Origin of the sequence: Burkholderia singularis, assembly GCF_001718875.1 — a bacterium.
Lineage (GTDB): Bacteria > Pseudomonadota > Gammaproteobacteria > Burkholderiales > Burkholderiaceae > Burkholderia > Burkholderia singularis.
The window spans coordinates 980,416-1,038,086 of sequence record NZ_CP013449.1 but is presented as its reverse complement, the minus strand read 5'-3'; the positions used below and the strand labels follow the sequence as shown (position 1 = coordinate 1,038,086).

The 57,671-nt window shown below is 62.8% G+C and carries 38 protein-coding genes and 3 pseudogenes (2 of these 41 only partly in view); 19 read left to right on the top strand and 22 right to left on the bottom strand.

Going from position 1 to position 57,671, the window contains the following annotated elements:
- The 3 genes in view from AQ611_RS20225 to AQ611_RS20215 are tightly spaced (at most 35 nt apart) and all read left to right on the top strand, a layout consistent with a single transcriptional unit that may run on beyond the window.
- Positions 1-807, top strand: the 3' portion of a protein-coding gene (locus AQ611_RS20225; RefSeq protein ID WP_083237477.1) for a branched-chain amino acid ABC transporter substrate-binding protein. It extends 375 nt beyond the left edge of the window; 807 of the gene's 1,182 nt are visible here — the last part of the coding sequence; its start codon lies off the left edge, out of view; the stop codon is at positions 805-807.
- Between the two features lie 35 nt (positions 808-842).
- Positions 843-1,403 carry an L-2-amino-thiazoline-4-carboxylic acid hydrolase gene (locus AQ611_RS20220; RefSeq protein WP_069236424.1) on the top strand — a complete coding sequence of 187 codons (561 nt, stop codon included), beginning with the start codon at positions 843-845 and terminating at the stop codon, positions 1,401-1,403.
- Positions 1,396-2,670, top strand: coding sequence for a M20 family metallo-hydrolase (locus AQ611_RS20215; protein ID WP_069235828.1), 1,275 nt, complete (start codon positions 1,396-1,398; stop codon positions 2,668-2,670). Before AQ611_RS20220 ends, AQ611_RS20215 begins: the two co-directional genes overlap by 8 nt.
- 122 nt (positions 2,671-2,792) lie before the next feature.
- On the opposite strand, the gene AQ611_RS20210 is transcribed toward AQ611_RS20215, so the two are convergent.
- From AQ611_RS20210 to AQ611_RS20200, 3 genes are all read right to left on the bottom strand, one after another.
- Positions 2,793-3,617 (bottom strand): methyltransferase domain-containing protein, encoded by an 825-nt coding sequence (locus AQ611_RS20210; RefSeq protein ID WP_059519703.1) that lies wholly within the window; start codon positions 3,615-3,617, stop codon positions 2,793-2,795.
- Between the two features lie 25 nt (positions 3,618-3,642).
- The gene (locus tag AQ611_RS20205) at positions 3,643-5,004 is read right to left on the bottom strand and encodes a salicylate synthase (RefSeq protein ID WP_069235827.1); all 1,362 of its coding nucleotides are present in this window, start codon (positions 5,002-5,004) and stop codon (positions 3,643-3,645) included.
- Between the two features lie 285 nt (positions 5,005-5,289).
- Positions 5,290-6,324, bottom strand: a complete 1,035-nt coding sequence (locus tag AQ611_RS20200) for a DNA-binding protein (RefSeq protein WP_069236423.1) — start codon at positions 6,322-6,324, stop codon at positions 5,290-5,292.
- A 156-nt stretch (positions 6,325-6,480) separates the two neighbouring features.
- Between AQ611_RS20200 and AQ611_RS20195 the strand changes: the two genes are divergently transcribed.
- The gene (locus AQ611_RS20195) at positions 6,481-7,653 is read left to right on the top strand and encodes a tyrosine-type recombinase/integrase (protein ID WP_059519701.1); all 1,173 of its coding nucleotides are present in this window, start codon (positions 6,481-6,483) and stop codon (positions 7,651-7,653) included.
- A 494-nt stretch (positions 7,654-8,147) separates the two neighbouring features.
- A complete protein-coding gene (locus AQ611_RS20190; protein ID WP_069236422.1) occupies positions 8,148-9,341 on the top strand; it encodes an MFS transporter in 1,194 nt (397 codons plus the stop codon).
- Between the two features lie 298 nt (positions 9,342-9,639).
- Here the strand turns inward: AQ611_RS20190 and AQ611_RS20185 are convergent, their stop codons facing one another.
- The gene (locus AQ611_RS20185; RefSeq protein ID WP_069235826.1) at positions 9,640-11,745 is read right to left on the bottom strand and encodes a TonB-dependent siderophore receptor; all 2,106 of its coding nucleotides are present in this window, start codon (positions 11,743-11,745) and stop codon (positions 9,640-9,642) included.
- A gap of 242 nt (positions 11,746-11,987) precedes the next feature.
- On the opposite strand from AQ611_RS20185, the pseudogene AQ611_RS26475 reads away from it, so the two are divergent.
- Positions 11,988-12,121 (top strand): annotated as a pseudogene (locus AQ611_RS26475) (IS3 family transposase); the annotation flags it as partial.
- 326 nt (positions 12,122-12,447) lie between these two features.
- Positions 12,448-12,627: pseudogene (locus AQ611_RS26800) on the top strand (ISNCY family transposase); the annotation flags it as partial.
- Here the strand turns inward: AQ611_RS26800 and AQ611_RS20175 are convergent.
- From AQ611_RS20175 to AQ611_RS20160, 4 genes are all read right to left on the bottom strand, one after another.
- Complete coding sequence (locus AQ611_RS20175) at positions 12,625-13,452, bottom strand: SDR family NAD(P)-dependent oxidoreductase (RefSeq protein ID WP_059519697.1); 828 nt, start codon at positions 13,450-13,452, stop codon at positions 12,625-12,627. The pseudogene AQ611_RS26800 and the gene AQ611_RS20175 sit on opposite strands and share 3 nt — an antisense overlap.
- Positions 13,449-15,146: a GNAT family N-acetyltransferase gene (locus AQ611_RS20170; protein WP_146011713.1), complete on the bottom strand. Its 1,698-nt coding sequence runs from the start codon at positions 15,144-15,146 to the stop codon at positions 13,449-13,451. Before AQ611_RS20170 ends, AQ611_RS20175 begins: the two co-directional genes overlap by 4 nt.
- A gap of 198 nt (positions 15,147-15,344) precedes the next feature.
- Complete coding sequence (locus tag AQ611_RS20165; RefSeq protein ID WP_069235823.1) at positions 15,345-16,889, bottom strand: B12-binding domain-containing radical SAM protein; 1,545 nt, start codon at positions 16,887-16,889, stop codon at positions 15,345-15,347.
- A 97-nt stretch (positions 16,890-16,986) separates the two neighbouring features.
- Entirely contained in the window at positions 16,987-17,910 is a 924-nt protein-coding gene (locus AQ611_RS20160) for a DMT family transporter (RefSeq protein WP_231936076.1), read from the bottom strand.
- Between the two features lie 642 nt (positions 17,911-18,552).
- Between AQ611_RS20160 and AQ611_RS20155 the strand changes: the two genes are divergently transcribed.
- The 5 genes and pseudogenes from AQ611_RS20155 (at position 18,553) to AQ611_RS26795 (ending at position 23,795) form a co-directional block, all read left to right on the top strand.
- Positions 18,553-19,107, top strand: coding sequence for a cupin domain-containing protein (locus AQ611_RS20155; protein ID WP_059519693.1), 555 nt, complete (start codon positions 18,553-18,555; stop codon positions 19,105-19,107).
- Between the two features lie 549 nt (positions 19,108-19,656).
- Positions 19,657-21,243: a hypothetical protein gene (locus AQ611_RS20150; RefSeq protein ID WP_146011714.1), complete on the top strand. Its 1,587-nt coding sequence runs from the start codon at positions 19,657-19,659 to the stop codon at positions 21,241-21,243.
- 290 nt (positions 21,244-21,533) lie between these two features.
- Positions 21,534-21,695, top strand: a pseudogene (locus tag AQ611_RS26470) (IS110 family transposase); the annotation flags it as partial.
- A 468-nt stretch (positions 21,696-22,163) separates the two neighbouring features.
- Entirely contained in the window at positions 22,164-23,369 is a 1,206-nt protein-coding gene (locus AQ611_RS20145; protein ID WP_069235820.1) for an IS110 family RNA-guided transposase, read from the top strand.
- A gap of 129 nt (positions 23,370-23,498) precedes the next feature.
- Positions 23,499-23,795, top strand: coding sequence for an Ivy family c-type lysozyme inhibitor (locus tag AQ611_RS26795; protein WP_180978110.1), 297 nt, complete (start codon positions 23,499-23,501; stop codon positions 23,793-23,795).
- 14 nt (positions 23,796-23,809) lie between these two features.
- Here the strand turns inward: AQ611_RS26795 and AQ611_RS20135 are convergent, their stop codons facing one another.
- Positions 23,810-28,627 (bottom strand): RHS repeat domain-containing protein, encoded by a 4,818-nt coding sequence (locus tag AQ611_RS20135; protein ID WP_083237476.1) that lies wholly within the window; start codon positions 28,625-28,627, stop codon positions 23,810-23,812.
- A 484-nt stretch (positions 28,628-29,111) separates the two neighbouring features.
- On the opposite strand from AQ611_RS20135, the gene AQ611_RS25115 reads away from it, so the two are divergent.
- The 3 genes from AQ611_RS25115 (at position 29,112) to AQ611_RS20125 (ending at position 32,058) form a co-directional block, all read left to right on the top strand.
- Complete coding sequence (locus tag AQ611_RS25115) at positions 29,112-29,630, top strand: hypothetical protein (protein WP_197517155.1); 519 nt, start codon at positions 29,112-29,114, stop codon at positions 29,628-29,630.
- 69 nt (positions 29,631-29,699) lie between these two features.
- Positions 29,700-31,022, top strand: a complete 1,323-nt coding sequence (locus AQ611_RS20130) for a carbon-nitrogen hydrolase family protein (RefSeq protein ID WP_069235818.1) — start codon at positions 29,700-29,702, stop codon at positions 31,020-31,022.
- A 43-nt stretch (positions 31,023-31,065) separates the two neighbouring features.
- Positions 31,066-32,058 carry a hypothetical protein gene (locus AQ611_RS20125; RefSeq protein WP_069235817.1) on the top strand — a complete coding sequence of 331 codons (993 nt, stop codon included), beginning with the start codon at positions 31,066-31,068 and terminating at the stop codon, positions 32,056-32,058.
- Between the two features lie 243 nt (positions 32,059-32,301).
- Here AQ611_RS20125 and aroE read toward each other — a convergent pair whose 3' ends face one another.
- The 5 genes from aroE to AQ611_RS20100 are packed head-to-tail and all read right to left on the bottom strand — an operon-like array spanning position 32,302 to position 36,155.
- Positions 32,302-33,135: a shikimate dehydrogenase gene (aroE, locus tag AQ611_RS20120; RefSeq protein WP_069235816.1), complete on the bottom strand. Its 834-nt coding sequence runs from the start codon at positions 33,133-33,135 to the stop codon at positions 32,302-32,304.
- Positions 33,132-34,358, bottom strand: a complete 1,227-nt coding sequence (locus tag AQ611_RS20115; RefSeq protein WP_069235815.1) for a CaiB/BaiF CoA transferase family protein — start codon at positions 34,356-34,358, stop codon at positions 33,132-33,134. The genes aroE and AQ611_RS20115 overlap by 4 nt, the downstream gene beginning before the upstream one ends.
- A complete protein-coding gene (locus AQ611_RS20110; RefSeq protein WP_069235814.1) occupies positions 34,355-34,813 on the bottom strand; it encodes a MaoC family dehydratase in 459 nt (152 codons plus the stop codon). Before AQ611_RS20110 ends, AQ611_RS20115 begins: the two co-directional genes overlap by 4 nt.
- A gap of 2 nt (positions 34,814-34,815) precedes the next feature.
- On the bottom strand, positions 34,816-35,208 hold the full coding sequence (locus AQ611_RS20105) for a VOC family protein (protein WP_059514234.1): 393 nt from the start codon (positions 35,206-35,208) through the stop codon (positions 34,816-34,818).
- Positions 35,205-36,155: a ketopantoate reductase family protein gene (locus tag AQ611_RS20100; protein ID WP_069235813.1), complete on the bottom strand. Its 951-nt coding sequence runs from the start codon at positions 36,153-36,155 to the stop codon at positions 35,205-35,207. The genes AQ611_RS20105 and AQ611_RS20100 overlap by 4 nt, the downstream gene beginning before the upstream one ends.
- 98 nt (positions 36,156-36,253) lie before the next feature.
- Here AQ611_RS20100 and AQ611_RS20095 point away from each other — a divergent pair, with 98 nt between their 5' ends.
- Positions 36,254-37,156, top strand: coding sequence for a LysR family transcriptional regulator (locus AQ611_RS20095; protein ID WP_069235812.1), 903 nt, complete (start codon positions 36,254-36,256; stop codon positions 37,154-37,156).
- Positions 37,157-37,319: 163 nt separating this feature from the next.
- Here the strand turns inward: AQ611_RS20095 and AQ611_RS20090 are convergent, their stop codons facing one another.
- Entirely contained in the window at positions 37,320-37,754 is a 435-nt protein-coding gene (locus tag AQ611_RS20090) for an Hsp20/alpha crystallin family protein (RefSeq protein WP_069235811.1), read from the bottom strand.
- 154 nt (positions 37,755-37,908) lie between these two features.
- Here AQ611_RS20090 and AQ611_RS26460 point away from each other — a divergent pair, with 154 nt between their 5' ends.
- Positions 37,909-38,124 (top strand): hypothetical protein, encoded by a 216-nt coding sequence (locus tag AQ611_RS26460; RefSeq protein ID WP_231936075.1) that lies wholly within the window; start codon positions 37,909-37,911, stop codon positions 38,122-38,124.
- Between the two features lie 12 nt (positions 38,125-38,136).
- Here the strand turns inward: AQ611_RS26460 and AQ611_RS20085 are convergent, their stop codons facing one another.
- Positions 38,137-39,063, bottom strand: coding sequence for a LysR family transcriptional regulator (locus AQ611_RS20085; RefSeq protein WP_082711756.1), 927 nt, complete (start codon positions 39,061-39,063; stop codon positions 38,137-38,139).
- A 298-nt stretch (positions 39,064-39,361) separates the two neighbouring features.
- On the opposite strand from AQ611_RS20085, the gene AQ611_RS25790 reads away from it, so the two are divergent.
- On the top strand, positions 39,362-39,532 hold the full coding sequence (locus AQ611_RS25790) for a hypothetical protein (RefSeq protein WP_156789234.1): 171 nt from the start codon (positions 39,362-39,364) through the stop codon (positions 39,530-39,532).
- 202 nt (positions 39,533-39,734) lie between these two features.
- On the opposite strand, the gene AQ611_RS20080 is transcribed toward AQ611_RS25790, so the two are convergent.
- Positions 39,735-40,388 carry a response regulator gene (locus tag AQ611_RS20080; protein WP_069235809.1) on the bottom strand — a complete coding sequence of 218 codons (654 nt, stop codon included), beginning with the start codon at positions 40,386-40,388 and terminating at the stop codon, positions 39,735-39,737.
- Positions 40,389-40,545: 157 nt separating this feature from the next.
- On the opposite strand from AQ611_RS20080, the gene AQ611_RS20075 reads away from it, so the two are divergent.
- Positions 40,546-43,461, top strand: a complete 2,916-nt coding sequence (locus AQ611_RS20075) for a hybrid sensor histidine kinase/response regulator (protein ID WP_180978103.1) — start codon at positions 40,546-40,548, stop codon at positions 43,459-43,461.
- Between the two features lie 29 nt (positions 43,462-43,490).
- Here AQ611_RS20075 and AQ611_RS20070 read toward each other — a convergent pair whose 3' ends face one another.
- The 5 genes from AQ611_RS20070 to AQ611_RS26570 form a co-directional block, all read right to left on the bottom strand.
- Complete coding sequence (locus AQ611_RS20070) at positions 43,491-44,486, bottom strand: acyltransferase domain-containing protein (RefSeq protein WP_083237474.1); 996 nt, start codon at positions 44,484-44,486, stop codon at positions 43,491-43,493.
- Positions 44,487-44,579: 93 nt separating this feature from the next.
- Entirely contained in the window at positions 44,580-46,277 is a 1,698-nt protein-coding gene (gene panP, locus AQ611_RS20065) for a pyridoxal-dependent aspartate 1-decarboxylase PanP (RefSeq protein WP_083237473.1), read from the bottom strand.
- Complete coding sequence (fabD, locus tag AQ611_RS20060) at positions 46,274-47,110, bottom strand: ACP S-malonyltransferase (protein ID WP_069235806.1); 837 nt, start codon at positions 47,108-47,110, stop codon at positions 46,274-46,276. The genes panP and fabD overlap by 4 nt, the downstream gene beginning before the upstream one ends.
- A 35-nt stretch (positions 47,111-47,145) precedes the next feature.
- The gene (locus AQ611_RS20055; RefSeq protein WP_069235805.1) at positions 47,146-52,104 is read right to left on the bottom strand and encodes an SDR family NAD(P)-dependent oxidoreductase; all 4,959 of its coding nucleotides are present in this window, start codon (positions 52,102-52,104) and stop codon (positions 47,146-47,148) included.
- Positions 52,105-52,122: 18 nt separating this feature from the next.
- Positions 52,123-57,671, bottom strand: partial view of an SDR family NAD(P)-dependent oxidoreductase gene (locus tag AQ611_RS26570; RefSeq protein ID WP_102720063.1) — the 3' portion only. The gene runs 4,540 nt beyond the window's last position; 5,549 of the gene's 10,089 nt are visible here — the last part of the coding sequence; its start codon lies off the right edge, out of view; it ends in the stop codon at positions 52,123-52,125.

Genomic DNA, 57,671 nt, shown 5'->3' with positions numbered 1-57,671 from the left:
CAGATCGCGCCGGCCTCGACAGGTCATCAATACACGCAGCAGGGCTTCGACACCACGTTTCGCATCATGGGCCACGACGACGACGGCGGCGCATACACCGGCGCGTATGCGGTGAAAACGCTGAAGGTGCAGCGCATTGCCGTGATCGACGATCAGAGCGCGTTCGGCGCGGGACTCGCGAACCAGTTCATCAAGGGCGTGCAGGCCAACGGCGGCACGGTGATCGATCGCCAGTACATAACCGACAAGACACTCGATTTCAGCGGCGTGCTAACGGCCATCAAGGCGAAGCGTGCCGACTTGATCTTCTTCGGCGGCCTCGATGCCCAGGCCGCGCCGCTCGTGCGCCGCATGCGTCAATTGCATATTCAGGCGCCGCTGCTTGGCGCGGGCGGCTTCGTGAGCCAGACTTTTCTCACGCTGTCCGGGCCCTCGGGCGAAGGCGTGACGGCGCTGGAACCGGGCCGTCCGCTCGATCGCATGCCGGGCGGCGCGGCGTTCGACGCGCAGTACCGCGCGCGCTGGCACGCGCCGATCGAGCTGCACGCGCCGTTTGCCTATGACGCCGCGGCGACGCTGATCGCCGCGACCCAGCAGGCCAATTCGGTTGTGCCGAAAAAGATAGTCGCTGCACTGCGCACGATTCGCCGCAACGGCGTGACTGGCGCGATCGGCTTCGATGTGCAAGGCAACCTGCTGGACCCCGCCTATACGATTTATCAGGTGAAGGACGGCAAATGGGCCGTGGTGGACGTGCTCGGCGGCGGCGTGGCCACGAAGACCCTTGTGAAGACCGCCGCGCGCTGAACCCGATGATGCAACGACGTAACGAGGAGACGAAGATGACAGAGCAACAGCGCGAAGGCGTCGCGGACAGGATTGGCGTGAACGGCGAGACGCTCGGCATTCTCGCGCGCCGGCGCATCGAAGCGGAAATCATCAAGCCGATCTACGAGATCCTCAAGCGCGATTGCGGCATCGAGCGCGCGCAAGCGGTGATCGCCGAGGCCGTGCGCGGCGCGGCAATCGATGCGGGCCGCCGGTTCGCGGCGCGCGAGCCGAACGGCACGAGCGTCGCGTCGTTCGCCGCGCTTCAGGTGCTCTGGGAAAAGGACGACGCGCTCGACGTGCAAACGCTGCGCATCGACGACGAAGCCTACGATTACGACGTGCATCGCTGCGCTTATGCCGAGATGTATCACGCCATGGGCCTCGGGGAAATCGGCCATCTGCTGAGCTGCGCGCGCGATGCCGAATTCATTTCGGGCTATGACCCGCGCATCGCCCTCACGCGCACGAGCACCATCATGCAGGGCGGCAAGCGCTGCGATTTCCGTTACCGCATGCGCGACGCGAAGCCGGCCGAAGCAGGGGAATCGGTGCAGGAGCGCGCCGATGACTGAGCGCTCGCGACATCGCGCATGGGCTCCGAGCGCGTTGCGCGTGAACGGTGCGCGGCTGTGGGATTCGCTCGAACGCATCGCGCGAATCGGCGCGACGCAGAAGGGCGGCGTGTGCCGCCTCGCGCTCACCGAACTCGACCGCGAAGGGCGCGACCTGTTCGTGCAATGGGCGCGCGACGCCGGCTGTACGATTCGCGTCGACAAGATGGGCAACATCTTCGCGCGCCGCGCGGGGCGCAATCCCGGTGCCGCGCCGGTGCTGACGGGCTCGCACGCCGACACCCAGCCTACCGGCGGCCGCTACGACGGCATTTATGGCGTGCTGGGCGCGCTCGAAGTGATCCGCGCACTCAACGACGCAGGCGTGCAGACCGAGCATCCCGTGGAGGCCGTGATCTGGACTAACGAGGAAGGTTCGCGCTTCGCACCGGCGATGATCGCGTCGGGCGTTTATGCGGGCGTGTACACGCTCGAATACGGGCTCTCGCGCACCGATGCGTCGGGCACGACGATAGGCCAGGCGCTTGCGCGGATCGGCTACGCCGGTGATGAGCCGGTGGGCGGCACACCGGTGCACGCCGCTTACGAACTGCACATCGAGCAGGGCGCGATTCTCGAGCGCAGCGGCAAGACTATCGGCGTAGTCACGGCGGGGCAGGGGCAGCGCTGGTACGAGATCGAATTCGTCGGCGTGGACGCGCACGCGGGCACCACGCCGATGGACCTGCGCCGCGATGCGCTGGCCGGCGCGGCGCGCATGATCACGTTCGTCGAGGCGCTGGGGCGCCGGTACGCGCCGCACGGGCGCGCCACGGTCGGCATGATCGAGGTGAAGCCCAATTCGCGCAACACCGTGCCGGGGCACTGTTTTTTCACGGTGGAGTTTCGCCATCCGGATTCGGCCGCGTTGGCCGAACTCGATGCGCAATTGCGCGCCGAACTTGCGCGCGTGGCCCAGGACGCGCAGCTTGGCCACAAGATCACGCAGATCTTCGACTACGCGCCCGTGCCGTTCGCGCCTGAGTGCATCGACGCCGTGCGGCGCGCGGCCGTGACGCTGGATTTGCCGTATGCCGACATCGTGTCGGGCGCGGGCCACGACGCCTGTTATCTCGCACGCATCGCGCCCACGGGCATGATCTTCGTGCCGTGCATCGACGGCCTCAGCCATAACGAAGCCGAGGCAATCACGCCCGAGTGGGCCGAGGCTGGCGCCAACGTGCTGCTGCAGGTGGTGGTGGAGAGTGCGTTGGGACTTGCGAAGTAATTCGCTCCGAAGGCACGGTCAAGAACAAGGCGGTTTATCTGGCTGTCGCTGATGGCTGATAGCAGCCTGATTGCCGCTGCGGTGTTGACGCCAGTCAGTGGTCGTCAGCCAGTTTGACGCATTCATGCTTGAGCGGGCTTCTGTCCCCAGACCTGGAAGAACAGGTGTGAGACCACGAGTGTAGTCGGATTGGCGATATGCGCGCGCAAATCCAATTTAAGCGAGTCATATTCGTCCTTTGAGATCATCGATTCGGCAACGAGCCGATCGCTTAGGTTCTCTGCGAACTCGTAGGCCAGATAGCGACGTTCGTGATCAGGTGGATAAACGTGGATCAATGGGTTGACGTTGACGTTCCGAATACCCGTGATCTCGCGCAGCAAGCGGGGGAGTTTTCTCCCGATGAACGGGTCAATCCCATTTTTCTCAGAGTAAGCAGAAAAAAGCTGTATATACCTTTCCCAGGCGGCCGACGGTGGATCGCAGATGAAACTTAGGTAGTCGGCTTCATGCAACGCGATCCATCCGCCGGGCCGCACCAGCGACATCGCTTCCCGCAGTATTTCCTCGGGTTGAGGCACGTTCACGAGAACGAGGCGCAGCGTAACCAGATCAAAAGTGTTCCTCGGGAGTCCCGTGTTGCGAGCATCTTGACGGATGACCTCGACATTCTCGAGGCCTCTTTCGCGTGCCATTGTTCTCGCCAATGCGACGCTGTCATCGCTGCGCTCGATACCGACCACCCGCCCGCCAACACCGACACGTTCTGCCAGCATGTCGAGGCAACCGTGCGGGCCGCATCCAATCTCCACGACCTGGCTGCCACGCTCGAGTGGAATCTGATCGAAAAGCCACTTCGAGTCATTTGCTAGCTGATACGCTTGCCTCTGAAGGCGCACCTGTTCTTCACTGCGATATCCGAGCACATATTGATCGCTCTGTTGCATATGCAACTCCGCTGGCGATTTGTGTTTATGCGGACGATCGGCTGATGGACGTCCCGACTGCTTCCGCTCGGGTTCTTGCGACGAGGTAAGGCGCGATACTGGCCAGTTTTTCGTTGGTTTCGGCTAGTTCCCGTTCCGGCCTCGATTGAGCGATGATGCCGGCGCCGGCCTGGAGCCACCTCCTGGATTTATCCTGGAACACCGACCGAAGCACCAGGGTCGCCTCGAACATGCCGTGTCCCTCGAGAAGCAGAACGGCGCCCGCGTACAACTCGCGCGGAGTGTCCTCCAGGCGCTCAATGGCGTGCAGCGCAAGCTTCTTCGGGATGCCCGATGCCGTAATCGAAGGGAACAGGGTATCGAACGCATCCCAGGCATCTTTTCCGCAGGCCAGCCTTCCAGAGACACGTGATCCTAAGTGCTGCACGCTACCTCGCTGGCGTATCGACATGAAATCGTTCACTGAAACAGTCCCCGCGACACATATTTCGTCAAGCTCCTCGATAGCAGCTCGTACGGAGAGCACATGCTCGACAATTTCCTTTGGATCGTTGAGCAACTCGTTGCGCCGTGCAGCAATTTCTTCGTCGGTGCCTAAGGCAGAACGAGTTCCTGCAAGCGGCTCGGTCGTCACAACACCGTTTTCAACAAGGGTGACGAGTTCCGGGCTGAATCCGACTGCTTCAAATTGTCCGTGCTTGAGCAGGAACGAGCGCGCGGGCGAATTGGATGCCCGGCCATGCCGTAGCGTCGCCGGCATATCGATTTCGCTTTCGAGTTCGATCGAACGGGCAATGATGACTTTCGCGTAGGCTCCGTTGCCAATTTCTATCAACGCGCGGCTCACCCGGTCTTCATAGTCGGCGGCGTTGGCGGATGCGTCTACCGATAGCCCGCCTGAAGGCATCTCCTTTGCGCGCGCAGTCATAAGCGCTTGAATTTCCTGGGCAGTAGCCTGGTCGACGGTATAAATCGTTGCGGAATTCCCGTCGAAAACCACTTCCTTATGGGGAAGCATGAGCGCAAGAAGCGGCCATCTGCCCGGCCGGTACGGATGTCCGTTTACATGTGCCGCGTAATTGAAGCCGGCCTGGCCAAAAATCCTGGCAGCCGGCGGCCCGTGGCGCGAAAGGAATGTCCTCGCTGTTTCGGCAAGCGTTCCATTGACAGCGACGGATTGAGTTTCCCCATTGGCGAAGATGGTTGCCTGCCTGCCATCGGAGTCGATCATCAGCGAAGCCTTCGCACCAATTCCGACATACCAACAAGGGCCTCGCTCGTAGACATACTGGTCCTCGTTTGCATAGTGATTCAACAGAGCTTCAATCACCGGTAACACGCGGGACTTGGGTAGCGGAGATTTTTCGACGAGGATGCCGTTTGTCATGTTTACTCCCTCGAAGCCGCGAGAAGGGGCAGTGGTATCGTCACATCGATCGGGACGTGATGACCCCCGCTTGATGGTAGATAGCGAATTCCTTATCGATGTTAGTCAATGTTATTCAGACCGCAATATTTAATTTCGCAATGTTGAATATCGACGTGTCGCCCCTGGTTTTTTGGTCACCGAACTCCCGATATCGACGTCGGCTATGTTCGTCGTGCCGGAAACAACGCTAAGGATTCGGGCGGTGCAATCGGCCTGGAGAACGCCGAGATATTGCGGGTTTCGTCATATGGCTTTCTTCCGCACGTGGGCCCTGCCTGCGGAACGGGCGAGCCGCCGGGCGGCGCCTGCCATCGCTTCACCCTTGCGACGGCCATTGCGGCCGGCCATGCCGTCCTGCAAGGCAGCCAAACCTTGCTGACGCAGCGCCTTCAGTTCCTCCAGATATCCGGCGGTCGCGCGACGGGCGGCGTCCAGGCTGCCTTCGAGCATGCCGATTCTCTGGCGGGCGTCACCCAGATGCATCTGAAGCGCCCGCGCGTCGGCTTGTTGCCGTGCTTCGGCATCTTCAGCGCGTCGCGCCGCAGCGTCGCGCTCTTTCAGGAGCCTCGCACTGGTCGCCCGCTCCCGTTCAATCTCCATCAGCGCGTGTTTTTCGGCCGCGCGCAAGCGCTCTGCGGCGCGCTGCGCATCCTCGCGCACTTTTTCGAGTTCCCGGGCAAAGTCTGCCCGGGCCTGCGCCTGCGCGGCGTCCTTCTCGCGGTTTTCCTGCTGGAGACGCACGATTTCGCCCTCCAGCGAGCGGCGTGTCGCATCGCCCACTGCCTGCGCCTGCTCCAGCGCCTGAATCCGAGCGTTCGCCGAGAGTAGAGCGGCACGGCTCTCCTTAAGCGCGGCCTCGGCTCGTGCCGCCGCTTCATGAGCGGCGGTAACCGCCGCCTGCCCGGCCTCCCGCTCGGACTCCAGTTCGACGCGCAGTGCCTGCACGGCCGCATGCGCGGCGGCCGTTGACCGATCCCACAACGCGGCTACGAGGTCGCCGGCGGCCGCCTGTATTTCCGGCGGCAGGTCGGGACGGTCAATCCGCACGCGGCTTTTCTCGCGCAACTGTGCCCAGAACTCGGCCAGCACCTCGGTAGGCGTGCTCATGCTGCCGCGGCGCACCAGCTGATATAGGCGATTTGCCGTCGGCGTGACGCCGAAGCGGAAGAACAACAACGCGCAGACTTCGCGGTACAGGTCGCGGGTTTTCGGAACCGCTGCCTTCAGGCGCTCGATTTCGGCGGCCAGCGCCGCATCGGTGGATGGGACGTCACTCATGAGGATTTTCATCGTGGAATTTTCCTATATATTACTACGTAAACCGCATGATTTATTACGAACACTCTCATAAATTTTGACATTAACCCTATAATGTTGAAATTTAGCGGCAAAGGTGCGACAATCATCGCGTGACACGCTGAGGATCCTAATTCCATGAAAACCACCCTGGTTGCGCCGCGTCCGCTCGACGTACTCGAGCTGCCCGATGATCTGGCCGGCCGCACTGGCGTGAACCGTGCCGCCGGCCGCCGCCAGATCGCAGCCGATGACGATCTCGCGGCCGTGCGCGCGTGGCTGGCGCGCGTCGCCGACAAGCAAACCACCTTCGAGAACTATCGCAAGGAAGCCGAACGGCTGTTGCTGTGGTCGATCGTCCAGCTCGGCAAGCCGTTGTCGTCGCTAACGCATGAGGATCTGCTCGTGTACCGGCGCTTCCTCGCCGATCCGCAGCCGCGCGCCCGATGGGTCGCCACCGGGCGCAAGTTTCCGCGCGACGACCCGCGCTGGCGTCCGTTCCACGGGCCGCTTGCCGCCTCCAGCCAGCGCCAGGCCATGGTGATCCTCAACGCCCTTTTCTCATGGCTCGTTGGCGCGGGCTACCTCGCCGGCAACCCGCTGTCGCTTTCACGCCAGCGCGCGCGACGTGCATCGCCACGAGTGACGCGCTTTCTCGAGCGCGACCTGTGGCAGGAGGTCAAAATCTACATCGACAGCCTGCCACGCGACACCGACCGGGAGCGCGAACGCTACTGGCGCGCGCGGTGGCTGTTCACCCTACTCTATCTTGGCGGCCTGCGTATCTCCGAGGTCAGCGGCAACACGATGGGCCGGTTCTTCTGCCGGCGCGACGCCGACGGGCACGAGCGCTGGTGGCTCGAAGTCACCGGCAAGGGCGACAAAGAGCGCCTCGTGCCGGCTTCCGCCGAGATGATGGCCGAGCTTGGCCGCTACCGGCGCGAGCGCGGACTGCCCGTTCTGCCCGGCTCGCACGAGGACACGCCGCTCGTGCTGCCGCTCGGCAAATCCATGAAGCCGCTCACGCGCGCGGCGCTGCACACGATCGTCAAGGGTATCTTCGCCGGCGCCGCCGAAAAGCTGCGCCTGCGCGGTGACGAGTACGCCGCCCGCGCGGCCCAACTCGAGCGCGCCTCGGCCCACTGGCTGCGACATAGCGCGGGCTCCCACATGGCCGACGGCGACGTCGACTTGCGAGTCATCCGCGACAACCTCGGCCACGCGTCGCTCACGACGACGAGCCTGTATCTGCACGCCGACGACGATCACCGGCACGACGAAACCGGGCAGAAGCATCGTATCGACTGGTAAGGCAGCGGGCGTCATGGTTGGCTCGTGACGCTGACTGGCTTCAACGTTGCTCGAGCTTGAGCATGTCGTCCGGCATTGCGCGATGCGCGTTGGCGCCCCTACCTCGGGCGCCGCATCACGCAACGATCTTTGCGGGGCGTCGTCTTCAGTCACCATCGCTGCGAGTTCGCGTTGCGGCGCGGCTACGCTCGGGTGCCGCGTTTGATGCTCGACTATTCGCGGGTAATATTGGAGTCACGCCGCCCGGAACTCGTGTTCACTCCCGATGAGGTCATCTCGCGCGGCCGCGGCGTCGCCCGTATCTGCCGAAGACAACCAGTCATCTGCTGCGCGGTGGCATCGAGTACCGTTGCGACCTTGCGCTAGCCGAACTGCGGCACGCCACCTAGACGATCACCGCGCCCGATGACAGACCATCCGCACCGGAGACAGGCTTGAACACGGTCACTCGATCCGATCTCGAACGCGACGCGGTGAGCGGCCGCAACACCGTCGTGCTCGTCGCATTCACCGCGCTGACGAATCTCGCGGACGGCGTGACCAAGGTTGCGCTGCCGCTGATGGCAACCGCCCTGACTCAGTCGCCGGTCCAAGTATCGGGGGTATCTCTCACCCTCACGCTGCCGTGGCTGCTGGTCGCGCTGCACGTCGGCGTGCTGGTCGATCGCGCCGATCGCCGCCTGCTCCTTTGGCTCGCCAACGGTATGCGCCTCGGCGCAATCGCGACACTCGTGCTGCTTTCGCTATCGCAGCGCATCACACTGTCTGCGCTGTACACGGGTGGCTTTACGCTCGGCATCGCTGAGGTGATCGCGTTGACCTCCGCTGCCGCACTCATCCCCGATGCGGTCGCACCCGCCGGCCGCGAGCGCGCGAACGCGTGGGTCGCAGGCGCGGAGACGGTCTGCAACGAATTCTGTGGCCCGCTGGCTGGTGGCTTGCTCGTCGCGGCCGGCACCGTCCTCGCGCTTGGCGCGGTGTCGAGCGCCTATCTGATCGGCATCGTGGTGCTGTTCTTGTTGAGCGGTCGGTTTCGCGTCGCGCGAGCGCCGGACGCCCGGCGCGAGCCCGTGCACCGGGAGATCACTGAGGGAATGCACCATTTGTGGCGCGAACCGGTGTTGCGCCTGATGGCTGCCACACTCACGGTACTGTGCGCGTGCTGGGGCGCCTGGCTCGCGCTGATGCCGCTGTTCGCGACCCAGGCGATGGGCCTTGACGCGCGTGGCTATGGCGTGGCGCTGAGCGCGCTTGGTGTCGGCGGGTTCGTCGGCGCGCTTGGCGTCACCACTTTGAACCGTTGTTTCGGACGCCGCACAGTGATGTTCGTCGATCTGCTAGGCACTCTCGCGATGATGGCGGTGCCCGCAGCGACCCTCGATCTGTGGGCGGTGGCGGCCAGCGCGTTTGCGGGCGGCCTGGGTGGCACGCTATGGACCGTCAACGCACGCACTATCAGCCAGGCGCTTGTACCCGCCGCGCTGCTCGGCCGCTACAACGCAGCCGCGCGCCTGTTCAGCTGGGGCGCGATGCCGATCGGCGCGGGACTGGGCGGGCTGATTTCAGAATACTTCGGCATGCGCGCGGCGTTCATCGGATTCGGCGTTGCCACGCTTCTGTTGATCGTGCCCTTCCTGCGCATCGCGACGCCGGAGGCGCTTGAGACCAGGATGGCTGAACCGCGTTGATTCACAAGGTCATAGTCGCGCCAGTGCTTGTACAGCTCATTCAGAGCGGGCTCATTTAGCAACCAATTCTTCTCGTCTGAATTTTCATTCGGAGATAACTCCAAACCATCAAAGCAGACTTGCATTGTCCACTGATAAAGCGGTTGCTGCATGATTCCAAAGAATCGCTGGCGCTCATACAGAATCTTGATCTCCTGGCCTGCAACTTCAACGGACATCAACGAGTCGTGCTGGACGTTGGCGTGTCGTATCGCGCCCGGCGCCTGACGCGCGATGTCCGTCAGGAAAGCGGTTCGGCCTAGAACGAGTAGGCGAGCGACGCAAACAGGCTGCGCGGTGCGCCCGGCGTCACCCACAGGCTGTTGTAGGAGCTGACGTAGGTGGTGCGATTGAACAGATTGTTCAGCACGACCGACGCACGCAGGTGCTTGTTGACCTGCACGTAGCCGTTGAGTTGCACGGTCGCATAGGCGGGCAGCTCGAAGCCGTCCTGCGTGTTCGCCGTGTTGCCGGCGCGGCGCCCGACATAGATCACGCCGGCGCCGGCGCCTGCCCTGACCGCGAACGGTAGCGCGGTTTCGTACATGAGCAGCGCGCTGCCGCTCAACCGCGGAATGTCGACCAGGCGTGCGCCAGGCGTCAGCACGGCATCGCGCGTGACCTCGGCATCGACGTACGCAAGGTTGACGAGACCCCGGACGCCATGGCCCAGGTCTGCGTTCCATTCGAATTCGACGCCGCGGCTGCGCACCTCGCCGGCCGCGCGCGAGAAGCCGGCATTCGCCGGATCGGCGCTCAGCACGTTGCGCTTGTTGACGTAGAACGCCGCGACCGTCGCGAGCCAGCGCGCGCCGGCCCATTTCGCGCCGGCTTCATAGCCGTGCCCCTTCTCCGGGTCGAACGCGCGGCCATCGGCATCGGCGCCGTTGTTCGGCCGGAACGAATACGCGGTGTTCGCATAAAGCGACAGCGCGGGGCTCATTTCGTACACGACGCCGATGCGTGGACTCAACGCGGTTTGCAACTGGCTGCTCGTCACGCCTTTCAGGCGATTCTCGACCGACTGGTGGAAGCGATCCCAGCGCAGCCCGGCCAGGACTTTCCAGTGAGGTCCGAACGCCAGCGTGTCCTGCGCGTAGATGCCTTGCCCGTCGTCGCGTTCGAGCAGGTTGGTCGCGGTACGCAGCGCGGGCGCCGGCTGGCCGTAGACCGGCTCGAAGACGTCGATCGCATACGGTGCGGCGGCGCTCGGCGTCGAGCGCGAGACGAACTGGTCGTAGTTGAAGCGATACGCATCGACGCCCATCGCGAGCGTGTGGCCGATGCCGCCGGTGCGGAACTTGCCGGTCGTTTCGATGCGGCCTTGCAAGTCGTTCGAGTGAAACGCGACTTGCCGATAGCGTCGCCATAGCGTGCGCCCGTCCGGCTGCAGCGCGAATGCTTCGGAAGAGCGTCCGGACAGGTCGGTGTCGCGCTGCGCGAAGCCGGCGTTGATCGACCAGTTCGCATCGACGCGATGTTCGAGCGTGAGCTGATGGCCCGTGTTGCGCACGTCGTAGTCGCCGTCGCGCGGCTCGCCGAGGAAGCGCGATGCGGGAATCGCGCCGAGCTGCCCATTGATCGCCACCACGCCGCGATCGAGCGGCGCGCGCTGGCGCACGCTCTCGAATTCGTAATGGAGTGTCGTGTTTACGCCGAGATCCCAGGTGAACGACGGCGCGAACAGGTAGCGTTTGCTCGACACCGTATCGCGGAAACTGCCGTTGTTCTCGTTCATCGCGACGAAACGGTACGCGAGCGACTTCGTGACGGGGCCAGTCGAATCGAGCGTCTCGCGCAACGCGCCGTAGCTGCCGGCCGATATGCCGATAGTGTTCGAGCGCACGAACTGCGGCTGCTTCGTCGTATAGCTGATGAGTCCGCCCGGATCGCCGCGGCCATACAGCGCCGACGCGGGCCCCTTGAGCACTTCCATGCGCTCGAGGTTGGCGGTGTCGCGCGGAACGCTCATCCCGCGATTCCACGAAAAGCCGTTCACGAGGTAGTCGGTGCCGGACGTGTTGCCGTCACCGGCAAAGCCGCGCACCGCGTAGTTGTCCCACAGGCCACCGAAGTTGTTCTGCCGCGCGACGCCCGCAACCCAGTCGTACAGGTCGTCGCCGCGCGTCGCGGCGACGGTCCGGATCAGTTTCTGATCGACGCTGCTGACCGCGAACGGAATCTCCATGATGTTCGCCTCGCTGCGCGTCGCGCTCGTCGATTCGGTCGCGCGAAACGGCGCCGCCGTGCGCTGCCCCGAAATCTCGATGGCGGGCAGCGATATCTCCTGCGCATCGGCGGTGGCGAGGCCGGCCGTGCCGACGACGATGGCCATCGGTGCGGCCGCCCAGTTCTTCCTGCTCATACCCTATCCTTTGGTGTGATCTGCGTTCGGGCACCGCGGACGGCATCGCGCCGACATTTGTGTTCCAAACAGTACATTTGCGCGGAAATTTAATGCAAATGCGAGTCATTTGCAATCGTAATTCGTGCTTTGTATGTGGGACGATGCGAAGCGGTCGGCAATGGGGCCGCGGCGGCTTTGACTGGCACAACGAATTGCAGACGCCGATTGGCAGACAGACAAAGCAGACGATTGGCGCGGGGCTGCGCAGCCGAGTTCACGAGCTGTTCGTCGAAAGCCGAAGCTCAGCCGGCAGCCGCAGCATCATGGGCATGATGCGTGAGCAAGGCACGACGTTGGCCGCTTCAAGGTCAGTCGCTTGATGGAAGAGCTGGGGTTCCGGATCCAGCACCGTCAGCATTTCGGAGATCGCGCGAACGCAGCGATCCTCATATTCCTCCGGCGTGATGTCGATATCGGCAACGACATGGACCAATATGGGAAAGGCCCACCTTCGACACCGCGTGAGCTGGACCCCATGAAATCAACCTTTTAACCCTTGAAACCCGACATTTCTAAATAGCTGGTGCTACGACATCTCAGAATGGTGACGATCGGCATGAACGAGCTACGACGCGTCAAGATCATCGAATCGGTCGTTGAAGGACGTCTGAGCGGCATGCACGGCCGGACTGAGCGAGCGTCAGGTGTCGCGTCTGAGGCGCGCTCTACAGCGACAAGGCCAGCGTCTTTTCCGCGAAGGGGCGCTCGGAGACCACGGACAAAGGTGTCGCGCAGTTCGGCCGCGCGCGGTACGAACTCAACGTCGAGACGTTCTGTGCGAACTTGAGTCAGGCCAAGGGTCGTATGGGGCGGGCCAACCTGACGTTGCAGGGCGGCTTATACGTCAATGAGCCGATGAAACAGGCGTTCCGGCAAGATGCGCTTCAGCGTCAGCATCAATCTGGCGAACCCCGGCGTCACGTATCGAACCTTTGAATCCGTGCCTTGCACAGCCTGAACGATGGTGCGCGCGACCTCGTCAGCATCGGCGGCAAATCGCCGCCATCGCTCGTCGCGTCTGACGTGAACCTGGAGCAGCGTCTGGTATTCGGGGTATTTCCCGTAATATTCCGAGGATATTGTCTTCGCGATGTCCGTGAACTCGGTCTGAACGAAGCCGGGCTCGATGACGAGGACACGAATCCCGAATTGCTTCAACTCCCCGCGCAACCCGTCGGAAATTGCTTCCAGCGCGTGCTTGGTGGCGTCGTAAATCGACGACAACGGCCTCGCGATCTTTCCCGCCACCGAACTCATGTTGACGATGCAGCCGGATCGCTGTTGCTTCATGATCGGGATGACCAGCTGCGCCAACGCGATTGGCGAAAATACGTTGGTCTCGAAGTTCGAGCGTATGGCGGACAGCGGTGTCGCCTCTATCGGGCTTCGGTAACCGAAGCCGGCGTTGTTGACGAGAATGTCGATCCGGCCGAAATTGCGCATGGCCTGCGAGATGATCGCTTGACGGCTTTCCTCTTGGGTTATGTCGGCGGCGATCGCGACAACCTTGACGTCGAGATGGGCAAGCTGGCGAGTCAGTGCGACCAACCGGTCGTGACGTCGGGCCACCAGCACCAAGTGAGCACCATGCTCCGCAAACGAGCGCGCGACCGCCAGCCCGATGCCCGACGATGAGCCTGTGACGATCGCGACCTTTCCTATCATGTGCTTGGCCAATTTTCCATTTCGGGCAACGTGCACGGGGCCTCGGTTACCATCCGTCGGCTTGCGCCGAGGAGAAACAAGTGTTGCAGATCGCGATCCGCGCAAGACGTGGTATGCAGCGGAGCGCCAAATCCACCGATGACATTGGCTAATGCGGCGGGCGGTTCAAACTGCTGGTTCCGCCGCCACGTGACATGCAGCAGCGACGGCGAATCCGGAGCGACGCCATCATGTCGGCGTACCGTCATCTGGGATTCCGGGTCTCCAGATGTCCGCGTATCGCTGGGGCGTTCCGGCGCGAGACGAACACTCGGGTCGCCAATCAGGATAAGCGGTGCTGCCAATTCGTCGCCATAGGCGAGATTCGCGAATCGCACCGTGGCGCCGACGGAAAACCCGATGGACAGCAACGTATTGATGAACATTTCGATCCTGGCTTTAGGCGCGCCGAACGAAACGATGCAATGCGTCCTGCCGATGATCCCGATAACGGTTGCTTCGACGGTGACGGCGGCATCGGCGAAGGTTAACAAGTTGCCGCCGAGGGCGGCGTTGTAGGTGGAATACGACGATGCGCGTACTGAGTCGATCCACTGCACGGGCTCATACAGCGCATCGGCCGGATAGAGAAAATCGAGGAACGTGCTGAGCAATGCGACAGAGGCCGACGCTGTGCTTGTCGCCAGCACAAAGCCAACCGGAAAGCCGTTGATCGAGTCGAGACGGCGAACGATTTCCGGAATGTCCGCCGGCGAATCGGCGAGCCAAAGCACACTCTTCACCTGATCACGATCGATACTCACGACGTCGAATGGGTGGTCGATGCAAACAAGATATTTTCCGGTACAGGTGCTATACGTTCTTGCCACATTCAGCGCGGCCGAGCACCGATTGACGACGACGACATGATCGCGCGACAACGTTTCATTCAAACGATCGAAAAGTGCGGGCAGATCGGCTTTGTGCGTCCCGGTTGAAGCGTCGGCCACCGGATCGAAGAGGGTCGCGTGCGTGACGACCGCATTCGAACGGATCGTCAAGCTGCTCGACCCCACATGCGGGATGATCTCGGCGGAGCCGTTCGATTCGATGAATCGAACGAGCGCCTCATCGTAGGAAGGCTGATCCTCGCAGCACCGAAGGATAGGAGCGAATCGCCAGCGGAGACGTTCATCGCCGCCGAGCAACAGCGCAGCGTGTTCCACAATTTTCCTTTCCCTGTCTCCGTTGGTGCCGACAACGTACCGCAGTGGCGTCCAATCGCAGTTGAATCCATATTTCTTGAATTTTGGTCCGAGCACCTCGCATCCTGCGGACAAATACATGGAAAGATTCAGATCGGCGGAGTCTGCCCTGACCGAGCGGATGCCGTTGACTTGCAGGACATGAATCGCCGCGCCGAAAAGCAGGCGGAGATACGACAATTTCCGGTGCGATTTGGATATGACCAAGTAGCTGATATAGAACTCCTGCTGATCGCGGCTGAAGGCCACGCGAACGGCGCCAACGATTTTCCGGTCGCGTCGGAGCAAGATATTCTTGGAATACCAGTCGTTGAAGACGTCACGGTACGTGATGTCCTGAATCCCCAGCTCGTCGACAAACACCTCCTTACGCAAGCGCCTGAGCGCCGGAAAATCGTGTGGATGGCCAATGTCCAATTGAATTTGCGACAATGCGTCCAAGTCAGACATGGTGGGTTACCCTCAGCAAAATCGTCGAGCCTGACGACGCGGACAAGGTGAATCTACGCCACCGAGGCTTTGACCATTGCGAAAATGTTGCTGGCCGCGCGCATGCCGTGGGGGCGCCCGTCGAGACCAACGCACTCTCAGTTGTTTCGCCGAAATGTCGTGATTTCGGGATCTTTGTTTGTTCAGCCAGGACCTGGATCAGACGGACACGGTGACGACCTTGAGCGGAAGCTCGATCCGGCCTTTTTTCGATTCGAACGCGCTATCTAGCGCCCTTGCGCCACATGGATTGTCGAACTTGGCTTCGTTCCATGGCAGCGTCGGCAGGGAATCGAACCGCTCGCTGCTGTCCTGGTAATGCCGGTAAGAGTTGTGGACACTGAGAAAGTAACGCCAGAACGATGGAACGCGCATCATGAAGTTGCGAAGCCCAATACGCTGTATCTGCTCGACCGGAGGTCTTTGAACCTTGAGCAAAAGCCGGCCGTAGAGCTGACAGAACTGCTTGATATTGAGGCGCGTACTCAAGACGGCATGCTGGAAGTCGAAATATTCGAAGTTCTTCCGGATCATGCTGGTCTCTTTTGCCCGGAATTCCTCCGTTCCGGGCATGGGAGTCGCCACGGTGATGTTGGGTACTTCGATCTTCCGGCTCACGATGTAGTTGCCCAGCGCGTCGAATTCCTTCTCGGTATAGTCGAGCCCGACCATGAAGAGTCCTTCCGTGAGCACATCATTGCGCTTCAAGATGGCGATCGCCTTGTCGTTGTTCTCGATGGAATTCTGCTTGTCCATATCGTGAAGTTCGGAATCGGAATAGCTTTCCAGACCCATGCGGACGCGCTTCAATCCCGCGCGCGCCCAAAGCTCGACCAATTCCGGATCCCTGGCGATTGCGTCGGAACGACTGTACAGGCAGTACTGCTTCTTGAGTCCCGACTTCAAGATCAACTCGCCGATACGGTGTGCTCTTTTTGCGTCGCCAAAGAAATGGTCGTCGACGAACAGCACATACGGCTCGTCGAGCGTCTTCAGATACTCGACCACGTACTCCGGGCTCCAGGTCAGGTACTTGCCTCGGTTGGGCCGCCACAGGTTGCAAAACGAGCAGCGTGACGGACATCCCATCGAGGTGCGAAGCGCCGCGATCGGCTTCCACCACAGATGGTAGTAGCGGTTTTTGTACTTGCCGAGTATCTCCCGGTCGGGAAACGGCAGGTTGTCGAGCTCAAACTCGCGACTGATAACCGATTTTCCATTTGAATGGAATTCGCCGTTTTCCTGCCAAGCTACGCCCGGGAGATCGGAAACGCTCTTCCCGCCGGTTTGACAGCGCTCGATCAGTTTGGAAAAGGAAAGATAGGCCTCTCCCATCATCACGTAGTCAATATTGGCGTCGGAGAAATCGGAGGGAGCGATGCCCGCATGATGCCCCCCGACGGCCGTGATGATCGAAGGATTGAACGCTTTCACCATGGCCATCTGGCGGCGTACCAGTCCGACGTGCATGGTCCAGCTGGTGAACCCGACGAAATCCGGCCGATGCTGGCGCAACGCTTTCAATAGCGATGATTCGCTGCGTTCCAGGCGTTGATCCAGAATCGCGACCTCGTAGTGATTCTTGTCAAGCAGCGAAGCCAGCACTTCATATTGAATGGGCTCGACAACATAGATTTTTTCATCCGCCAGGTGGAACGGGTGATAGGGAGGCGTGACGAACAATATTTTGAATTTACGCTCCATTTGTTTCTCCGTGTAAAGGATCTAGTGAAACGAATTCAAACTACCGCAGCCTCCCCAATCGGATCGTTATCCGTTCGGCGGAGTTGATCAAGTCAACCTATTTTCTTTGGGATGCCCGATAGCGCCGTCGCGCATGTCCCGGCAGAAAATCCGGGGTAATGCCGAGCACGAGCGCGCAACCGCCCGCGACAATGACAGCGCCCGTCAGTTGGATTGCCGAAAGGCTTTCCCCGAGCATGAGCGCACCCACGCATACGGCCACCACGGTGACCACGAATTCGACGCTGATCGCGCGCGTCGCGCCGATCGACGATACCAGTCTGAAATACGTCACGTATGCGAACCCGCTCATGAGACTGCCAAGCACCGCCAGATAGGCGAAGTCGGAAACGGTTGGTGCGCTGGCGACGGGAACGAAAGCGAGCAGCGGCAGAGTAATCAGGCCGCCGAATACGAACGCGCTGGCCGTCACCTCCAGGGCGCCGACGTTTCGCAGTCGACGCAGGGTGTAGTTGCTTCCGAGTGCCGCACAAAACGAACCGAACAAGGAGCTTGCGCATCCAAGGACGAAAGAACGCGTCACCGGCACCACCGGAAAACCCACTAGCAATACGATCCCGGCCGCACCCAGCATCAGGCCTGCAAACCGCTGTGGTGTGACTCGCTCAAGTCCCCACACTTGCCCGATGATCATCGAGAACAGAGGGATGGTCGCCACGAGTATGGCCGCCATGGCCGTGCCGATCCGAGGCGTGGCAAACGACAAGCCAATCAGTTGGCCAGCGACGGTGGTCGCCCCAACCACCACGAAAGATCGCCATTGAGTTCGGACATCGATTTTGCGCCGCTTCACGGCCGCGACGACAAGCAAGGTTGTCCCCGCGACAAGCGCGCGAAAACTGACGGCCCCTACCCAGCCAAACCCGTTCACTACCTTCAGGACCACCAAGAAAGACAGGCCCCATATAATCGACAGGAACAGGTATGAGACGACACTTTCGGTTTTCATCGCTTTTGCCATTGAATCTCTAACTCGGTGTCGCCGCATGGATGGGGCGATGTTCCAGTAATTGGAATCCAGACGACGCAAACAAGCCCGGGCGGGCCGGTGTCGCCACGCGGCAACGTGAGTGACACCGATAAGTGGCTTGGGAGCAGGCCTGAACAACGGAGCGGCGCATGACGCTGCGCCGGCAGGTCAATCAGCTCCAGCTTGTGCTGGTTTTGGGCAACGCCTTGTCAGCTGGACGTGTGGAACGCCAGTCTCGATGCGTGCGACAACGGAAATTCGGCGTCGATGCAGACAAGAGAAGCGGAGGCAGCCACGCCGGTGCAGGTCGCGCCCGGACGCTTTCGTCAACGCACTTTCGTCGATCCATATCGACCCGCTCCTTCGGGCGCCCCGTTCCCGGGCGTATTGCAGTCGGTTCCTGGTCGGCCGACTTCGCTTGGCAGCGCTTGCCCGGGCGCATTCATTTCCCGTCCAAAAAGGCGAGAATCTATGTAGTCCGGTGGACAATGGCGGGCGCCGCCGCCCGGACGCTCGCGCGCCGACATGAACCTGCCGCAGCGCGGTCGGATCGTCCCAGCAATATCCGGCCACTCGGCAGGTGGAAATTATAGTTTCACGTTGGAGCCTATAGTTTACAATTGAGGAAGTCAAGTGTCTGATGAAATCGACATTCCAGCCCGTCTTCGGGCGCTGAGAAAGACGTGGGGGCTGACGCAGAGGGATTTGGCCCGGCGCACCGGACTGAGCCATACGACGATTGCGAAGATCGAGCGGCACGAGATCAGCCCGACGATCGCATCACTTCAGAAGATCGCCTCGAGCTTTCGGATTTCCGTTACCGCGTTGATCGACGGCAACGTCGATGAATCAGAAAGGATATTTTTTAAATCCGAAGATTTGACCGTGGTAGCGCTCGGCAAGCACACCATACGGCAGATTGGCCGGAACTTGAGCCGGCGGGCCCTGCAGATGATGGAAGACACGTACGCACCCGGTGCCGACACGGGCGATTCGATGTTGAGCCACGCCGGAGAGGAAGCAGGGTTCGTCATCCGCGGAAGGCTGGAAGTGACCGTCGGAGATCAGGTAGCGGTACTCGGTCCCGGGGAGGCTTATTTCTTCGAGAGCCGCGTTCCACATCGATTCAGAAACACGGGTAACGAGGTCTGTGTCGTGGTTGCCGCTGCAACGCCGCCTACTCTGTAGACGATCGATCGGAGGCATCCGGACGCCTTGACGTGACAGGACGAGCGGCAACATACATTCGTGCGTCCGGCCGACGACACGGGGCCGCCCTGCGGATGACTGTCGTGCTTGGCATCAATGGCGTCGATTGACGCTCGCCGGCATGACATCAAATGGAGGTGGTCTCAGAAAACGGGAAATAAAGCACGTCAGTTCCGTTATCGTTTCATGCCCTCGGCACACTAAAAATCTAACAGGCTCGCTGAAGCCGCATTAACTTAAACCAACCAGCCTCAACGATTCCCGGGGCGGTTCATTCATCCCATTAGATTCAACGATAGCTCCGTCGCATCCGATTTTTCCCTGTTTCCAATGAATCGATACTTATATACACAATCGTCGAGATGCGCGGCTTAGCGGTGAAATGTCCGCATGACGGGGTACCCATGGAGGTTGTTTAATGGGATGGATTTCTTACCATCGTTCACGCGCACGAGGCGCGAATACCGTATTGGCCATAACCTGCAGATCTCCATAGCATGTGTATATCTCTGTATCTCGGACTGAACTATGAAATCCCTATATAAAGCTCTCAGTTTACGTCTGGCGCGCGCGAAGCGCGTTTCGCGAATCGCCATGCTGGTTGTCGCGATCGGGCCCGCCACGGCTTGCGCCCAAGCCAACGCTCAACCCGATCCGTGCCTGTACGGCTTTGAATGGCTGCACAAGGTTCGCTTTCCGTTACAGCCCGACCCCCATGCGGCGTACTCCTACATCGCGCCCAAATTGCCGATCGACGGCACTCCGGTGGGCTTTTTGGTGGAGGGTGATTATCCTTATGCGGCTTGGTTTTCCTGGACAATGTATGGCGCACGTGCCCAGGCGGTTTCCGTCATGAAAGACAAAGCCACCGTCCCGGACCCCGGGAGCGTCAACCCATTCATCATCGGCAACCGGGTTATGGAACCCAAGCGTCATTACCGCATGCTGCTGCTGCCGAATGGCGCAACTGTTGGCTCGTCGCTCGCGGACATACCCAATAAGTTGACGATACCGACGGACGTTGCGACGTCGCTGCTGGCCTATCGCGTGTATCAGGCCTTCCCGGGCTATAACCTGGGCGGCTCGGGTGGAAAGACGCAGACACCTTTTCCCGCGATTTACGCCGTCAACTACAAGACCGGCGAAAAGCTCTCCTGTTCGGCATACAACGCGATTCCGGCCTCGGTCGGCCACTTGCCAACCGACACCCCGCCACTCGAAAACCTTTACGGAACGAACCCGCCTCCCGACGCGCGGAAATCGGCCGACCGCTCGGCGCACGTCACAGCGATGTCACAGACGCAATCGCCAATTCCGCCGAAATGGCAATACGCTCCGGTGATCGACCCGACATTGGTGACGTTCACCCGACCTCCGCTCTTGCCCGGTGCCGACGTGTCGTCCATTCCGCCGCCGGACCAGTGTGCAGGCTATCTGGGGGCCGGCTTGAACCCGAACAAAATCGCGATCATCCGGATTCCGCAGGTGCCGACAGTGTTCGACACGCTGACACTGAACGGGCAAACCGTTTTTCCCGACACGCAGGGCGCGTACTACTCGCTTGTGATGTACGGCGCATCCGTCGGCACCTACGCGCCCGGTGAGCCGATTACCACGGCCTTGGCCGATAGCGAGTTGAAGCCGGATGCGACCGGCGGCTCGACCATTGTCGTCTGGCCACGCGACTTACCCAATACGGAACGCGCGGAGCTATTTGCCTATGCCCGTGCGCAAGGGTGGGCGCTGCTTCGCAATGGTAAGGCCGGAGCCCTAACGAGTGCCAATATACTGATCCGCCTCAAGGGCGCGAGCGACAGCTACTATGGAGCCTACACGCCACTACCCGGCGTCAGAACGGGCGTGCCGTGCTACTTCAACGACAAACCGAACGGCACCCTTTGGAGTGCGCTCGAAGGTGCGAGCGATCCGATGACCTATGTGGCCAGTTTCCAAAACCTTGGTAACGCGGCGCCACAGGGCGTGGAATGCACGAGCACGGCGGATGTCTTGAACGGCGCGTGCCTGGGGCGGCTGCAAGACTACATCCATCGAACCGGAGGCAAATACTCCAACCCCGGCTCCCAGCCGCCACCGAGCATCGCATCGCAGAAGTAACACGTGAGACATCGTCGGCTCTCTGCCGGTGGAGAGGTGGTGTAGGGAAACTGATCCATCGGCTGCCAGTGACAACGCGGACACGGCAGCAGAGTCGACTGCCACTGGGCATGTCGCGCAACGGGTATTGCCAGTGGCGAGGTCGGGCGTGTCACGGATCGCCGCTATGGAGTCAATCCGTGATCACCGTAAAGGCGCCACGTGATGATCGGCGTATAGGCGCCAGTCCGCGATCGGCGTTGTGGCACCACCCGAGGATCGCGGTATAGGACCAGTCGAGGATCGGCGCATATTTGCGCACGCTGCTGATTCACGGCGCTCGAGCCATGATATCGAGTTCCAAACATCTGCCGACGCACATGCGGAATCTGTTGGCGCGACGCCCTACGAATGTGGCCGCGGTAGCGCCGGCGAACAAGATGGCGCGAACGATCTGGGCTCTGCTTGCCTAGGGTCGAACTTACCAACCTTCGGCGCAGCTATCGAGTTGAAGGCCTAATCGACGGGCATCAAGCTCATCACGGTTGCATAGGTGATACTGAAAGATGGCAAGACAGGTTGGACCGCACAAGGGCAAACCTGAGACATTTCTCGGACCTCGAGTCCGCTACTTAGATTAGGAACCTTGCGGCGAAATCCGTCTGGGCCGGCGGGTACCACCCGCGATCGAGTCCGGATATAAGTCCGCCCCCCGTTACTATCTTCACGCCCCGATAATCGGGGCTATGGCCAGCCAGGCCCGGCATGATTCTCGCCCCCAGTCGCAGTCATGATCCGGGGGGTGTTGTCACCGGGCCTGGTGGGTGGCTGGTGATCGCTGATAGGGGTTTGGCCGGGATATCCCGACGCCGTCCGTAACGTGGATGCCGAGACTTGCCACCGTTGTTGCAGGCCAATCCGTTCACTCTGCATAAACTTCGATGCAAGACACTCAACAACGTGACACCGTCGATGTCTTTGTCGGCGTCGATGTCGGTAAAGGCCATCATCACGCCGTGGCACTCGATCGGAACGGTAAGCGCCTGTACAACAAGGCTCTACCCAACGACGAGGCCAAGCTGCGCGCCCTCATCACCGAACTCAGGACTCACGGTCGACTGCTGTTCGTCGTCGATCAGCCTTCCACCATCGGTGCGCTTCCTGTAGCCGTCGCCCGCGCTGAAGGCGTACTCGTCGCCTATTTGCCCGGACTGGCCATGCGCCGCATCGCCGATCTGCATGCCGGTGAAGCCAAGACCGATGCCCGCGATGCCGCGATCATTGCCGAAGCCGCCCGCTCGATGCCGCATACGCTGCGCTCGCTTCGATTGGCCGACGAGCAGCTCGCCGAGCTCACCATGCTGTGCGGCTTCGATGACGACCTCGCCGCTCAGCTCACGCAGACGAGCAACCGCATTCGCGGCCTGCTTACTCAAATCCATCCGGCGCTCGAGCGCGTTCTCGGACCGCGCCTCGACCATCCGGCGGTGCTCGATCTGCTTGAGCGCTATCCGTCGCCCGCCGCACTTGCCAGCACCACCGAGAAGACGCTCGCCAATCGCCTGACCAAGCTCGCTCCTCGCATGGGTAAAGGCTTGGCGGCCGAGGTCGTTCAGGCACTGAGCGAACAAGCCGTGATCGTGCCTGGCACCCAAGCCGCCACCATCGTCATGCCCCGTTTAGCCCAGCAGCTTGCGGCCTTGCGTCAACAACGCGACGAGATCGCTGCCGAAGTAGAACGACTGGTGCTTGCTCACCCTCTTTGGCCGGTCCTGACCAGCATGCCGGGAGTCGGCGTCAGGACTGCCGCCAGACTCCTGACCGAAGTTGCCCACAAAGCCTTTGCCTCGGCCGCCCATCTGGCAGCCTACGCTGGCCTTGCCCCCGTCACCCGACGCTCTGGCTCATCCATCCGCGGGGAGCATCCGTCCAGACGCGGCAACAAGGTACTCAAGCGTGCCTTGTGCCTATCCGCCTTCGCGGCATTGCGGGACCCAGTCTCACGGGCCTATTACTCCCGCAAGATCCAGCAAGGCAAGCGTCATAACCAAGCGCTCATCGCGCTCGCACGGCGACGCTGCGACGTTCTGTTCGCCATGCTGCGCGACGGCACCATTTACCAACCCAAGTCAGCCCCTGACGCTTGACGAAACACATAGGGGCACCCTCCTCGCCACGATCAAAAATCACCTTGCAAATGGGAGGCGACCATATAAGAAATGTCGTCTTTTCAGTTTGGGCATGCTGCTGGTTCTCGAAGCACTGCGGAGCCAACCATGCCGGACCTGGTGACATTGAACATGCGAGAACTCGACCGTCTGAAGGTAATCCAGGCCGTAGTGGATTTGGGCCTGAAGCCTGGCCGCGCGGCGAACGCGGCATTCGACGCGATGAAGAAAGGACATCGACTGCCGGCATGGGTAGCGCGTGTCGGCACCGAAACATCGGCAAACACCGTATCGTTCGGTGGACGCGATGTGTCCGTAACGAATGCGTGCAAGCCGCACGACTACAGTTCGGAACGCATCGCGGTGCTGTACGATCCGCAAGAAGATGTCGTCATTCGCCCTTGAAAGGACGATTACCCCTATATGTGCAGCCGACTGAATTCCTCGGTCAAGTGCATCATATTGAGCGCATGGTCCTCCCCGTTCAAGATCCTCGTAATTTGCGCACCTTCAGCGCGCCACAGGCGCATGGGCATCGCATTGGCCAAAGCTTGCTCCGTCCAATTGAACCCCTGCTGAGCATCGAACACCGTAATCTGCCCGTCGACGTTCCAAAACCCGTGGACAGCATGGCGCATCGTGCCCTGGTTGATCGTGATCAAGTATTCGTCATCCCTGCTGTAGCGGCTCACGTGAATAGCGGCCGACTGGAGATCGTCAAAGCTGTGAACACTGCCCGTTCGTGACAGACCGCGCTCGACCATCATGGAACTGATTTCCGCATCGGAATGAACCAGCCCTTCCGTGCGACCGAGTATCCGCGCCGTTTGCGGCGCTGAGTCGCCCGTCATCGACCCAAGCGTGCAATAGACACAGTTGTAGTCCAGCCCAAGCGGGTTGATCCGCGACCAGGGCGCGCCCGCGCCCTCCTCCATCACTCGGGAAGCGCTTGCCGAAGCACGCTCGATCGCCGCCGCGCCCGATGCGGCGCGGCCCATCACATTGGCGGCGACGCTTCCGATGTCGGCTACCGCGCCGATACCGCCCAGCACCCAGGAGGCGATCTCCGCACCCCGGTTGTTCGTGGCCGAGGCGGCAAGCGCCGTAGCGGAACTCGCTGCTCCCAGGATGCCTCCCACCACGCCGGCCGCGACGACGGCGGACGAGCCACCCGAGAACGGCGCCGCCACCGCGCCGGCAATGCCGATAACGATGCCTAGCACGTTCAATCCGATTTCGGCCCCTGAAATATGTCCGGTCGGATCGATGCGATCCACCGGATTCCCTTCGCCAAAGGCGTACCGGTTATCAACCTGCATTTGGTCGTAGCTCAGGAATCGTTTGAGCTTGGGGTGATAGAAACGAGAACGCAAATAAACGAGCCCACTCGCCGCTGATTGGAATTCCTGATTCCAGCCGAAATCGGCAAACGCGGCGCCGTCCGTCGCGCCGAATCGCTCGCCATATGCCGCGTAGCTGAAGGCGTTGGCGCTCGCCCCGAACAGTTGCGTCGTCGAGCCGCGCGCGGTCTCGTAGTAGGTCGTGCCCTGCCCCAGCGGCGTCGCCGCGATCCGCGTGTCCTGCGCAAACAGGAAGGTGGTCCACTGCGTTTGGCCGTTCACCGTCTCCGCTGTGCAATTGACCTGCGCACCGTCTTGATAGAACTTGCAGCTCTTGTGCTGTACGAGCTGCTCGGACAGTGCGCCGGTCGGATAGTAACGATACTGCGACGACGAGCCGTCTGGATGCGTGACCGACGTCAGCCTGTTCCACGCATCATAAGCGTACATGCCACCGCTTCCGTCCGACAACATATTGCCGTTGGCGTCATAGTCGATTCCGGGGAGCGTAAGCTGGTCCAGCCCATTGTAGGTGTAATTGACGCTGTGGCCTTGCGACGTCGATTGGATGACGTTGTAGTTTCCGTCGTATTGGTAAGTCGTTACGACGGGCGGTTGCGTGCCGTTCTGCTGCGACTCGCTGATCAGTTGGTCGAGACCGTCGTATTGATAAGCGGCAGCTGTCGATCCGTCGCTGGAATTCGTATTCAACGAGATCAGCCTGGACTGAACGTCGTATATGTACGACGCTTGGTAAGCGCTCGACGTGGACTCGGTCGACTGCGAAGCCAAGCGCCCGAAGCCGTCGTAGCTGAAGCTGCGCTTCCAGACGAGCCCGGCCTGCGGCCCCGTGGTCGACATCGTCTGCCCAATGGGCGTGCCTTTGCGTCCCGCAGCGACGCCGTAGTCGATCACCAGACTAAGCGCGCCTTGTGACACGGAGCCGACCAAACCATCCGGGCGGTATTGATAGCTCGTCTGCGTGCCCGACACATCCGTCGAACGGATCACCCGGCTGCTCGCGTCGAACGCATAGGATTGCGTAAGCAGCCCCGGATAAGTCACCTGCTGCGTTTTGCCATCGAGCGTATAAGTCATCGACAACTGCTGCATCCCGTCTCCGACCGAAGTCATCCGGCCAACGGCATCGTATGTGTACTGCACGCCGAGCCGCGTTCCGCCTTGCGTCACGGTCATCGTCAGCAGGTTGCCGACGCGATCGTAGGCGTACGCCAGCGTCGAACCGCCAGGCGTAGTCGCCCCCGACATCCGGCCGGCCGCATCGTATTGATACGTCTGCACCTGACCGACGGCGTTCGTGACGCTGATCAGGTGCGAGTCGGCATCATAGGCGTTGACGGGACTTTGATGCTGGAAGCGCTTTTGCCCACCATAGGTGGTGGTTTTCACCCACGAAAGGGGATTGTTCATGAGATCGCGCGTAATCGATTTCGTCGATGTGACCCCGTTCGCTGCAGTGCTGGCCAGCGTCGCACTGGTGAGCGCGCTGTCCGGATTGTAGGCGTATGTCTTCGATTTCAGCGTCTGCGGCACGCCACCCGCTGAGGTGATCGACGTCCAGGTCTCGTTGATGACATTGCCGAAGCCATCGTAGACGTTCGCCATACCGAACGTATCGAGCCCCCCGCTGACCGGGAATACCTGCTTGGCAAGAACGTGATTCTGCGGATCGCTTTGCGTCCACAGCACCTTGGCTCCGTTCAACTGGGTGGTCATGCTGCTGTCGTCGGCGCTGTAGCTGTATGTGTAGACGTTGCCCACGGGATCCGTCGAACCGATCTTGCGCCCCAGGCTATCCCATCGTTGAGTGATGACACGGCCGTCGACGTCCGTCACGGCAATCACGCGCCCCATCGCGTCGTACTGCCATCGGTTCACCACGCGTTGCGGCTGACCGTTCGGATGCGTCGACAAACCGCCGTTGTCGAGCAACTGAATTTGCCGGGATAGGCCGTCGTACTGCGTGGCCAGCACGTAACCGAGCGGATTCGCGCTGACCATCTGGTTGACCCGGTCCTGTGCCCAGATCCTGTAGATGGTTCGGCTGACGCTGCCGTCGGCCTGTGTCAGTGTCAGCGTGCGGCCAAAGGCGTCCAGCGTCATCGAGGTCACGTTGCCGAGCGCGTCGACTGTTCGGCAAACCGGCGCTTTCGGCAGATCCTGCCACACATACTCGGTTTTCGTATTGCCCCGCGAATCGGTGACGGCGATGCTGCCTTGATGCGTGCCGGCATCGTATGCATAGGCGTATTTCGTGGTAACGCTGCCGACACCCGGCTGCTCCGCTGCACCCGAAGCCCAACTGGTGGTGACCTGGGTGATCCTGCCGCAGGTGTCGTAAGAATATTGGATCGTCTTCCATGGGGTAAACGCCCCGCCGGGCCGAGACTGAATGGCGCTTGTCCGCGCGGCGATGGCGGTCTTGTCGCGGGTCAACGTATAGCTCGTCTGATTCGTCTTTCCCGATACGGCGTCAGTCCGCTGGCTGGTCGCCGGCATTTCGGTCGTGTGTCCATCGCTCCAGCTCACAGTCTGATAGATATAGCGCTCCTGTGATTGTTTCACGAACGATTCCGTGCCGGCATCGTAGAAGCTCAGCTCACGCGTGACGGGTTGATTGAAGATATCGTAGGCCGACGTCTGCCGTTGCGTTGGAAGGAACGCACCGCGGCTCGCGGACCAATCGGAGGAATCGATCTGCACCGGCATGGCAAAGCTCGGTGTACGCGCATGCTGGTTAGGATCGATGTGGTACTGGTACTCGATCTTTCTCCATGATTGCGCCGAGCCATCGCTTTGGACGAGATATTCCTCCGTGCGAACGGCCAGGTGCAGAAAATTGAAATAGAGCGACGACGCTCCAACCAGCTTGCCGTTTGCATCCACGTTCTGAATGTAGACGTCATAGACATAGGACATGTTGTTGCTGTCCATCAATCCGTCAGCGCCGCTCGACATGAGGTAGCCTGCGGAGGCTCCGGTAAATGTTCGGCCCGCGGTATTCATCCCATACGTGTACAAAGTCTGATCAAGAAAGCCGCTGGCGTCCGCATGGGTCAGGGTAGCGACCGCCGGGAAGCTCACCGAAGAACCATCGGAGAATTTGCCGGTGATTCCCGTGTAGGTGACCGTGGTCGTCAATCCTGTCGGATAACTAATCTGCGTGACGACGGGCTGAGTGGCGAACGTCGAGTACGAAAGCGTCGTCGTCTGATTCAATTGGTCGACGATCGAAGCGACGCCTTGCGGACTAAGCGCCAGGCTCAAATTACCGCCGTCCGGCAAGGTCAGGCTCTGCTCGACACCGGGCATCTGCGCAAACGTGATCGTCTGCCCCCAAGAATCAGTGATCGAGGAAAGGAAATTGTTATAGACGTCGCGATCGGTTACATAGGAGTAGACCAGGCTGTTGCCGAAGCGGTCTTGCTGAGCCAGCAATTTACCGACGCTGTCGAAGAAATAGCGGGTGCCGTCGGCAAGATCGGCGCGATACGAGTATTGCCCGCCGGACGGCAATGGTTGCGCAGGGATGACGGTCCGGAACAGGATGCCGTGATTGTTCTCGTATCGCAGCCCCGATTGGTAGCCGGTCGCGTCAGACCATAGTGGATCGATGATGAACGAGCGCCCGTGCAGCGATAGGCTTTTTCCGGGTACCACGTAGGGCAAATCGTACAACCAGCCCTTCGGCAGCCCGAGAATACCCGAGCTTCCGGGGCTATATACCAGCGACAACTTTAAATCAATGCTATGCCTCACTCCCGCCAAATCAATTAGCACTTTTGTTAACGACAACGATCCGGTGCTCTTGTTGACCTGTTCTTCGACCGCGAATATCTGGTTAAAAGCCTGGGAACCCCGATAGCTCGTTGACATAATATTCCTTAATTTATGATTTGATCTCGGATCAGGTCAATCGCACCGACATGCCGCCACTCAATCAATGCAAACAATTCACGCAATTGAATAAATGCAACGCACAACGCGTTCGTCAAGCACAGCGCTTATTTAAATCAAATGTTGAGGGATGGTAACCTCCGAAGGACATTGGAACCATAATCAATTTCTATCTTGACATTGACCATGTTTTAATTAGACTTTTAATGAATCAAGTTGATTAAAAATATAGACATCAACTCAAATTTTCTCAAGCCATGCGCTGATTTCTCGCCAATTAGAATCACGTCGCCTTTTATCAGTTTCGGTGCATTGCCATTTCTGCCGGCAACACACGCTACAGGTGGTGGGGTTTGTCGAAAAGCCGCATTCAGAGGCGCCACTCGTCACCCCGCTGAGATTGCTATCGCAGATAACGGGCGAACCTTCGCTCGAAGAAATACGTTCCTAACGGAGGCTCGGCATGAAAACTCGTAAGATCGCCCAACTTCTCTCGATCGGGCTATGTGCGTTACCGATGTTCGCCTATGCGGGTGCAGGGGCCAGTGTCAACGCATGCATTTATATGCCTACCGCGCCGTCGAAGCCTTTTACCGCAAAGGTGACGGCAGGCGGCTCAGGCACGCATTGCATGAACGACACGGGTCACGACACCACCATACAGATCAGTCAAGCTGGTTTGAACTGCAGCTCGGTCGGATATGTCGAGGCCAAAGCCAGTTCGACCAAAGGCGACACCTGCGCGACTGATTCTTCGACTTGGCCTTTGGGATATTCCACGAACGGTCTTCCCTACACCGGTGCGACGCAATCGTCGTGGTCGGGGGCCGGCACGCGAAATAGTATCAAACTGAGTGGCTCCAGCCCCGGCACGGTCGTGTGTAATTCCCCATCACTTTGCGCTTCGCAAAGCGCAAATTGGGATCACGGCACTCAGGGGCCGCTATATATCATCTTCCAGCCTCTTTCCGGGCCTCAATAAGCCATTCACGAAGACGAGCGCCGGCGCGACGAACGCCGGCCCAATTCCATTCCGCGCAGGAACTGCTCCATGGCTGATCAAAGGTATGACGATCTCAATGCCGATGTTGATTCGTCTCTGCTGGGTCAATCATTCTTGCGTCGTGTCGTTTTTGCCCTTTTGACGGAATCGAAGCTGCTCGTGGGTTGGGTATGCACGAACTGGGCGACGCCCGCGTGCTGCCTGGGAGCCGCGTCGATCGCCATGTTGGCTTGGTCGTCCGAGCAACGATTGGCACCCATGGCGCTACTGCTCTTCCTGCCGATGTTGATCTACCGTGCCGAAAACCGCCTCGGTGCGTTTTTCGTCGCCGCCTCCTACTACGGCATGGCGACCCGCGCGGTGCCCGGCATCATCGCTGGCTTTTTCCCCGGATGGCCGCTCGGCGCCAATTGGGCCGTATGGGCAGCGCATTCGGTCCTCCTCGCTCTCCCGTGGGCATTGACGTATCAGTCTCGTGGCAAGACTCCTCTTCGCCGCGTCTTGGGCGTTTTAGCCGCATTGATCCTGCTAAGCGTACCTCCGTTGGGGTTGTTTCACTGGGGATCGCCACTGATGGTCGCCGGACTTTTCTTCCCCGCGTGGAGGGGATGGGGGCTGCTCGCCACGCTGGCGTTGCTCGCGCTCGTGGCGACTTGCACCCGCCGAAGCATCGCCCGCCAAGTCGGCATCGCCGTTCTCGCGCTGTCGGCCTACCTCGCCAATCTGACGTTCCCCGTACCTTCCACGCCTAGCGGCTGGCTCGCCCTCTCCCTTCGTTTGGGAAAGAGTCCGGAGCTGTGGTCCGACGACATGCTCGTGCGCCGCAAATTCTTGGCGGAGACGGCTCGGTTCGCTCTCGAAGAAGGGAACATAGTCGTCGTGTTGCCGGAATCGATTTCCGGATCGAGCCGGCGCTCGCAAACAGACATCTGGCGTGACGTCGCCGTGTACGCCAGGTCGCTGGGCGCCACGGTTCTCGTCGGCGAAGAAGTATGGAACCAGGAAAACACGAGCTTCAGGAATGCCCTCGTCGGCTACGGCGATGGCGGCAACGGTAGCGTGATCGTGTCTTCGCAAGTGCCGATGCCGATCGGCGATTGGAAGTTCGGTTATGACGGCGGAGCGCAGACGAACCTCCTGGGGCGTGACGTCGTGCGCTTGCACGGCCAGCGTGTCGCCTTCTCGATGTGCTACGAAGATTTCATTCTCTGGCCCCATCGCGGTCTGCTGAGCGGCAACGCCGACCTGCTCGTCTCGGCGGCCAACCAATGGCCTTCCAGCGGAACCTCTGCCGAAATCGCTCAGGACGTATCGCGTCACGCCTTGGCGCGCCTGGCCGGCGTACCCTTGCTGACCGCGAAGAACCATTGACCCTGGACAGTTCCCGAGCGCCTCGACCTGAGCGGGTATCGCCATGAACCATTCCGCGCCGCTTCCCTCCTTGCGCAACGTGTCATTGCGCAGGGCGTTCTTGATGCCTTGGGCCTGGTTTTTCCCCGTCGCGCCGATCGTGCTCTTCTGCTCGCTCGGTTTGTTGTACGCGCCGCCCAGCTACCAGACGCCGGAGCAAATCCCGTACTGGAGCCTCGTGTTCGGCATGCCTCACATCGTGTCGAGCTTTCAGACCACCTGCGACCGAGAGTATTGGTCGGCCTATGGGTTTCGCGCCCTGTGCGTGCTCGGTCTGATGCTGATGCCGCTCGCGCTGTACATGCTCGGCGCATCGCCAAAAATCATGTTGGCGGTCAATTTCATCTGGACCATTTATCATGTCATCGCTCAGCAATACGGCATCGCGTTCGGCGCGGCCAGAGTGCGTGTCTCGCTGCTCTCGTCGCTCTGCAAGTACAGCACGATCGCGCTGGGCGTCATCGCCTATATGCAAGTCTCGCTTTTTCACGACATGGATGGCGACCCGCTTTACCGGACCTTGACCATGGTCACCGCCGCCATCACGCCGCCGCTTCTGATCGTAATGATCATCACGGGCGGGACGTTGCTCTGGCGGATTCGCACCAACGCTATCGGCGCTTCGCTACTCGGGCTCAACCTGTTGTTGTTCCTGCTCGCACTCGTCCTGATCTTTAAGACGCCCTACGCCCTCATCGGCTTGATGATCGTGCGCATTCTGCACGACGTCACCGGTTTCATAGCCTATATCCGGCACGACACGATCCGCAATCGCGGCACGCGGCCCAACGTGCTTTATCGGCTGTTCCCCTTCCTGCCCGTCTGGCTGCTCAATCCCCTGCTTGCTGTCATCATCGCGGCGGTGTTGACGCGGGGAGCCCAGGACATGCTCGTGCTCTGGTGGCTGATGATTGGCCTCAATATCGCGCACTATCACATGGAAAGCTTCATTTGGAAGCAAGGGACGCCGCATCGGCGACACTTCATCGGCGCATGACGTTCACCGCCATGTATTACGTCTGAAGGGATCGGTTCATCCTAATCACAAAAAACCGCGAAGCCTTTCAGCTACGCGGGTTTTTGAATGTCTCCGGACATCCCGGGACGGATATCTGGTGGCTCTCCGGAAGTCGAAAAATTTCACAAAACGACCACCAGATATCGCTATTAAGCATTATCTAATTCGACTTGTCCTTCAAAGTTGCCCCCAAGAGCAACCACGACAGCCAGAAACCAATGCTCAGTCTAACGGCACGGCCAGCCGATCGATCACCGAACTGGTCTCGGGGCGCACGCCGCGCCACCATGCGAACGCTTCGGCCGCCTGCTCGACCAGCATGCCTACACCATCCGCGATCCCGTGCACCCCCGCCTGCTTCGCGAGCCGCAGAAATGGCGTCAGACGCTTGCCGTATGCAAGTTCGTAGGCCGTGCCGGCTGGGCTGAACACGCTTGGCGGAACAGGTGGAAGATCACCGGTCAGACTGGCCGACGTCGCATTGACGACCAGGTCGAAACGCCCCATCCGCGCGAGGTCCGCATAGCTGCCGACAACGAGCGAACCGCGGCCGGCGACTTGCGCGGCCAGTGCGCGTGCCTTGTCGACGTCGCGATTCGCGATGAACATTTCGGCCGGCCCGGCTTCAAGGAACGGCAACAACGCGCCGCGCGCCGCCCCGCCAGCACCGAGCAGCAATACGCGTTTGCCGGCCATCGGAAGATTGAGGTTGACTTCGATATCACGAACCAGTCCGATCCCGTCGAAGTTATCGGCCAAGATGCGGCCGCCGTCAAACTTGAGCGCATTGGCTGCGCCCGCCAGCGTCGCACGCGCGCTTCGCTCGTCGGACATCGCGAACGCGTCGAGCTTAAATGGCGCGGTGACGTTGATGCCCTTGCCGCCGCCGTCGAAAAATGCACGGACCACCGCGGCAAAGGCGCCTATCGGCTCGAGCGGCCCGTCGATGGCCGTATAACTGATGTCCTGCCGCGTCTCTTGCGCGAAGAGGCCGTGAATCAGCGGGGATTTCGTGTGTCCGATCGGATTGCCGATCACCGCATACTGGTCAGTCATCGTTGATTCGCCTTTGAATAGAGAACACCATCTGCCTGCATCGCGTCGATTTCGTCCGCATCGAAACCCAAGGAACGAGCGACTTCCGCGTTGTGTTGGCCGAGATCGGGAGCGACGTCGCGAATCGTCGTATCGCAATCGGAAAACCGGAATGGAAGGTTCGGCAGGCGCAGTGTCCCGTAGCGCGGATGCTGTTGCTCGACGATCATGCCCCTGGCCCGGATCTGCGGATCGGCCAGCACCTCGTCGATGCGTTGCACCTTCGCGCAAGGAACGTCGATGCCGTCCAGCAGTTCCAGCACCGACGCGACGGAACGCGCGGCCACCCATGGCTCGACCGTCGACAGAATCTCCGCACGGTGCGCGTTGCGCCCGGCACTGTCGTGAAACCGCGTGTCGGCACCAAAGCCCGCCGGGCCGTCGTGCGTCGCGATCAGCTCGGCAAAGCGCCTCCACGCATCGTCGACTTGCGCGGCGATCACGAGATCGCCGTCAGCGGCGCGGAATACGCCATAGAGCGTCGAGGTCGGCATGTCGTGCCCGGTCTGCTCGGGCAGCACGCCCTGCAGCGTGTAGCACTGCACCGCGTATTCGTGCATCGATACCAGCGTGTCGTACAGCGCCATGTCGACATGCTGTCCGCGGCCGCTCTTCACGCGCCCCAGCAGTGCGGCATTGATGGCCGCGACCGCATGAATGCCGGTGTACATGTCGCCGAGCGAGATGCGCAGCAGTGGCGGCCGCTCGCCCGGCGTGCCCACCATCTGCATGATTCCGCTCTTGGCCTCCGCGATCAACCCAAAGCCTGCGCGATGCGCATCCGGACCGGTGTGCCCATATGCCGAAATCGAACAGTAGACGAGCCCCGGATTGCGCGCCGACAGTTCGGCATAGCCGAGCCCGAGCTTGTCCAGCGCGCCCGGCCGATAGTTCTCGATGAAGACGTCGGCGGAGCCGCACAGCCGTTGCATGAACGCCTTGCCGCGCCCGTCTTTCATGTTGACGCTCACGCCGCGCTTGCCCATGTTGAGCTGGAGGAAATAGCCGCTTTGCTGCTCGTCGAGCACGGTCGCGTGCTGACGTCCGGCATCGCCTGATCCGGGGCGCTCGACCTTGATGACTTCGGCGCCGAGCGCGGCAAGACAGCGCCCGACATACGGACCGGCAAGAAAATGGCTGTAGTCGACGACGCGAATGCCTTCGAGGGGACGAGCCTGTGTCACAGTGCCTCCGGACGGCGCGGCACCATCAGGCGATGCTCGCCACGTTGAACGATCTGGCCGTGCTGATTGATCAGCTCCGACGGCAGCACCACGATGCCCCAGTCCGGGCGACTCTTGCTGGCCCGCATTGAGCCGACGCGGAACTTCACGTGCAGCACGTCGCCGACCTTGATCGGCAGCAGAAAATCCCAAGTCCAGCCGAGCGACATGCCCGGCAGAAAGCGATAGTCGCTCTGCGTCTTCAGGCCATCGGCGACGGACAGGCCGAACAGCCCGTGCGCGACGAGGCAGCCGAAATGACTGGCGTTCGCGTAGTCCTCGTCCACGTGGACGGGCGTATGGTCGCCGGTGAGGTCGGCATACGCGAGGATGCGCTCTTTGGTCACGGTGTAACTCGGACTCGTGCAGATATCGCCCTCGCGGGCGTCGTCCCAGTATTTTTCGACGATCGTCATGGTCACGCCTCCGCGCGCGGATTGATTGCCAGCGCCTGCGCGACGCAAGAAGCCGGTCTAGCCTGAATCAGTTCGACGGCGAGCCCGTCGGGTAGACGAAGCCAGTTCCGTCCCTGCGGCATCTGCGTCGCGCCGAATCGCCGTGCCGCGGCCAGCGCGGCCTCCAGGTCTTCGCACATCACGCCGAGATGGGCAAGCCGGCCTTCCGGGCCATCATGTTCCGGCGCATGGATAAACTGCAGGCCGCCGAGCGTCCAGTACTGTCGCGGTGCGTCGGGCGTGCCGTCCATTTCGCGCAGGGCCATGCCGAGAACGTCCTCGAAGAAGCGGATATGCCAGCGGATGTCCTTCACCCGAATCGCGACGTGTTCGAGATAGGCTTTCGGCACGTTCATGCGGCGGCTTCCTTCCGTTGGCGATCGGCCATCGCGCGTTCCAGCCCCTTGATGCAGGCGACGAGCGTTGCATTCACCGGGGTCGGCACGCCGTAGCGCCGCCCCCACCTGACGACCGAACCGTTGATGAAATCGATCTCGGTGATCGAGCCCTTCTCCAGGCTTTGCAGCATGGAGGTCTTGAAGGTCGCGGGCAGCCCCTCGGCGGCAAGCGTCCATGCCTGCTCGGGATCGGTCATCGACAGCTTCACGCCGGCCGCCTGCGCTGCGGCGATCGCCTCGGCCACGGCCGCGAGCGATGTCGCCTTCAGCAGCGGTTCGTCGTAAAGCTGCCCGTAGGTGAGGCCGGTGAGGCCTGTAATCGCACCCGTCGCGACATTCACCAGCAGCTTGTCCCACATCGTGCCGACGATGTTGTCGCTGATCGTCGTGGCTAGGCCGGCGGTATTGAACGCGTCGGAGATTGCCCGTACACGCGGCGTGATGCGGCCGTCGAGTTCGCCGATGTACGTGCATTTGCCAATCACGCCGGATTCGATATGACCCGCGCCGCGCAGCACGCCGCCGACGTAGGTTTTGCCCGCAAGCACGCGCTCGCGGCCGACGGCGTCGATCAGGATGTCCTCGTGTCCGAGGCCGTTTTGCAGCGACAGCACGGTGGTATCCGGCCCCACCAGCGATTGGGCGCCGCGGATGGCCGCATCGGTGTGGAACGACTTGACCAGCACCACCACCAGGTCGGCCACGCCGACATCGCCAGCCCGAGTCGTCGCGTGGACGGGTACGTGGCGGGTGCCGCTGGCGTCGTCGACGCGCAGGCCGTCACGACGCATCGCATCGACGTGCGCGGGCGAGCGGTCGATCAACCAAGTCTCGTGACCGCCTTGGGTAAGGGGCGCGCCGATTGCACAGCCCAGTGCGCCAGCCCCCAGAATCGCGATTTTCAATGGCTTCTCCTTGACGTATGGCCTCACGATAGGAGTCACCGCTCATGCCGGCAATGCAATGGATACAATGACGTCATTGCAATGAACAATAAAGCACAATGCCCGCCGACCTTCCCGACCTGAAGCTGCTTCAGCTTTTCGATCTCCTGTACGACGTGCGCAGCGTCACGCGCGTCGCTGAACAACTGGGCCAGAGCCAGCCGACGGTCAGCATCTGGCTCGGGCACCTGCGGGAATACCTGCACGATCCGCTCTTCATCCGAACCCCCGGCGGCATGGCGCCGACACCTCAAGCCGACGCATTGATTGGGCCATGCCGGGAAATTCTCGAGTCTCTGCGGCGCTTCACCGCGTGGGAGATCGCGTTCGATCCCGCGACAGCCCAGAGACGGTTTCGCATCTGCATGACCGACGCAAGCCACATCACGCTGCTTCCCAGGCTACTGGCCCATGTCCGTGTACAGGCACCCGGCGTCCGGCTGGAAGCCGCGCGAATCGACGGCAATACGGAACGCGCGCTCGAATCCGGCGAAGCCGATCTCGCGATCGGCTATGTGCCGTGGCTGGGCGGCGGCATTTATCAGCAGAAGCTGTACGACCAGGACTGGGTATGTCTGGTCAATCGGCATCACCCGAGAATTCGCGGTCGCCTCCGGGCAAAGCAGTATCGTTCCGAAGGACATATCGCCATTACGGCGGGCACGGGCGCGCAACTTCTCGAGCAGGCGCTGCGGCAGGCGCGTATCGAGCGCGACGTGGTGCTGGAGTTGCCGGGTTTTCTGGGATTGGGGGCGATCGTCCAGACGACCGACCTGATCACGACGCTACCCCGCCATATCGGCGAAACACTGGCTCAGGCCAGCGATCTGGCGGTGCATGCGTGCCCGATCCCGGTGGATGGGTTTGCGGTACGGCAGCATTGGCATGCACGCTATCACCATGAGGCCGGCAACCGATGGTTGCGCGGCATCGTGATTCGATTGTTCGGTGCTTCGCGTTAACTGGTGGCTTGGGCATTCGCGGCGAGCGGAGCCTGACATGATCTCCATCGAGAGAACGTAAGCCGTCAATTCATCGATATCTTGAAGGAAGCCAAGGCCGGCCCGAAGCCGGCGAAGCTATGCCGCAAGTACGGTATCTTGGAAGCGACCTACTATGTACCGGTCAATTGATCGCGAGCTTTTTCTGCGCGGCCGGCGCCTTCTTCGGCAGCGTCAGCGACAGCACGCCGTCCTGATACGTGGCCGTCGCGTTCGCGTCGTCGATTTCGCCGGACAATGAGAACGACCGGCCGATCGCACCGCTGTAGCGCTCGCGCCGAATCACGCGCTCCCCGTCCTTCTGTTCGTTGCTCCGCTCGATCTTTGCGTTGATCGATACGGTATTCCCCGTCACCTGAACGTCAATATCGTCCTTCGAGACGCCGGGCAGCTCCGCGTTGACCGTATACGCCTTGTCGCTTTCGGTAACGTCGATCTTCATCGATGCAAGATCGGGTTCGTCTGCAAACGTCATCCCGCGCAGCGGCCTGAACAGCCCCTGAAACAGGTCGGCAACGGGTTCGATCGAAAACGGATCGTAACGGGTCAGATTGCTCATGGTTTGCACTCCTCTGACAGCTGACAAGCAGCCGACGCTTTCGCCCCAACGGCATCGGCCACGATGGAGATCGGATGACGCGGCGCTGCATGCCGCGCAAGGGACGAATGATCTTTCAAGATCCAGCGTACTCGCACGCCCCGACATGCACTTGATGCGCGTCAAAGGCGACCGGCGTTCACCTGCAAAACCGGAAATAGCCGCACCGCCAGCCCACTTCGTCGAGCTTGCAGCGCGCCGCGCGCTCGATCGCCGAACGTCGGCGCGTAAAGGCGTCCATGAGATCTTGTTCTTGTTCGCGGGGGAATGCCGCGTGAAGATCTACATCTTCAAAGCTGACGAAAGGAATTTACGCGTCTCTTATTTATAAGCGAGCTACCTATCAGACCGACTCCCGGCTAATACACCCGATAGCCCACTCACGGGAACGAAGTCTCGAGGCGTTTTCGTTCGTCGTCACCAGCGCGGCTCTCACTGCATTCACTGCCATCGTGTGCCGCGTAAACGCTTTCCTCAGAAAAACGACATCGCGCGCATATTCCGCGGCGTCTGGCACCGGAGTCACATGCACTTCTCCGGCAGTCAATCCAGCCCACGACGGCACCAATGAAATACCGCGCCCCTGCTTCACGAGCATCGTGATCGCTTCGAGCGAATCGATTTCGCAGTGGACCCGTGGCGTGATCGCATTGTCCATGAGGTATCGCGATGCGATCTGCCCATCCCAGGAATGAGAGTCGTACTGAATAAGCGGCCGTTCCCGCAACGATGCCAGCACTTTTTCGTGGGCAACCCGCCGATTCGCCACCAGCGCAAGCGGTTCCGATCTCAGCACATCGCAACGCAAGACCTTCGGCAAAGCGAACGGCGGATGAACGAGAATCGCGGCGTCCAATTCGTCTTTCACAACCATCTCGTATAGCACATGCGAACAACCGGGAACGATTCTTAGCTGCAGCAACGGCGCGGCCGCGGATAACCGTCCGACGAGATTCGGCACCGTGCAGGTCAACGCCGTCGGAATCATGCCGATGCGGAAATGCCCAGCCAATTCGCCATCCCCAATCGGCCGCTGCAATTCATCCGTCATCCTGATGATCTCGCGCATGGCGGGCAACAAATTGAGGCATCGTTCGTTCGGCGTGACGGATCGCGCGGAACGTATCAGCAATTGAGACGCAAGGTTTTGTTCGAGCGTTTGAATTCGCTGTCCGATGGCCGCGGCCGTGAGATTCTCTTTACGTGCGGCTGCCGCAATAGACCCCGTTTCAACGACAGCAACCAGACTCCGAAGAAACCGCGTATCCAATCTAGGTCCTTTATATTGATTTGAAATACATGCTCTTCGTCATGATGCCGTTGACCGGGAACGGGTAAGCGGACTGCGGCCGATTTTTCCCACGGCTGCTTTATATGAGTCTGCGCCACGTCAATGTGGTGCGCATATTACGTTGCCACGTTCATCCCGCCATAGCATATCGGTCCAAACGATTCCCGCATCAATTCACCTTTTGCTCGCCTGCGCACATCCATTACTCTGCTCAACGCATGGTAGATCAATGCGCGTCTGAACAGCGCAGCGTAACTTCAGAGCACCGCTATTCGGAATGGCCGTTTCGATTTTTCGAGAAAGGATTTCCATCGATTTCGAGTGTGAACGCTGCGAGCAAGCCCAGCGGTTTGTCGCCGGTTCGATCGCCGAGGAACGCGCTGATCTCAAGTTGGCTGGCGATATCGGACAAACGCAAGGACAGGTGCGGCTCATGCCACCTTGCTGACCATACCGTCACTTGCCATTCAACTCATCCATTTCTTTGATGAGTAACGCTGCACCGAAAATGTGGGCCACTATCGATAACACCGTGAACCACTGGCAAATCGAGAAAATTTAAGAGCATCACGATATGCACGAATATACGTGCATTTGTGTCAGAACAGCATGAGAATTTTCTCATTTTTGCGCATGACGGCATTCCGCTTTCAATCCGAATCATCGATATCGTCGTATTGGTTCATATACTTGAACAACGCACCGTCAGTCGATACCCCGAGCTTATCCATTCCCGATCGTTTGTGGCGGCTGACCGTTTTGATACTGCGCTTCAAGCGATCCGCCACTTCTGAAGCCGACAGGCCGGCCGCGAACAGTTTTAAGACTTGCGTCTCACGCGGTGACAATGGAACCGTCTGCATGGCAACCGGACGCTCACAGGTCATCACGCCGCGAATGACCGACGACAAATAGCGTCTGCCGGCCGCTGCCGCCTGGACTGCAACAGGCAATTCGCTCGGCAAGTCCGCCTTACTGACGAGCGCGGAAACGCCCGACTGCCAGATCGTGCGATGCACGGCGGCGTTATTGACCATCGTCAGCACAACGACGGGAAGTGCCGGAAACGCTTGACGAACGTAGCTCAGCAGACGGATGCCTCCGCCATGCAATTTGCCCGTCATCAAATAATCGGTAATAAGCAGATCGCATGGCGACGCCTTCAGGACATCGATCAGCTTGTCGGTATTTTCCGCTTGGCCACTCACGCGGCCGAGCCCACTTTTGTTCATCAATGCCTCGACGCCCAAGGTAAACAACGGATGGTCGTCAGCCACGATAATGTTTAGCGGGTTCCTCTGCATACTGCTGCCTCGTGCTTGCTTGAATTATCTATCCCTCTTTTCAATCATCCTAAGTTTGTACGAGGGAAGAGATCGCGGGTAGGATACCTGCTCGTGTCAATGGCTGAAAGGATTTTCGATGATTTACCCCGCTTGTTGGCGTATGCGGATTTACGCAATGACAAGCTCGCTATTGCTATTGCTTCATCAGGCAGCGCTCGCGGCCACCAGCATGCCCGACACGTCTGATCCAGTCACTCAGCCAGACCTCGCGCCTCCCGCCCTTTCCTTCCCCTCTCTGTTTCACTATCACATCAGCGATGCATGGGGCAGCGATTTTTCGTCACGGATAGTCTGGATCGTGACGGCTTCAATGGCCTGTGCATTGCTCGCCCTGTACGTAATATTGCGCCCGCGTCGCTATCGCCGCTGCGCTTGCTGCCGCGCATCGCCACTGCGAGACTTTGACGCACTCGAGCACATCCCGCTGCCTGTCATAGTCGTCAACCATGAGCGCCGCATCGTCATGGCAAACGCACCATTCGCGCAACTCGCCGGAAAAGCGCGTAACGTGCTGCTGCGCCGCCGGATCGACGATATCGGCGGTATCGATGGCGAACTCGGGAGCGCGATTGCCGCGCGGCTCCACACGCGAGGCGGCAAGCATGCCGTCGAATGCGGCGAGATACGTTATATCGGGCACACATGCCGCCCCTGCTCTGTGCTTTATCGTTTTTCGCCGCTTCCCGCGTCAAATCCTGCACAAGCGGATGTCATCGCAACGTTTATCGACATCACGCCGATCCGCAATGATGAACTGGCCGCACGTTACAACGCACAACATTTGGACGGCATCACGGCGAACCTGCCGGGGATTGTCTACAAGCTGCGGCGTCACGCGAGCGGCATGCTGAGTTTTCGCTATATCAACGGCGATACGTTGCCGCTTTTCGGACTCTCGCCACGTGAAATGATGGCCGACGAGCGGCGCGTGTTCGCGACCGTGCATCCCGACGATCGCGCGACGCTGCAGCACGCGCTCGACGATGCGGCAAAGCGTCACAGCGGCTACAGCTGCGAATTTCGCGTGCGCTCGCCGAGTGGCGAGCGCTGGATACAAAGCCGTGGCGCCTATAATCCCGCGTCACCCGAGGGCACGCTCGATTGGGACGGCTATTGGATCGATTCGACGGACAGCCATCAGCAAGCCGACGCGCTGCGCGCCGCGCGCATCGAGGCCGAGCGCCTTTCCGCGGCGCAGGGGCGCTTTCTGGCGACGATGAGCCACGAGCTTCGCACGCCGATGAGCGGCATCTTCAGCATGCTCGAACTATTGGGTTCGACCAACATGACGCCATCGCAGCACAGCATGGTCGACACCCTGCGCGGCGCTTCGCAGGCGATGCTGCATATCCTCGATCAGGTGCTGGATTATTCCCGTATCGACGCCGATCAACTGATTCTCGAAAAAAAACCATTCGATCTACGCGAACTCGTCGAGCACAGCTGTCAAGTGGTTGCGGCCGATGTCGCCGCCAAGGCGCTACAGCTTCGGCTCGAGATCGATCCGCGCGTGGCGGCGTGGCTGATCGGAGATGCATTGCGCATCCGGCAGATTCTGTCGAATCTGCTGCACAATGCCATCAAATTCACCGAACATGGAACGATCGACGTGCGCGTCGTCGTCATCGACGATTCGCTCGACAGGCAAATCGTCAGCGTCGAGGTTGCCGATACGGGCATCGGCATTGACCGCGACGATCTCGACAACGTGCTCGAGCCGTTCGTGCAGGCCGACGCGTCGACATCGCGTCGATTCGGCGGCTCCGGCCTCGGCCTGCCGATCTGCCGGCAGCTCGCGTGCCGGATGGGCGGCGGATTGCATCTCGCGAGCCAGCCTGGAGCCGGCACGACTGTCCGCGCACGGATCACGTTGCCCGTGTCGGAGCGCGCCCGGGCGCAGGTGCCGGGGTGCGCGAAGCGTCGAGCGCGAGTCACGTTGCGCGATGGCGCGCTCGCGCAACACGTGCGCGCCGAGTTGACGGCAATGGGAATGACCGTCGCCTTCGACGACGATACGGGCAGCGTCGATCTTCACGTCACCGACGAACCCGCAGCGCGTGCGGAAGCCGCGCGAAGCCCCGGCGGCACAGCGATCGTCGCGGTCACCGAGCGCCTTCTGATCGGCGGCGTATGCGTCGACGCGGATCTGCCCACGATAGGCTCGCGGCCGTTCTATCCCAGCTCGATCCGGACCGTCTGCACGAACTTGTTCGACACACGGACCGCCGCGGCCGATCTGCGCACGAGCGTTGCCGCGCGCACGTCGCCGCCCCGCTGTGCGCCGATCCTCGTCGCAGACGATCAGGCGCTCTACCGGATCGTTTGGCAGCGGCAACTCGAAGAGCTTGGCTACCCGTATCGAGTCGTGCCGTCCGGCAACGAAGCGCTCGAAACATTATGCAATGCAGAACACTCGATGCTCATCACCGATCTATGGATGCCGGACATGAATGGCTTCACGCTTGCGCGCCGCTGGCGCGCGCGCGAAGCAGCCGACCGGGCGGCAGGTCCCGTGCGGCGCTTGCCGATCATCGGCATCAGCGCGAACATCATCCATGGAGATCGCAACGTTCGATGCGGATTGAGCGCCGGCCTGGACCTGGTTCTTGTCAAGCCGCTGCCGCTCGCGCAGCTTCAGGCCATTCTGATTCGCTACTTGCATGCCCGGCCGGCGCAAGAACCGGCGGACTCGGAATCGCGCGCCGCGCTCGACATGCTGCTGGCGGTGTACGGCACCGATCGAACCGTGCGGGCGATGTTCGATGCCGCGCTCGATGCGTATCGGTCGCAGCGCGTCACGCTCGCGAAGACCGACTGCGCGTCGGTCGCATTCGCGGCCTGTCTGCACGACATCGTCGCGACGGCTCACGTGTTTCGGGATCAGCGGCTAAGCGATGCGTGCGCCGAGATGAATCGGGCACGCTCGACGAACGGCGAGACCGCCTTCGCACGCGATACGCTGCGCGCCGCGCTCGACGCGTTCGCGAGGCGCGTCGACACGATGCGCACGATGTTCGATGCGCGCCACTAGCGGGAACGGCCTCTAACCGGCGACGCCGCTCATGCGGCGGTGGGTGGCATGTATTTGCCCACGAGCCAATGCGCCGGATCGAGCGACTCATGACGCGAGAACGGCGTCGCCACCGCGACGCTCGACGAGCGGCTGTACGGGCCGAGCAGATGCTTGCAGTATGTCGCCAGCGTACCGGACAGACTGACGTCGACATACCAGTAATCGCCTTGCTGTTCGAGTCGCTCGATCGCGCGCTTGAACTGGATCGGCCGCCGCAGCACGGCGTCCAGGTGCGCCGCGTCCGGACGGTCGACGAAATCGGCTTTTTCGCACGACAACAGCGCAACGATCGGCCGGCTCGCGCCGATGTCCGCAAACTGCCTACGCAGGCTCTCACGCGCCGGGTCGATCGCCGCGGAATGGAATCCGTATTCGACCGGCAATCGAGCCGTTGGAACGCCGCGCGCACTCAGATGGGTTTCGATCACGTCCATGCCCGCCGCCGTGCCCGCGACCACGAAATGCTGGTCGAACGAAATCGACGCGAGTTCGGCGTTCCCGCTTAACACCGCGTCGCGATCGAACAGGCTGGGCGACGCCAGCACCGCGAGCATGCCGCCCGGCCTGCAGGTGCGCGCCATCGTCCGCGCGCTGTCCGCGAGCATCGCAATGCACGTGCGCGGGCTCAGCGAGCCGGCGACGCAGGCGGCGACCAGCTCGCCCAGGCTCGCGCCCAGCACGCAATCCGGATAGACACCATGCGCAAGCAGCGACTGAGTCAACGCATATTCGAAGCAGAACACCGCTTGATTCGAATAGCGCGTATCGTCGAACGGCATCGCCGGATTCTTGCCCGGATCGAATACGTAGTCGATCAGCGACGCGCCGATCTCCGCCTCGACGATCCGGTTCAGCCATTCGAGACTGCCGCGGAACGCGTCGTCGCGCTCGAACAGCGTTTTCCCCATTCGGAAATATTGGCTGCCCTGCCCTGGGTACATGAACACGATTCTTCGACCGTCGAACATCTTGTTTGCTGTCATATGCCTCCATCGTTGCCTATCGTCGACTTGCCATCGTCATCGCCGCGTCGCCTATGCCGCACGGACGGCCGACGCGCCGGACTGCGCGCCGCGCTATGCTCGGCCGGCGTTGCGCGCATCACCGGCACCGGCATCGACGAGCGCGAGCAGGCGGCGCAGATGCGGGCTCGCTTGCGCGAGTGCGCGCTGTTCGACGAGCACGTCGTCCAGCAATGCCCGGGTCGTCTTCGGATTCGCGAGCACCACGCGAAACACGTCGATCTGCCGCTGCGGCCACCGTTGCGACGCGAGCCTCGTGCGCGACACGAACGAGCGCCCGGCGTCGCGCTGCGCATGCTGGATGTCGACGGTCAGCGCATCGAGCGCGTCGTGAATCGGCTGCCGCCGCGACGCCGGCCCGTCGACGAGCGCACGGCGAACGGCTGCCGGCACGTAGCGATAGGTGAGAATGTTGAGCTGCGGCGCGCTGACAAGCTCGAAATCCGCTTGCTGTTCGATCAACGACGCGAAGTATTGCGCATTGTCGATGCCGAGATCGATCAGGCGCGCGTATCCGCTTCGCCCAAGCAGATGCAGGTTCGCATACAGCATCACCGACGCCGCGCCGCGCGACCCTTCGAGCGTGTGCCGCCCAAGATCTTTCGAGCCCTTGCGCACGATGTAATTGGCGTGCTGACTGATCTCGGCCGTCCAGGTCGGCGCCCGGAACAACGCCATGCCCGCGCCCATCGGCACATAGAGTTGCTTGTGCGCGTCGATGACGACCGAGTCGGCCCGCTCGATGCCCGCGAACCGATGACGATGCCGGCCGGAGATCAGGGTCGCGCCGCCCCACGCCGCATCGACGTGGAAATGACAATCCGCGTCGCGCGCGACGTCGGCCAGCGCATCGAGCGGATCGATCGCGCCCGTCTCCGTCGTGCCCGCGATGCCGACGATCGCCATCGGACGGACGTTGCGCCGCCGCAGGTCTCGAACGGCGTCGCCCAGCGCGTCGACACGCATCCGGTGCTCGGCGTCCACCGGCACCGCGATCAGATGATCCTGGCCGATGCCGAGCACGTCCGCCGCCTTGCGCAAAGAGTAATGCCCGCGCTCCGATACGAGAATGGCAAGACCTTCGTAGCCGTAATGACGCAGCGCCTGCGCAATGCCGACGCGCTTGACGCCCGCGAAACCTTCGCGAGCGCGCAGCAGATTGTTGCGGCTCGCCCACAGCGCCGCGAGATTCGCGACCGTTCCGCCGGAGCAGAACACGCCGAGCGCGTGATCGCCGCTGTGCAGCCAGCGGCGGTAAAACGCGTCGTCGCCGCTGAACACGAGTTTGTGCAGCATGCCGATCACCTGACGTTCGAGCGCGGTCATCGCGGCGGACGTCTCCGTTTTCACGACGTTCTGGTTCAGCGCGGCCAGCACCTTCGCGAGCGACGGCACGAACGACGGCAGCGCCGACGTCATATGCCCGACGAACGACGGCGACGCGACGGGCATGACGCGCGAGAATACGTCGTCGATCAAGTGTGCCGCGTGCGCGCCGGCTTCCACCGGCTTATCCGGCAGTTCGACCGTCGAGAAGATCACTTCTGGGTCGACGTGCGGGCGCTGCCCGCCGAACCGGCCGCTGGCGAAGAACGCGGCAGGATGCTCGGCGATCGCCTGCTCGAGCCACGCGAAATCGCCATGATCCGGGCCGAACCATTCGAGCACGGCGTCGGACTCGTGCGTGCCGTCCGGTTCGTCGGGCGCGCCGCGGTTCGCATCGGCGTCGGGAGAAAACCGCGCGGCCTTCATGCGATTTTCCCGTTCAGTTTCGTCAGCACGTCGCCGGGGCCGACCTCGATGAAACGCGTGACGCCGAGCGCGCGCATCCGCAGTACCGAATCGCGCCACATCACCGAGCCGCACAATTGCGCGGACAGCCTCTCGATCAGATCGTCGTCGCGATACAGCGCGCCGTCGAGATTCGACACGACCGGCACGCGCAGCGGGCGAAATTCGATACCGCTCAGGAACGCGCGAAACGCATCCTTGAGCGGCGCCATATGACGCGAATGAAACGCGGCACTCACCCTGAGCGGCACATAGCGAACGTCGCGTTCGTCGAACGCCGCGAACGCGGCAGCCAATTCCGTTCGCGCGCCGGCAATCACGATCTGCGAATCGGCGTTGTAGTTCGCGATGTCGATACCGTCGACGCCCGCGTCTTGCAGGCAGCCCTTCAACGCGTCGAGCGGACAATCCAACACGGCGGCCATGCCGCCCGCCGGCGCGTCGCTCATCAGCTCCGCGCGCTTTTTGACGATCTCTAGCCCGACGTCGAAGCGGAACGCGCCCGCCGCGAGCAATGCGCTGTATTCGCCGAGACTGTGTCCGGCGACGCACGCCGGCGGCGACGGATCGTCCTGCAGCGCCTTCAGGTAGCTCAGTGTGTTCACCGTGAAGAGCGCGGGCTGGGTATATCTCGTGTCGTTCAATTGGCGCTGTGCATCGTCCAGGCATAGCGATTTGATCGAATAGCCCAATATGTCGTCCGCTGTCCGCGTGTAATAGTCGAACTCGTCGAACAGCTCGCCGCCCATGCCCTTGCTCTGCGAGCCCTGGCCGGGAAAAATGTACGCTTTCATGTCAATCGTCCTCTTCGTAACGTGTCGCGACGCGCTCATGCGTGCGCGGTTTCATGCACGCCTTCGGCGGGCGCGGCGCCCGGCTCGAGCGCACGCTGCGCACCGGTCCCTGCGGCGCTCGAATAGATGCGCCGACACGCGTCGATCACCTGATCGAGCGACGGCTGCGCCGACAGCATCAGCATGTGGCAACGCGCATCGACGTCGATCACGCTGAGCGTGGGCAGCGCGCGCCGCCAGCCGCGCAGATAGTCGGCCTCGCCGAGCCGGCTCGATTCGCCGCGCACGAACAGATAGGGCTTTAGCGGCCCGAAATAATCACCGCCGCGATTGCGCAGGTAGTACGCCGCGAGCGCGTCCGGCCGCGGCAGCGGCAGCACGTCGAAGCCGGCGGGATCGTACGCCGCCTGCACGGCGGCGTTGTGCCGGATACGCTGCGCAAGCTGCGCAGCGGATGCGTCGACGCCGCGCGCGACGGCCGCGTCGACGACCGTATCGAGAAAGGCGTCGTCGTCGATGTCGGCAGCGATGTCGTCCTGATGAATCATCGCGTGGAGCGCCTGCTCGACGTCGTCGCGCCGGATCGCGCCGATCGCCATGTTCGCCGCTTGCAAATACAGCGTCTTCGTCGATACGGACGACTCTTTCATCGCATCGCCGTCGAGGCTGTCGATCATCACGAGCGAATCGACGGCTTCGCCGAGTTCCTGAAGCTGGCGCGCGACTTCGTATGCAAGCGCGCCGCCGAGCGAGTAACCGCCGAGCGAATACGGTCCGTCGGGCTGCTGCGCGACGATCAGGTGACAGTAGTACGCCGCCATCGCCTGAAGGCCGTGCAGCGGCGCGCGTTCGCTCATGTAGCCGCGCGCCTGGATGCCGAAGAACGGCCGTTCGACGTGTTGCGCGAGCGTCTGGTACACCTCGACGCCGCCGATGCCCGCATGAATCCAGAAGACCGGCCGGCCGGCCATCCCTGAGTTGAGCGCGACAAGTTCCGGATAGCGCCGGCCTCCGCCCTCGCGTGCGCGCCGCGCGGCCGACGCGGGCCGGCTCGCGTATGCGCGGGCGATCTCGCGCATCGACGTGCAGCGGCGCAGATCGTCGAACGCGATTTCGCCGAACCGTTCGGCCAGCGCCTGATGCAGCAGCGTGAACGATATCGAGCGCAGCCCGTAGTCGCTCAATGCGCGGTCGGCGTCCCAGTCATGCGTCGGCAGCCCGGTGATCTCGGCCAGCAGCGTGCGCAGTGCGTCGACCGTGCATGCCGAGCCGGGCGCGGCAGCGTCGGAAATCCACGGGCGCACCGCCGCCGTCGTCGTGATGGCGGGTGTCTCGGGCGGCTCGACCCAGCATCGCACGCGATCGAACGGATAGAGCGGCAGGCCGACGGGCGGCTCCGACACGGTTCCATCGAGATCGCGCCAGTCGACGTCGCCGCCGCCCGCCCAGTGCGCGGCGAGTGCCGTCAACCGGTCGAGCCGGTCGGCCGGCTGCGGCGCGGCTGCCGGCCATTGCCCGGGCGCGGTGTCGCCGTGGCCCTCGAAGCGCGCCCCGGGCACGCAGGCGGGCGCGCCCGCGCAGTACGCGTCCAGCTCGGCAAGCAACGCACGCTTGTCGGGCACGACGAACGCGACGCGATGCGTCAGCGCATCGCGCTCCTGTCGCAGCGCGCGCGCATAGCGCGCAAACGTCAAATCGCGCGGCTCGCGCAGCCAGTCGCGATGCAGGCGAGCCAGCGCGGCCAACGCGCGCGCGCTCTGCGCGGACAGCACGACAAGCTGCGCTGCGCCATCGGCGTCGGCGTCGGCATCGGCTGGCTTTGTCGCGACGGCGCACGCCTCGACGATCACATGCGCATACGTGCCGCCCGCGCCGAACGAATCGATCGCCGCGCGCCGCGGCAACGGCGGCGCGCGGCCGGCGTCGGCATCTGCGCCGGCGTCGGCATCGGCTACCGGTTCGGGCCAGTCACACAACGTGTGGACGAGCGAGAACGGCGCCCCGCGCCAGTCGATCTCGGGATTCGGCGTGCCGATGGGCGGCGTCGGCAGCCATTTCCGATGCCGGAGTTGCAGCAGCACCTTCGTCAATTGCGACATGCCCGACGCCGCCTCGGCATGCCCGATGTTCGATTTCACGGTGCCGATCGCGCGCGGCACGCCCGGCTGCGCAAAGACCTTGCCCAGCGCGCGCATCTCGATCGCGTCGCCAAGCGCCGAGCCGGTCGCGGCCGCTTCGACGTAGCCGATGCTCGTCGCGCAGACACCGGCCTTGTCGAGATTCTCCTCGATGAGCGCGACTTGGGATTTCAAATTCGGCGTCGCGTAAGGGCTCATCCCGCCGCTGTGAACCACGTGGGTCGAGCGCAGCACGGCGAGCACGTCGTCGCCGTCGCGCAGCGCGTCGCGCAACGGCCGCAGCAGCACTGCGCCGACGCCCTCGGCGGGCAAATAGCCGTCGCCGCCGCCGAAGCTGCGCCGCTCGGGCGCGCTGGCGAGCATGCCCGACACGCCGAGCCCGACGTATTTCTTCGGATGCAGCGACAGATTCACGCCGCCGACGATCGCACCCCGGCACTCGCCGCGCAACAAGCTTTCGCGCGCATAGTGAAGCGCGACGAGCGCCGACGAGCACATCGTGTCGAGCGCGACGCTTGGCCCGCGCAGATCGAACACGTGCGACACGCGATTCGCGATCGATCCATACGACGCGATCGACGTCAGCGATTCGCTGACGGGGTTGCTGTCGAACGCCGCATATTGCTGGTACATCGCGCCGACGAACACGCCGATGCGCCAATCGTAGCGCTCGGCGACACGGCGGCGCGTCAGGCCGCCGCTGTCGAACAGGTGCTGGACGATTTGGAGGAACAGCCGTTCGTTCGGATCGATGACGCCCGCCTCGCGAGGCGTCATGCCGAAGTAGCCCGGGTCGAACGACGCGACGTCGCTCAAAAAGCCGCCCCACTTGCAACGGCTCTTGCCCGTTTCGGGGGTGGCCGCGTAGTAGTCGTCCGCGTTCCACCGATCGGCCGGAACCTCGGTGATGCCGTCGTAGCCTCGGGCGAGCTGCGTCCAGAACGCGTCGACCGAGTCCGCGCCCGGATAGCGGCCCGCGACGGCGACGATCGCGATCAGATCGTCGTCGCCGGCCGCGCGTCGTGATGGAGCAGACGGCACTTGAGACGGCTCGTGCGACCGCGCATCGAAGGCAAGCTTCGGCGGCGTGACTGCTGGCGTTGCCTGCACGGTCGGCACCGGCATTGACGCTGGCACCGGCGCCGGAATCGGAATCGGAATCGGCACCGGCGCGGCGCCTGCGTGCGCCGGCTCGCGATCCCCCGAAGCGCGACGCGTGCCGCTGTCGCTGCCCCGCTGGCTGCCGCTGCGCGCGTCCGAATCTGCGGCGGGCCAGCGTGCGGCGACGCGATCGCCGTGCTGTTCGATGAAATAATCCGCCAGTTCGTCGAGCGTCTGATATTCGAAGAAAATGGTTTTCGGCAACGAACCGAAATCCGTCTCCAGTTCGGCGATCACCTTCATCATCATCACCGAATCGATGCCGTAGCGGCCGAGCGGTGTGTCGGCACGGACCCGGTGCTCGGCCAGGCCGAGCTGAGCGGCGACGAGCCGGGTCAGATGCGTGCGGATTGCCGCCTGCGGCGCATCGCCGGGCCGCGCCGCAAGCGGCAACGACGGCGGGCGGACCGCTGGCGGCGCAGACGCGGCGGCGGGCACGGCGCGCGCGTCGGCCGCCTGATCCGCATTAACCGCGCGCTCCGCGGCGGCAGGCGCGCGCGCGGCCGCGCGCAGCCGGGCTGCGTCGCCCGCGACGACCATCAGTTGCTCGGCGTCGAGCGCGAGCGCGCGGTAGAACGCCTGCAAGCCGTCCGGCGTCGACAGCGGACGCATCCCGCCGTCGCGCCACATACGCTCGATCCGCGCATCGTCCATCCGCATGCCGCCGTCACGCCAGTACGGCCAGTTGACCGACACTGTGCGGCCGTGCGCGAGGCCGTCGCGCACGGCTTGCGCCCGCAGCCGCGCGTAGCCGTCCATGAAGCCGTTGCCGGCCGCGTAGTCGGTTTGGCCGGCGTTGCCGAGCACGCTCGACACCGACGAAAACAGCGCGAAAAACGACAGCGGCACGCGGCGGGTTGCGTCGTCGAGGTTCACCGCGCCGCGCGCCTTCGGCGCGAGCACGGTGCGAAACTCGTCGGCCGGCTTGCGCATCAGCAGATTGTCGCGAATCACGCCCGCGCAATGCATGACGCCGTCCAGCCGGCCGCACGCGGCGAGCGTCCAGCCGATCAGCCGCTCGACCTGCGCGCGCTCGGCGACGTCGGCGCGCACGTAGCTGACCGGCAGGCCCTCGCGCGCCCAGCGCTCGATCAGCTCGCGGCCATCCTCGTCGAGGCTCGAACGCCCGGCGACGACGACCCGGTTGCCCAGCCCCGCCGCGCCGATCGCATCGACGAGCACCCGCCCGAGCCCGCCAAGGCCGCCCGCGATCAGATACGCGTGCCCGGCGCGCCAAGGCGGGGGTGCATCCGTCGCCGGCTGCTCTTGCCAGCCGAGTGCATAACGGGCGTCGCCGCGATACAGCAACGTGACGTGCGAATCGCGCGCCGTCGCGTTCGCAGCGAGTTTCGAGGCGAGCGACGCAAGCGTCTCGAGCGGATTGACCGTGATGGCCTGCCCGCGAAATGCCGGATACTCGGCCCGGATCGACAGCAACTGCGCGGCCGCGCCCGCGCGCAACGCGTGCTGCCGCTCGTCGAGCACGACCTGCACGACGGGCGGCGCGCCATCTTCCGACAGCGCGCGGCGCACGCCGTCGTGCAATGCGAGTGCGAGGCGCTCGAGCATGTCCGGCGCGTCGTGGCTGCCGCCGCTGAAGTCATGGCACGACGCGCCGGGAAATTGCGCGCTCAGCGCGTCGAACGGCTGCCCAGCCAGATGGCAGAAGTACAGATGATGCGTTTTCGGCTGCATGCTTGATTCCTCTGCAATTCAAAGATCGGCCGGCACCCAGCATGGCGCCAGCATCACGATTTCGTCAGGCTGCGCGGCCGCGGCCGCCGGCATGCCCGCGCCGGGAGAACGCGTGGACAAGCCGCGGATCGACAGGCAAACCGCGCCCGCGTCGTCGTACAGATCGATGTCGAACGCCGCACCGAGCGCGCCGCGCGGCGCTCGCCGGCTCAGTTGCGCCCATAGCGCGCCGCGACAGCGCCGGTACAGCTCGATGCGCTCGGCCGCGAACGGCAGCGCGGCGGGCGTGCCGGAATCGCTCGCGCCAGCGGCGCTGCGCGCGTCGAACAGCACGAGCGCCTGCAGCGCGCCGTCGAGCAAACCGGGGTCGATGGTCCAGCGCGCGTCCGCCGTGCCCGCACCGGCTGCCGGTTGGGCCGACAAGCGCACGAGCAGGCTGCCCGGCGCGTCGCCCGCCCACGTGAGCGTGCGCAGCGACGGGCCGTAAACCATTCCGGCCGCCGCGAGGCGCTGATAGAACGACTCGGGCGTCACCGGCAACGGCTGATATCGGCGCCGCAACGCGTCCAGATCGACCGTGCGCGACTCGGGCAGCACGTCGCGCGTTTCGATCGCGCCCTGGCAGTGGATCGCGGCGGACGAAGCCGATGCGCCGCTTTTCAGCCCGGACGTCAGCGCAAACGACAGCCGATCGCCGTCGCCACGCTGTAACCGGACGTCGAGCTCGATCGCAGCGTCGGCATCGACAGGCTCGACCCACGCGAGATCGCGCAGACGCATCGGCAGCACGTCCTGCGCCGCCGCACCGGCCGCGGCATCGGCCGCCGCGCGAATCAGCTCGATTTGCGCGGCGGCGGGCAAAAGCGCCCGGCCGTGAATCCGGTGATCGGCTAGCACCGGTTCGCCCGCGTCGATGCGGCTCGTAAAGCGCAGGCCGTCGAGCGTCGACCGGTTCTCGTGCAGCAGCGGATGCAGCGGCGCAGCGCGGTGCGGGCTCGGCGGGCCCGCGCGCATCGTGAGCGCGTGCAGCGATTCCACGCCGAGATCCAGCCAGAACCGCTCCTTTGCAAACGGATAGGTCGGCAAGCTCACGCGCCTGGCCCGCGCGCCGCGGTAAAGACGCGCCCAATCGACGTGCAGCCCCTTGACCCACAACGCGAGCAGCTTCGTCCATTTCTCTTTTTCGAACCAACGTTCGATGGCTTCGCGCAAATCGTCGTCGCCTTGCAGCAGTCCGATCGACGCGCGGTGATCGTCGACGCAGCCGACGTGAATGTCGACGCGGCTCGCATGCCGGCCCGACAGGAACGCGTCGAGCGCGCCGCAGACGGCTTCGTGCGACGCCGCCGTCAACGCAAGCCGGTGCTCCATCGCTTCCCGCCCGATCTGCAACGTGTACGCGAGATCCCGCAGCGGGATCGGCCGCGCCGCGTCGCGCAGGCGCTCGAGCAGCCGCTCGGCGCGTCCGGTCAACTGCTCGCGCGTGCGGGCGGACAGCACGATGGCCACCGTGCCGGGGTGATCGTCGGCAACGTCGGCCGGCTCGTCGCGATATTCGCCGCGATATTCCTGGATCACCAGGTGCGCATTCGCACCGCCCGCGCCGAACGACGAGACGCCGGCCGTGCGCGCCAGTTCGTCGGCCGCGCCGCCGGCGCTCAGCATCGGACGCGGCCACGGCTCGACGCCGCGCTGTAACCGGAACGGCGTGCGCGTGAAGTCGATGCGCGGATTCGGGCGCTCCGCATGCAGCGACGGCAGCAGCGTCGCATGCTGCATTTGCAGCAGCACCTTCGTCACGCCGGCGATCCCGGCCGCGCTCTCGCAATGGCCGATATTGCCTTTCACGGAACCAAGCGCGCACGATGCACCGCCGCCCGCGCGGGCAAAGGCGTCGGCCAGCCCCTTGATCTCGATCGGATCGCCGAGCGGCGTGCCGGTGCCGTGCGCCTCGACGTAGCCGAACTGTGAAGCCGGCACGCCCGAGCGGCGTATCGCGTCGCCGATCACGTCCGCTTGCGCGGCGGGATTGGGCACCGTGAAGCCGCTGGTGCGGCCGCCCGCGTTCAGCGCGCTCGCCTTGATGACGCCGTAGATGTGGTCGCCCGCGTCGACGGCCGCTTGCAGCGGCTTCAGCACGAGCGCGCCGACGCCCTCTCCGACGACGAAGCCTTCGGCGTCCGCGCCGAACGCGCGGCATTTGTCGTCGCCGGCAAGCATGCCCATCGTCGACAGGCCCATATAGTGAGCCGGGCTCATGATCAGGCTCACGCCGCCCGCGATCGCGCAATCGCACGAGCCAGCGACGATGCTCTCGATCGCCAGATGAATCGCGCTCAAAGACGACGAGCACGCGGTGTCGACCGCCAGGCTCGGCCCTTTCAGGTCGAACAGGTAGGACACCCGGTTCGCGATCGACCAATAGCTCGCGCCGTTCACGTAATCGGCGTTCATCGCGCCGACGAATACGCCAACCCGGTTGCCGGGCGCGAGCGTGGCCGGCGTATAGCCCGCGTCCTCGATGCTGGCGTAGGCTTGCTCGACGAACAGGCGCGCCTGCGGGTCCATCCGTTCGGCTTCGGTCGGGGAAATTTGGAAGAACAGCGGATCGAACGCGTCGATGTCGCGCACGAAGCCGCCCCATTTCGTGTAGTGCTTGCCCCACTTGCCGCGTTCGGCATCGAAGTGCGCGCGCCAGTCCCAGCGATCGCTGGGGATCTCGCTGATGCAGTTCCGGCCTTCGCGCAGGTTGCGCCAGAATTCGTCGAGATCGTCGGCTTGTGCGTAGCGCCCGCTCATGCCGATTACCGCGATGTCGCACGCGCGTGATGCCGTGCGCGATGCGTCATCGGCACTGGGCGGTGACGGGGGTGTCACGGCGGGCGGGCGCATGGGCCGAGACGTGGACGACGGTAGCGTGGGCGTGGGCGTCGGCTGCGAAACGCGCGCGGCAGACCCGCCGCCAGCCGTGTCGGCAACCGGCGCGACGCCCACCAGCGCCTCCAGCTCCCGACGGTGCGACGCGACGAAATGCTCAACCAGCCCGCGTATCGTCTGCACCTCGAAGAACAACGTATTGCTGACGTCGCTGAACGACTCATTCAGCTTGGTGACGAGCCGCACCGAATAGATCGAATCGATGCCATAGCCGTCGAGCGGCTCGTCGACGTCGAGACGGTCGAACGGGATGTCGAGTTCGGCGGCGATCAAGCCTTTGAAGTATGCGAGGCTCGCATCGACGAGGCGTTCGTATGCGCCATCGGCAGTGCGCACGTCAGCGGTGCTGCGGGTGGCGCGCGTTTGCCCGCTGCCCGGCGCATTTGCCTGCCCGCCCGCCGGCGCGGCGGCCTCGGGCGGACGCGCGACGGCGGATGCGCCGTGCGAAACCGCGTGCGGGGACGGCGCATCCGGCGCGCGCGCGGCTATCCGGACCACGCCGTCATGCGTCGCGAGCCAAATGCCGTTCGCCGCCCGGCGCGGCGCGAACCCTTCGCGGCGCAACGCGTCGCGTACCGCATACCCGGTTCCGTCGTCGCGGACGAGCAGCCAGCCACCGCGTTTCATCAAGCGTTTCAGGCGGCGCAGCAGCGCGTCGCTGCCGGTTTCGCCATCGACGCGCGCCAGCACGAGATCGAACGGCGCATGCGCGTCACGCGTCACATTGGGCGCCGCGCCGATGCGCAGCACCGGCAAGTCAGGCAAGCGCGCGGCGGCCGATGCCGCCGGCGCGTCGCGCGCGTCATCCACCGCGCCGATCACATACGCGCCGCATCGCTGCGGATGCGCGAGCAGCCGTTGCGGCAAGCCGGTATCGAGCGCGGCGCGCCCATCGACGTCGAGCAGCGTCGGCGCGGCGCCCATCCGAGCGGCGGCCTGCGCGAGCAGCACCATCGCGCAATCGGCAAGATCGCCGTCGAGTTCGGGCGGCGCGTCGGCAAACGCGGCGTCGTGCGGCAGCACTTGCAGCATCTCGTCCGGCGGCAGCAGCGCGCGCGGATAGGCAACCTGGTCGGTCACCTTCAGCAGCGCCAGTTCGTCGACATCCTGGCCGAAAAGTTGCGCGAGCGCCGCCATCCCGTCGCCGGGCTCGATCGACGCAATGCCGTTGCGCGCCATGATCGCCCGATAACGCGGTGTCGCGCCGACACCGACGCTGCCCCAATATCCCCAGTCCACGACCTTGACCGCGCAGCCCAGATCGCTCGCGAGCCGCGCGGCGAGCGCATTCTGGAACAGACAGCCGGCGCTGTAGTTCGCCTGCCCCGGCGGCGGCGTGAATACGACGGTCGACGAGAAAAACAGCAGAAAATCCGGCGGCGCGTCGCGCAGCGCGATGCCGAGATTGACACTGCTGTCGACCTTGCCGAAGTAGACCCGCCGGAACGACGCCTCGTCCATGTTCGCGAGCGTGCTGTCCTCGAGCACGACGGCCGAATGGATGACGCCGTGAATCGCGCCGAAACGCGCGCGCACTGCCGACAGGCAGGCGTCGAGGGCGGCGGGGTCGCAGGCGTCGGCCTGATAGTAGGACGGCGCGCGCGCGCCGTGCGCGCAGGCGTCGATGCGCGCGCCGATCTCGGCGTCGAGCGCCTTGCGGCCGACCCAGACCACCTGCGCGTCGCACTCCCGGATCGCGTGCGCGCTCCACGCCGCGCCGATCCCGCCCGCGCCGCCGATCACGACGTAGACGCCGTTTCTGCGCAATGGCATCCGCTCCGAGCGGGCGTCGAATTCAGCGCGCAGCCATTGTTTCGCGTACCAGCGTCCGCCGCGCTGCATCCGCAGCGTGCCGAGCGCATCGCAAGGCTGGGCCAGCAGCGCTTCGAGACGCGCGCCGCCGCCGGCTTGCGCATCTTCCACGCGTTCGATGTCGACATGGCGCACGCGCCAGCGCGGCATCTCCTTCGCGATCGTGCCGACGATGCCGTGCATGCCGCTTTGCGCGAAGTCGAAGCGATCGCCGGGAAAACCGTGCGCCTGCGTTTGCACGACCGTCAGCTCGAACGCCTGGGGCGCAGCCTTCAAACGCTGCAGTGCCTTCACGAGCCGGAACGCCGGCAGCACGCCTGCCTGTTGCGCGCGCTCGACGGCCGCCCGGTCGAACGGCGATGCGTCGCCGCTCGACGGCGCGATCCACACGAGATGATCGAACTCGCGCCGGGCGAGCCGCGCTTCGATTTCGCCGCTATCCAGATGGGATTCGAGCAGGATTCGCGCGGCGTGCGCGCAGCTCGTCGCGAACCGGTCGAGATCGGCGTGGCTCGCGGCGGCGATGAGCAACCGCGCATCGGGCGTCCGCTCGACGGCCGCGGCAGCGGGCGCCTCGCTCCAGCGCGGCAGAAAGTAATACGCCTGCGCGCTTGCGGTCGAATCGCCGCCGCGCTGCGCGGCAGGCGCGGCGGCAGTCTTCGCGGCCGGCGCGCCGCTCGCCGGTGCGTCGAGCCGCAGCGCGCCGTAGCCGACGATCGCGACCCGCACGAGTCCGTCCTCGTCGCACAGATCGATGTCGAATTTCGCGACGCGCGCGCCGTCGTCGCGCCGGCGCGCGAGCGCCCACATCACGCGCT

Coding starts and splice junctions, on each gene's coding strand:
- AQ611_RS20080 (WP_069235809.1), bottom strand. CDS start 40,388: ATGCAGAGGAACCCGCTAAACATTATCGTGGCTGACGACCATCCGTTG.
- AQ611_RS20105 (WP_059514234.1), bottom strand. CDS start 35,208: ATGAACGTGCCGAAAGCCTATCTCGAACACGTCGCGATTCGGGTGAAG.
- AQ611_RS20185 (WP_069235826.1), bottom strand. CDS start 11,745: ATGAGCAGGAAGAACTGGGCGGCCGCACCGATGGCCATCGTCGTCGGC.
- AQ611_RS20195 (WP_059519701.1), top strand. CDS start 6,481: ATGAAAACCACCCTGGTTGCGCCGCGTCCGCTCGACGTACTCGAGCTG.
- panP (WP_083237473.1), bottom strand. CDS start 46,277: ATGAAGGCCGCGCGGTTTTCTCCCGACGCCGATGCGAACCGCGGCGCG.
- AQ611_RS20200 (WP_069236423.1), bottom strand. CDS start 6,324: ATGAGTGACGTCCCATCCACCGATGCGGCGCTGGCCGCCGAAATCGAG.
- AQ611_RS20125 (WP_069235817.1), top strand. CDS start 31,066: ATGAACCATTCCGCGCCGCTTCCCTCCTTGCGCAACGTGTCATTGCGC.
- AQ611_RS20215 (WP_069235828.1), top strand. CDS start 1,396: ATGACTGAGCGCTCGCGACATCGCGCATGGGCTCCGAGCGCGTTGCGC.
- AQ611_RS20205 (WP_069235827.1), bottom strand. CDS start 5,004: ATGACAAACGGCATCCTCGTCGAAAAATCTCCGCTACCCAAGTCCCGC.
- AQ611_RS20110 (WP_069235814.1), bottom strand. CDS start 34,813: ATGACGATCGTCGAAAAATACTGGGACGACGCCCGCGAGGGCGATATC.
- AQ611_RS20070 (WP_083237474.1), bottom strand. CDS start 44,486: ATGACAGCAAACAAGATGTTCGACGGTCGAAGAATCGTGTTCATGTAC.
- AQ611_RS20075 (WP_180978103.1), top strand. CDS start 40,546: ATGACAAGCTCGCTATTGCTATTGCTTCATCAGGCAGCGCTCGCGGCC.
- AQ611_RS20170 (WP_146011713.1), bottom strand. CDS start 15,146: ATGTCTGACTTGGACGCATTGTCGCAAATTCAATTGGACATTGGCCAT.
- AQ611_RS20090 (WP_069235811.1), bottom strand. CDS start 37,754: ATGAGCAATCTGACCCGTTACGATCCGTTTTCGATCGAACCCGTTGCC.
- AQ611_RS20055 (WP_069235805.1), bottom strand. CDS start 52,104: ATGCAGCCGAAAACGCATCATCTGTACTTCTGCCATCTGGCTGGGCAG.
- AQ611_RS26460 (WP_231936075.1), top strand. CDS start 37,909: ATGCGCGTCAAAGGCGACCGGCGTTCACCTGCAAAACCGGAAATAGCC.
- AQ611_RS25790 (WP_156789234.1), top strand. CDS start 39,362: ATGGCCGTTTCGATTTTTCGAGAAAGGATTTCCATCGATTTCGAGTGT.
- AQ611_RS20095 (WP_069235812.1), top strand. CDS start 36,254: ATGCCCGCCGACCTTCCCGACCTGAAGCTGCTTCAGCTTTTCGATCTC.
- AQ611_RS20210 (WP_059519703.1), bottom strand. CDS start 3,617: ATGCAACAGAGCGATCAATATGTGCTCGGATATCGCAGTGAAGAACAG.
- AQ611_RS20165 (WP_069235823.1), bottom strand. CDS start 16,889: ATGGAGCGTAAATTCAAAATATTGTTCGTCACGCCTCCCTATCACCCG.
- AQ611_RS20220 (WP_069236424.1), top strand. CDS start 843: ATGACAGAGCAACAGCGCGAAGGCGTCGCGGACAGGATTGGCGTGAAC.
- AQ611_RS20175 (WP_059519697.1), bottom strand. CDS start 13,452: ATGATAGGAAAGGTCGCGATCGTCACAGGCTCATCGTCGGGCATCGGG.
- aroE (WP_069235816.1), bottom strand. CDS start 33,135: ATGACTGACCAGTATGCGGTGATCGGCAATCCGATCGGACACACGAAA.
- AQ611_RS26795 (WP_180978110.1), top strand. CDS start 23,499: ATGCCGGACCTGGTGACATTGAACATGCGAGAACTCGACCGTCTGAAG.
- AQ611_RS20160 (WP_231936076.1), bottom strand. CDS start 17,910: ATGGCAAAAGCGATGAAAACCGAAAGTGTCGTCTCATACCTGTTCCTG.
- AQ611_RS20145 (WP_069235820.1), top strand. CDS start 22,164: ATGCAAGACACTCAACAACGTGACACCGTCGATGTCTTTGTCGGCGTC.
- fabD (WP_069235806.1), bottom strand. CDS start 47,110: ATGAAAGCGTACATTTTTCCCGGCCAGGGCTCGCAGAGCAAGGGCATG.
- AQ611_RS20130 (WP_069235818.1), top strand. CDS start 29,700: ATGGCTGATCAAAGGTATGACGATCTCAATGCCGATGTTGATTCGTCT.
- AQ611_RS25115 (WP_197517155.1), top strand. CDS start 29,112: ATGAAAACTCGTAAGATCGCCCAACTTCTCTCGATCGGGCTATGTGCG.
- AQ611_RS20150 (WP_146011714.1), top strand. CDS start 19,657: ATGAAATCCCTATATAAAGCTCTCAGTTTACGTCTGGCGCGCGCGAAG.
- AQ611_RS20135 (WP_083237476.1), bottom strand. CDS start 28,627: ATGTCAACGAGCTATCGGGGTTCCCAGGCTTTTAACCAGATATTCGCG.